Source organism: Enterococcus sp. LJL90 (assembly GCF_056924355.1).
The window spans coordinates 115,344-173,014 of the sequence record NZ_JBXPBQ010000002.1; the positions used below are offsets into that span (position 1 = coordinate 115,344).

The 57,671-nt window shown below is 40.5% G+C and carries 53 protein-coding genes and 1 pseudogene (2 of these 54 cut by a window edge); 41 read left to right on the forward strand and 13 right to left on the reverse strand.

Annotation, left to right across the window (positions count from 1 at the left end; all coding sequences use genetic code 11):
* The 7 genes from carB to AC1Z3S_RS05460 all read left to right on the forward strand — a co-directional run.
* Positions 1 to 2,253, forward strand: partial view of a carbamoyl-phosphate synthase large subunit gene (carB, locus tag AC1Z3S_RS05430; RefSeq protein WP_461739509.1) — the 3' portion only. Its footprint begins 930 nt before the window's first position; 2,253 of the gene's 3,183 nt are visible here — the last part of the coding sequence; its start codon lies off the left edge, out of view; its stop codon occupies positions 2,251 to 2,253.
* A 155-nt stretch (positions 2,254 to 2,408) separates the two neighbouring features.
* Positions 2,409 to 3,191, forward strand: coding sequence for a dihydroorotate dehydrogenase electron transfer subunit (locus tag AC1Z3S_RS05435; RefSeq protein ID WP_461739510.1), 783 nt, complete (start codon positions 2,409 to 2,411; stop codon positions 3,189 to 3,191).
* Positions 3,192 to 4,130 (forward strand): dihydroorotate dehydrogenase, encoded by a 939-nt coding sequence (locus AC1Z3S_RS05440; protein WP_461736629.1) that lies wholly within the window; start codon positions 3,192 to 3,194, stop codon positions 4,128 to 4,130. It begins immediately after the preceding gene.
* 31 nt (positions 4,131 to 4,161) lie between these two features.
* Entirely contained in the window at positions 4,162 to 4,875 is a 714-nt protein-coding gene (gene pyrF, locus AC1Z3S_RS05445) for an orotidine-5'-phosphate decarboxylase (protein ID WP_461739968.1), read from the forward strand.
* Complete coding sequence (gene pyrE / locus AC1Z3S_RS05450; RefSeq protein ID WP_461739511.1) at positions 4,876 to 5,505, forward strand: orotate phosphoribosyltransferase; 630 nt, start codon at positions 4,876 to 4,878, stop codon at positions 5,503 to 5,505.
* A gap of 373 nt (positions 5,506 to 5,878) precedes the next feature.
* The gene (locus AC1Z3S_RS05455) at positions 5,879 to 6,568 is read left to right on the forward strand and encodes a carbonic anhydrase family protein (RefSeq protein ID WP_461736917.1); all 690 of its coding nucleotides are present in this window, start codon (positions 5,879 to 5,881) and stop codon (positions 6,566 to 6,568) included.
* Positions 6,569 to 6,570: 2 nt separating this feature from the next.
* Positions 6,571 to 7,464, forward strand: a complete 894-nt coding sequence (locus AC1Z3S_RS05460; RefSeq protein ID WP_461736627.1) for a LysR family transcriptional regulator — start codon at positions 6,571 to 6,573, stop codon at positions 7,462 to 7,464.
* A gap of 22 nt (positions 7,465 to 7,486) precedes the next feature.
* Here AC1Z3S_RS05460 and AC1Z3S_RS05465 read toward each other — a convergent pair whose 3' ends face one another.
* The gene (locus tag AC1Z3S_RS05465; RefSeq protein ID WP_461739512.1) at positions 7,487 to 7,930 is read right to left on the reverse strand and encodes a GNAT family N-acetyltransferase; all 444 of its coding nucleotides are present in this window, start codon (positions 7,928 to 7,930) and stop codon (positions 7,487 to 7,489) included.
* A gap of 171 nt (positions 7,931 to 8,101) precedes the next feature.
* Between AC1Z3S_RS05465 and AC1Z3S_RS05470 the strand changes: the two genes are divergently transcribed.
* Positions 8,102 to 8,560: an NUDIX hydrolase gene (locus AC1Z3S_RS05470; RefSeq protein WP_461739513.1), complete on the forward strand. Its 459-nt coding sequence runs from the start codon at positions 8,102 to 8,104 to the stop codon at positions 8,558 to 8,560.
* A gap of 81 nt (positions 8,561 to 8,641) precedes the next feature.
* On the opposite strand, the gene AC1Z3S_RS05475 is transcribed toward AC1Z3S_RS05470, so the two are convergent.
* The 4 genes from AC1Z3S_RS05475 to AC1Z3S_RS05490 form a co-directional block, all read right to left on the reverse strand.
* On the reverse strand, positions 8,642 to 9,118 hold the full coding sequence (locus tag AC1Z3S_RS05475; RefSeq protein ID WP_461739514.1) for an NUDIX hydrolase: 477 nt from the start codon (positions 9,116 to 9,118) through the stop codon (positions 8,642 to 8,644).
* A gap of 102 nt (positions 9,119 to 9,220) precedes the next feature.
* Entirely contained in the window at positions 9,221 to 10,912 is a 1,692-nt protein-coding gene (efbA, locus tag AC1Z3S_RS05480) for a fibronectin-binding protein EfbA (RefSeq protein WP_461739515.1), read from the reverse strand.
* 125 nt (positions 10,913 to 11,037) lie between these two features.
* Positions 11,038 to 12,699, reverse strand: coding sequence for a phosphoenolpyruvate carboxykinase (ATP) (locus tag AC1Z3S_RS05485; protein WP_461739516.1), 1,662 nt, complete (start codon positions 12,697 to 12,699; stop codon positions 11,038 to 11,040).
* Between the two features lie 65 nt (positions 12,700 to 12,764).
* Entirely contained in the window at positions 12,765 to 13,133 is a 369-nt protein-coding gene (locus AC1Z3S_RS05490) for a DUF1622 domain-containing protein (protein WP_461739517.1), read from the reverse strand.
* 662 nt (positions 13,134 to 13,795) lie between these two features.
* Between AC1Z3S_RS05490 and trpX the strand changes: the two genes are divergently transcribed.
* The 16 genes and pseudogenes from trpX (at position 13,796) to AC1Z3S_RS05570 (ending at position 31,758) form a co-directional block, all read left to right on the forward strand.
* Entirely contained in the window at positions 13,796 to 14,830 is a 1,035-nt protein-coding gene (trpX, locus tag AC1Z3S_RS05495; RefSeq protein ID WP_461739518.1) for a tryptophan ABC transporter substrate-binding protein, read from the forward strand.
* Positions 14,830 to 15,714: an ABC transporter permease gene (locus tag AC1Z3S_RS05500; RefSeq protein ID WP_461739519.1), complete on the forward strand. Its 885-nt coding sequence runs from the start codon at positions 14,830 to 14,832 to the stop codon at positions 15,712 to 15,714. Before trpX ends, AC1Z3S_RS05500 begins: the two co-directional genes overlap by 1 nt.
* Positions 15,714 to 16,496, forward strand: coding sequence for an ABC transporter ATP-binding protein (locus AC1Z3S_RS05505; protein ID WP_461736618.1), 783 nt, complete (start codon positions 15,714 to 15,716; stop codon positions 16,494 to 16,496). The genes AC1Z3S_RS05500 and AC1Z3S_RS05505 overlap by 1 nt, the downstream gene beginning before the upstream one ends.
* Positions 16,497 to 16,761: 265 nt before the next feature.
* On the forward strand, positions 16,762 to 18,072 hold the full coding sequence (locus AC1Z3S_RS05510) for an alkaline phosphatase family protein (protein WP_461739969.1): 1,311 nt from the start codon (positions 16,762 to 16,764) through the stop codon (positions 18,070 to 18,072).
* Positions 18,056 to 19,312 (forward strand): MFS transporter, encoded by a 1,257-nt coding sequence (locus AC1Z3S_RS05515; RefSeq protein WP_461739520.1) that lies wholly within the window; start codon positions 18,056 to 18,058, stop codon positions 19,310 to 19,312. The genes AC1Z3S_RS05510 and AC1Z3S_RS05515 overlap by 17 nt, the downstream gene beginning before the upstream one ends.
* 375 nt (positions 19,313 to 19,687) lie before the next feature.
* Complete coding sequence (aroE, locus tag AC1Z3S_RS05520; protein ID WP_461739521.1) at positions 19,688 to 20,557, forward strand: shikimate dehydrogenase; 870 nt, start codon at positions 19,688 to 19,690, stop codon at positions 20,555 to 20,557.
* A 57-nt stretch (positions 20,558 to 20,614) separates the two neighbouring features.
* Positions 20,615 to 21,655, forward strand: a complete 1,041-nt coding sequence (aroF, locus tag AC1Z3S_RS05525; protein WP_461739522.1) for a 3-deoxy-7-phosphoheptulonate synthase — start codon at positions 20,615 to 20,617, stop codon at positions 21,653 to 21,655.
* Complete coding sequence (aroB, locus tag AC1Z3S_RS05530; protein WP_461739523.1) at positions 21,655 to 22,725, forward strand: 3-dehydroquinate synthase; 1,071 nt, start codon at positions 21,655 to 21,657, stop codon at positions 22,723 to 22,725. Before aroF ends, aroB begins: the two co-directional genes overlap by 1 nt.
* A 3-nt stretch (positions 22,726 to 22,728) precedes the next feature.
* Complete coding sequence (gene aroC / locus AC1Z3S_RS05535; RefSeq protein WP_461739524.1) at positions 22,729 to 23,895, forward strand: chorismate synthase; 1,167 nt, start codon at positions 22,729 to 22,731, stop codon at positions 23,893 to 23,895.
* A gap of 75 nt (positions 23,896 to 23,970) precedes the next feature.
* Complete coding sequence (locus AC1Z3S_RS05540) at positions 23,971 to 25,071, forward strand: prephenate dehydrogenase (RefSeq protein WP_265457533.1); 1,101 nt, start codon at positions 23,971 to 23,973, stop codon at positions 25,069 to 25,071.
* 26 nt (positions 25,072 to 25,097) lie between these two features.
* Positions 25,098 to 26,384, forward strand: coding sequence for a 3-phosphoshikimate 1-carboxyvinyltransferase (gene aroA, locus AC1Z3S_RS05545; RefSeq protein WP_461739525.1), 1,287 nt, complete (start codon positions 25,098 to 25,100; stop codon positions 26,382 to 26,384).
* Between the two features lies 1 nt (position 26,385).
* Positions 26,386 to 26,904, forward strand: coding sequence for a shikimate kinase (locus AC1Z3S_RS05550; protein ID WP_461739526.1), 519 nt, complete (start codon positions 26,386 to 26,388; stop codon positions 26,902 to 26,904).
* Complete coding sequence (gene pheA / locus AC1Z3S_RS05555) at positions 26,905 to 27,756, forward strand: prephenate dehydratase (RefSeq protein WP_461739527.1); 852 nt, start codon at positions 26,905 to 26,907, stop codon at positions 27,754 to 27,756.
* 180 nt (positions 27,757 to 27,936) lie between these two features.
* Positions 27,937 to 29,205 carry an LCP family protein gene (locus AC1Z3S_RS05560; RefSeq protein ID WP_461739528.1) on the forward strand — a complete coding sequence of 423 codons (1,269 nt, stop codon included), beginning with the start codon at positions 27,937 to 27,939 and terminating at the stop codon, positions 29,203 to 29,205.
* Between the two features lie 80 nt (positions 29,206 to 29,285).
* A complete protein-coding gene (locus AC1Z3S_RS05565) occupies positions 29,286 to 30,134 on the forward strand; it encodes a DegV family protein (protein ID WP_461739529.1) in 849 nt (282 codons plus the stop codon).
* 189 nt (positions 30,135 to 30,323) lie between these two features.
* Positions 30,324 to 31,758, forward strand: a pseudogene (locus AC1Z3S_RS05570) (alanine/glycine:cation symporter family protein).
* Positions 31,759 to 31,966: 208 nt separating this feature from the next.
* On the opposite strand, the gene AC1Z3S_RS05575 reads toward AC1Z3S_RS05570, so the two are convergent.
* Positions 31,967 to 32,833, reverse strand: a complete 867-nt coding sequence (locus AC1Z3S_RS05575; RefSeq protein WP_461739530.1) for a LysR family transcriptional regulator — start codon at positions 32,831 to 32,833, stop codon at positions 31,967 to 31,969.
* Between the two features lie 115 nt (positions 32,834 to 32,948).
* Between AC1Z3S_RS05575 and AC1Z3S_RS05580 the strand changes: the two genes are divergently transcribed.
* The 3 genes from AC1Z3S_RS05580 to AC1Z3S_RS05590 are packed head-to-tail and all read left to right on the forward strand — an operon-like array spanning position 32,949 to position 34,481.
* On the forward strand, positions 32,949 to 33,518 hold the full coding sequence (locus AC1Z3S_RS05580; protein ID WP_461739531.1) for a DapH/DapD/GlmU-related protein: 570 nt from the start codon (positions 32,949 to 32,951) through the stop codon (positions 33,516 to 33,518).
* A 17-nt stretch (positions 33,519 to 33,535) separates the two neighbouring features.
* A complete protein-coding gene (locus AC1Z3S_RS05585; protein ID WP_461739532.1) occupies positions 33,536 to 34,084 on the forward strand; it encodes a cyclophilin-like fold protein in 549 nt (182 codons plus the stop codon).
* A 16-nt stretch (positions 34,085 to 34,100) separates the two neighbouring features.
* Positions 34,101 to 34,481, forward strand: coding sequence for a MerR family transcriptional regulator (locus tag AC1Z3S_RS05590; RefSeq protein ID WP_461739533.1), 381 nt, complete (start codon positions 34,101 to 34,103; stop codon positions 34,479 to 34,481).
* A 51-nt stretch (positions 34,482 to 34,532) separates the two neighbouring features.
* On the opposite strand, the gene AC1Z3S_RS05595 is transcribed toward AC1Z3S_RS05590, so the two are convergent.
* Positions 34,533 to 34,802: a hypothetical protein gene (locus tag AC1Z3S_RS05595; protein ID WP_461739534.1), complete on the reverse strand. Its 270-nt coding sequence runs from the start codon at positions 34,800 to 34,802 to the stop codon at positions 34,533 to 34,535.
* Positions 34,803 to 34,860: 58 nt separating this feature from the next.
* A complete protein-coding gene (locus tag AC1Z3S_RS05600) occupies positions 34,861 to 35,391 on the reverse strand; it encodes a LysR family transcriptional regulator (RefSeq protein ID WP_461739535.1) in 531 nt (176 codons plus the stop codon).
* A 91-nt stretch (positions 35,392 to 35,482) separates the two neighbouring features.
* Between AC1Z3S_RS05600 and AC1Z3S_RS05605 the strand changes: the two genes are divergently transcribed.
* Entirely contained in the window at positions 35,483 to 36,679 is a 1,197-nt protein-coding gene (locus tag AC1Z3S_RS05605; protein WP_461739536.1) for an MFS transporter, read from the forward strand.
* 221 nt (positions 36,680 to 36,900) lie between these two features.
* On the opposite strand, the gene AC1Z3S_RS05610 is transcribed toward AC1Z3S_RS05605, so the two are convergent.
* Positions 36,901 to 37,200 carry a hypothetical protein gene (locus AC1Z3S_RS05610; protein WP_461739537.1) on the reverse strand — a complete coding sequence of 100 codons (300 nt, stop codon included), beginning with the start codon at positions 37,198 to 37,200 and terminating at the stop codon, positions 36,901 to 36,903.
* Between the two features lie 500 nt (positions 37,201 to 37,700).
* On the opposite strand from AC1Z3S_RS05610, the gene AC1Z3S_RS05615 reads away from it, so the two are divergent.
* The 10 genes from AC1Z3S_RS05615 to AC1Z3S_RS05660 all read left to right on the forward strand — a co-directional run bounded on the left by AC1Z3S_RS05615 (position 37,701) and on the right by AC1Z3S_RS05660 (position 52,297).
* Positions 37,701 to 38,180 carry a DUF6530 family protein gene (locus AC1Z3S_RS05615; protein ID WP_265457511.1) on the forward strand — a complete coding sequence of 160 codons (480 nt, stop codon included), beginning with the start codon at positions 37,701 to 37,703 and terminating at the stop codon, positions 38,178 to 38,180.
* Positions 38,181 to 38,282: 102 nt separating this feature from the next.
* Complete coding sequence (locus tag AC1Z3S_RS05620; RefSeq protein ID WP_461739538.1) at positions 38,283 to 40,541, forward strand: AAA family ATPase; 2,259 nt, start codon at positions 38,283 to 38,285, stop codon at positions 40,539 to 40,541.
* A 448-nt stretch (positions 40,542 to 40,989) separates the two neighbouring features.
* Positions 40,990 to 42,888 (forward strand): 1,4-alpha-glucan branching protein GlgB, encoded by a 1,899-nt coding sequence (glgB, locus tag AC1Z3S_RS05625; protein WP_461739970.1) that lies wholly within the window; start codon positions 40,990 to 40,992, stop codon positions 42,886 to 42,888.
* Between the two features lie 30 nt (positions 42,889 to 42,918).
* On the forward strand, positions 42,919 to 44,049 hold the full coding sequence (locus tag AC1Z3S_RS05630) for a glucose-1-phosphate adenylyltransferase (RefSeq protein WP_461739539.1): 1,131 nt from the start codon (positions 42,919 to 42,921) through the stop codon (positions 44,047 to 44,049).
* Between the two features lies 1 nt (position 44,050).
* Entirely contained in the window at positions 44,051 to 45,199 is a 1,149-nt protein-coding gene (glgD, locus tag AC1Z3S_RS05635) for a glucose-1-phosphate adenylyltransferase subunit GlgD (RefSeq protein WP_461739540.1), read from the forward strand.
* On the forward strand, positions 45,196 to 46,629 hold the full coding sequence (glgA, locus tag AC1Z3S_RS05640; RefSeq protein ID WP_461739541.1) for a glycogen synthase GlgA: 1,434 nt from the start codon (positions 45,196 to 45,198) through the stop codon (positions 46,627 to 46,629). The genes glgD and glgA overlap by 4 nt, the downstream gene beginning before the upstream one ends.
* Before the next feature lie 31 nt (positions 46,630 to 46,660).
* Complete coding sequence (locus AC1Z3S_RS05645) at positions 46,661 to 49,072, forward strand: glycogen/starch/alpha-glucan phosphorylase (RefSeq protein ID WP_461739542.1); 2,412 nt, start codon at positions 46,661 to 46,663, stop codon at positions 49,070 to 49,072.
* A 1-nt stretch (position 49,073) separates the two neighbouring features.
* Positions 49,074 to 50,885 (forward strand): glycoside hydrolase family 13 protein, encoded by a 1,812-nt coding sequence (locus AC1Z3S_RS05650; RefSeq protein WP_461739543.1) that lies wholly within the window; start codon positions 49,074 to 49,076, stop codon positions 50,883 to 50,885.
* Between the two features lie 109 nt (positions 50,886 to 50,994).
* Complete coding sequence (locus AC1Z3S_RS05655) at positions 50,995 to 51,807, forward strand: Cof-type HAD-IIB family hydrolase (protein WP_461739544.1); 813 nt, start codon at positions 50,995 to 50,997, stop codon at positions 51,805 to 51,807.
* Positions 51,800 to 52,297, forward strand: coding sequence for a GNAT family N-acetyltransferase (locus AC1Z3S_RS05660; protein WP_461739545.1), 498 nt, complete (start codon positions 51,800 to 51,802; stop codon positions 52,295 to 52,297). The genes AC1Z3S_RS05655 and AC1Z3S_RS05660 overlap by 8 nt, the downstream gene beginning before the upstream one ends.
* A gap of 86 nt (positions 52,298 to 52,383) precedes the next feature.
* On the opposite strand, the gene AC1Z3S_RS05665 is transcribed toward AC1Z3S_RS05660, so the two are convergent.
* Genes AC1Z3S_RS05665 through AC1Z3S_RS05675 form a run of 3 tightly spaced genes read right to left on the reverse strand, consistent with a single transcriptional unit; the run spans position 52,384 to position 55,667 of the window.
* Positions 52,384 to 53,262, reverse strand: coding sequence for an SPFH domain-containing protein (locus AC1Z3S_RS05665; RefSeq protein ID WP_265457500.1), 879 nt, complete (start codon positions 53,260 to 53,262; stop codon positions 52,384 to 52,386).
* Between the two features lie 35 nt (positions 53,263 to 53,297).
* Positions 53,298 to 54,896: a hypothetical protein gene (locus AC1Z3S_RS05670; RefSeq protein ID WP_461739546.1), complete on the reverse strand. Its 1,599-nt coding sequence runs from the start codon at positions 54,894 to 54,896 to the stop codon at positions 53,298 to 53,300.
* A 3-nt stretch (positions 54,897 to 54,899) separates the two neighbouring features.
* A complete protein-coding gene (locus AC1Z3S_RS05675) occupies positions 54,900 to 55,667 on the reverse strand; it encodes an ABC transporter ATP-binding protein (RefSeq protein ID WP_461739547.1) in 768 nt (255 codons plus the stop codon).
* A 218-nt stretch (positions 55,668 to 55,885) separates the two neighbouring features.
* On the opposite strand from AC1Z3S_RS05675, the gene AC1Z3S_RS05680 reads away from it, so the two are divergent.
* Positions 55,886 to 56,401: a GNAT family N-acetyltransferase gene (locus AC1Z3S_RS05680; protein WP_461739548.1), complete on the forward strand. Its 516-nt coding sequence runs from the start codon at positions 55,886 to 55,888 to the stop codon at positions 56,399 to 56,401.
* Positions 56,402 to 56,451: 50 nt separating this feature from the next.
* On the opposite strand, the gene AC1Z3S_RS05685 is transcribed toward AC1Z3S_RS05680, so the two are convergent.
* Entirely contained in the window at positions 56,452 to 56,811 is a 360-nt protein-coding gene (locus AC1Z3S_RS05685; protein ID WP_461739549.1) for a MerR family transcriptional regulator, read from the reverse strand.
* A 70-nt stretch (positions 56,812 to 56,881) separates the two neighbouring features.
* On the opposite strand from AC1Z3S_RS05685, the gene AC1Z3S_RS05690 reads away from it, so the two are divergent.
* Together AC1Z3S_RS05690 and AC1Z3S_RS05695 are read left to right on the forward strand one after the other, a co-directional pair.
* The gene (locus tag AC1Z3S_RS05690; protein ID WP_461739550.1) at positions 56,882 to 57,178 is read left to right on the forward strand and encodes a hypothetical protein; all 297 of its coding nucleotides are present in this window, start codon (positions 56,882 to 56,884) and stop codon (positions 57,176 to 57,178) included.
* Between the two features lie 14 nt (positions 57,179 to 57,192).
* Positions 57,193 to 57,671: the 5' portion of a YbaK/EbsC family protein gene (locus tag AC1Z3S_RS05695; RefSeq protein ID WP_461739551.1), read on the forward strand. It continues 40 nt past the right edge of the window; 479 of the gene's 519 nt are visible here — the first part of the coding sequence; it begins with the start codon at positions 57,193 to 57,195; the stop codon falls past the right edge of the window.

A 57,671-nucleotide genomic window follows, 5' to 3' on the forward strand; every position in this document is an offset into this window, starting at 1 on the left:
AGTAAAGCTACCGGTTATCCAATTGCTAAATTAGCAGCCAAAATTGCCGTTGGGTTAACACTGGATGAAATGAAAAATCCAGTCACCGAAACAACTTATGCTGAGTTTGAACCAGCCTTAGACTATGTTGTTGCCAAAATTCCCCGCTGGCCTTTTGATAAATTTGAGAAGGGCGATCGTCGCCTCGGGACTCAAATGAAGGCGACCGGTGAAGTGATGGCGATTGGCCGCAACATTGAGGAGTCTTTGTTGAAGGCAGTCCGCTCATTAGAAATTGGGACGCACCATGTGGAAATGAAGGAATTAAAAACCGTCAGCGATGAAATTTTGACGGATAAATTAGTCAAGGCACAAGATGATCGTCTGTTTTATTTAGCAGAAGCGATTCGTCGCAATTACTCGATTGAAGAATTGCACGCTTTAACTAAAATTGATTTATTCTTTTTAGATAAGTTGTTGCATATTGTTGAGCTGGAAACAGAACTAGCGGATAATAAACATGATTTAGCGCTTTTAAAAACCGCCAAGCAAAATGGTTTTACCGATAAAAAAATTGGAGAGCTTTGGGAAATCTCAGAAGCTGAAGTCAATCAAATTCGTCATGAGGCGCAAATTTTACCAGTTTATAAAATGGTGGATACCTGTGCAGCTGAATTTGAATCTAACACGCCGTATTTTTACAGCAGCTATGAATTTGAAAATGAAAGCCTGCGCTCAGAGAAGCCTTCCGTCTTAGTCTTGGGCTCTGGACCGATTCGTATCGGTCAAGGGGTCGAGTTTGATTATGCAACCGTGCATTCGGTCAAAGCGATTCAAGCAGCTGGCTATGAAGCAATTATCATGAATAGCAATCCAGAAACAGTTTCGACTGACTTTTCTATCTCTGATAAATTGTATTTTGAGCCATTGACTTTAGAAGATGTCTTGAATGTGATTGAACTGGAACAGCCAATTGGTGTAATCGTTCAATTTGGTGGGCAAACGGCCATTAATTTAGCCGAGCCATTAGTTAAAAATGGCGTGAAAATTTTAGGCACCACCATTGAAGACTTAGACCGGGCAGAAAATCGTGATTTATTTGAGCAAGCCCTAAAAGATTTAGATATTCCACAGCCGCCAGGGGATACGGCGACTAGTCCAGAAGAAGCTGTAGCGATTGCCAATCGGATTGGTTATCCCGTTTTAGTTCGACCTAGTTATGTTTTAGGTGGTCGGGCAATGGAAATTGTCGAAAATCAAATTGACTTAGAGGATTATATGGCCAACGCTGTCAAGGCGTCACCAGAACATCCTGTCTTGGTGGATAGCTATCTCGTTGGTAAAGAATGTGAAGTCGATGCAATCTGTGATGGCACTACTGTTTTAATTCCAGGGATTATGGAGCATATTGAACGGGCTGGTGTTCACTCAGGAGATTCGATGGCTGTCTATCCGCCGCAAACTCTCTCAAAAGAAATTCAAGATAAAATTGCGGATTATACGAAACGCTTAGCATTAGGCTTAAATTGTATCGGCATGATGAATATTCAATTTATTGTGCGGGATGACATGGTCTATGTGATTGAAGTCAATCCGCGGGCTAGTCGGACAGTGCCGTTTTTAAGTAAAATTACCGGTATTCCGATGGCACAAGTTGCGACCCGAGCAATCTTAGGGGAAAGTTTAACGGACATGGGCTACAAAGATGGTTTGTATCCTGAGAGTAAAAATGTTCATGTTAAAGCACCGGTCTTCTCCTTTACGAAATTACTCAAGGTAGATACTTATTTAGGACCTGAGATGAAATCAACTGGGGAAGTCATGGGGACTGACCATAATTTAGAAAAAGCTTTGTATAAAGTTTTTGAAGCAAGCGGATTGCATCTGCCTAGTTATGGCGCAGTATTGTTTACCATCGCTGATGACGCAAAAGAAGAAGCCCTCAGCTTAGCAGAACGCTTCAATCGGATTGGCTACAGTTTAATTGCCACCGAGGGCACTGCTGAATTTTTAGAAAAGCATGGCTTGAATGTTCAACACATTGCAAAAATCAGTGATGATGCCGATGAAAATGTGATTGATTTAATCCGCAGTGGTAAGGCGCAGGTTGTCATTAACACGATGGATAAAAATCGCAATAATTCTTCAGAAGATGGTTTTTTAATTCGCCGGGAAGCTGTCGAGCATGGTGTACCATTGTTTACTTCTTTAGATACAGCAAATGCAATTCTAAAAGTCATGGAATCCCGCTCGTTTTCTGCTGAAGCCATTTAAAAAATCAGACTGCAAGGTCCATTCGACATCTGACACTCATTTTTCAGTGAAGACTGTCTATCTTGAGTGTCAGGTGGTATAGTAAAAAGGAAGTTGCAGTCTAGTACATAAGAAAAAATCGCAATTTTCTGTCAAGAAATGGAGGACATGTCCCAATGAAACAAGAGATTATGACAATTGCCAAACAACGCCAATTGGCTCCCAGAATTTTTGAGATGACCTTACAAGGTGAGTTGGTCAAAGAAATGCAGACACCCGGACAATTTATTCATCTGTTGGTTCCTAGAGCCGATTTATTGTTGCGGCGACCAATCAGTTTAAATCATATTGATCAAGCAGCCGGCACCTGTCGAATTATTTATCGGGTGGAGGGCGATGGCACAAAAGTTTTTTCAGAAATGTCAGCTGGCGATCAAATTGATGTGATGGGTCCATTAGGCAATGGCTTTTCTTTAGAAAATATTCAAGCTGGCGATGAAGTCTTTATCGTCGGCGGCGGGATTGGCATTCCGCCTTTATATCAGTTGTCAAAAGCCTTGTTGGCCATTGGGGCAAAACCAGTTCATTTCTTAGGCTATGCCTCTGCTGAGGTGGCGTATTATCGTGAGGAATTTGAAGCTTTAGGGGAAACTTTTTTTGCAACAGATGACGGCAGCTTTGCTTATCGTGGAAACGTCGGCGGTTTATTGCAGGAAATTACCCAACAGCGTCAAGCCAAAGCGGTTTTTGCCTGCGGCGCTAACGGCATGTTAAGAGCCGTGGAAACAATTTTTACTGATCATGATAATGTTCAATTATCTTTAGAATCACGGATGGCCTGCGGGATGGGGGCTTGTTATGCCTGCGTTTGTCATTTGCAGGATGATGAAACGGGCACTAAATATGTAAAAGTATGTGATGATGGTCCGATTTTCCAAGCAGGAAAGGTGGTTTTATAAATGACAAATCCTTTAGCAATTGAAATCCCCGGCTTGCATTTAAAAAATCCAATTATGCCCGCCAGTGGTTGTTTTGGTTTCGGTAAAGAGTACAGTAATTATTATGATTTAAATCAATTAGGTTCAATCATGATTAAAGCGACGACCCCGAAAGCTCGTTTTGGAAATGAAACACCGCGAGTTGCTGAAACACCAAGTGGCATGCTAAATGCGATTGGTTTACAAAATCCCGGCTTAGAAGTCGTGATGACAGAAATTTTACCGAGCTTAGAACAATATCAAGAGCTGCCGATTATTGCCAATGTTGCTGGTTCTTGTGAAGAAGATTACGTGGAGGTTTGCAGTCGGATTGGTGATGCACCTAACGTCAAAGCAATTGAATTAAATATTTCTTGTCCGAATGTGAAACACGGCGGGATTGCCTTTGGGACACAACCGGATGTTGCCTTTAGTTTGACAGAAGCTGTCAAAAAAGTGGCATCTGTTCCAATTTACGTGAAATTATCACCTAATGTCACTGACATTGTGCCGATTGCTCAAGCAGTTGAGGCTGGTGGAGCAGATGGCATTTCAATGATTAATACTTTATTAGGGATGCGAATTGATTTAAAAACCCGCAAACCAATTTTAGCCAATCAAACTGGCGGTTTATCAGGACCAGCTGTTAAACCTGTCGCAATTCGTTTAATTCATCAAGTGGCACAGGCGACCAGCTTGCCGATTATCGGCATGGGGGGCGTGCAGACGGTGGATGATGTCTTAGAAATGTTTATGGCAGGTGCTAGCGCTGTGGCGGTGGGAACAGCAAACTTCACTGACCCTTACATCTGTCCAAAATTGATCGACGCTTTACCACAACGGATGGCAGAGCTAGGAATTACGTCATTACAAGAATTAATTAATGAAGTTGCCATGACCCGGCCAAGTTTGGTTAAATAATTTTTTTCAAAAAGGAGAACCGTCTATGTTAATGGATTCACGTCCGATTATCGCTTTAGATTTTGCTAGCCGACAAGAAATTGCAGCATTTTTAGAAAATTTTCCCGCAAGCGAAAAACTGTTTGTTAAAGTTGGGATGGAAATTTTTTATCAAGAGGGACCGGAAATTGTTCGCTGGTTAAAATCTTTAGACCATGATGTTTTCTTGGATTTAAAGCTACACGATATTCCTAATACGGTTGAAAAAGCGATGCAGGGAATTGCAAAATTAAATGTGTCCATTACCAACGTTCACGCTGCTGGCGGGGTTGCGATGATGGCGGCTGCTTTAAAAGGATTAAAAGCGGGGACCGCTGAGGGGCAAACTGTGCCGCAATTAATTGCGGTGACTCAATTAACCTCGACGAGTGAAGACCAAATGCATCAAGACCAGTTAATCGAGGTCAGTTTAGCTGAAAGTGTCGCCCATTATGCAAAATGTGCTGAAAAAGCGGGCTTAGCCGGAGTTGTCTGCTCGGCTTTAGAAGTTGCCGACATTCATCAGGCAACGAATCCAGAATTTATCTGTCTGACACCTGGTATTCGTCCTGCTGACAGTGCGGTTGGCGATCAAAAACGTGTGGTGACGCCAGCTCAGGCAAAGGAAATCGGTTCTTCTTATATTGTGGTAGGGCGGCCGATAACGCAAGCGGACAATCCATATCAAAGCTATCTAGAAATTAAAAAAGATTGGAGCAAAAATTAAATGGCAGTGGCAGAAAATATTGCAAAAGATTTATTAGAAATTGAGGCGGTTTTTTTAAGCCCCAACGAACCTTTTACTTGGGCGAGCGGCATTAAAAGCCCGATTTACTGTGATAACCGCATCACCATGAGTTATCCGAAAATTCGCCGGGAAATTGCTCAAGGCCTAGCGGAAAAAATTAAAGAAACTTTTCCAGAGGTGCAAGTGATTGCTGGCACTGCAACGGCCGGCATTCCCCATGCTGCTTGGGTAGCAGAAATTTTAGACTTGCCGATGGTCTATATCCGCTCAAAAGCAAAAGACCATGGGAAAGGCAATCAAATTGAAGGGCGCATTTTTGAAGGCCAGAAGATGGTTGTAATTGAGGATTTGATTTCTACTGGAGGCAGCGTGCTAGAAGCAGCTGAAGCCGCAACAAGAGAAGGGGCAGAGGTTTTAGGAGTCGCAGCAATTTTCACCTATGAACTGCCAAAAGGCCAAGCTAACTTTGCTGAAAAAAAAGTAGAGCTGGTAACCTTAACCAACTATTCGACTTTAATTGATGTTGCTCTTGAGATGAATTACATCGATGAAAAAGACGTTGCTCTGTTAAAAGAATGGAAAAAAGATCCTGCTAACTGGTTGAAATAGAAATGTTAAAGAGATTGTCCTTAAGTTTTACTTGCAGAAGATTTTCCGAATTTTTAATGCTGTTCCTGCGATTTAATAAGCCGGCAGGATAAATAAATGCCTGTGTATCTCTGATTAATTAATTCAGAATCGTGAATTCAGATTTTACAATAGCATTTATTACAGAAATTCGGAGCGTTTGTTTTGCTAAAAGCTTATGGGGCAGTCTTTTTTGATGTGAAAATCCTTCAAAAATTTTAATTAATTGAAAAATTATGAAGGATAAATCTAGTTAGTTTAGATTGCCATTTTATTTAAAAATCGCTATCTTTGAAAAGGTAGACTATTTTTAAATTTTTTTTTGGAGGTTTTTGTTGTGGCAAAAATTAAGAACATGGACGTCGAGTGGGGTTATTCTGGAGAGCGTGGACCGGAAAACTGGCACACCCTTTGTGATTGGTTTGCTGAAGGAGCTAAATTTCCGCTGCAATCCCCAATTGCTTTAACGCAAAGTATTTGTCAGCCGGATAATTCAACCTATCAAGCCCTCAGCATTCACTACCAAAAAGAGTTATTTACTGAAAAAGAATTTAAAAATACGATTCACTTTGTGCCCTTTGACACTAAGAGTTTTGTAGTGTTTAATAAGATAGAATATCATTTGACTGATATTCATTTTCATATGCCTAGTGAGCATGTGATAGAAAATCAGCGCCAACCTTTAGAATTTCATCTTGTGCATATGAACGCAGCAGGGGAAAATTTAGTTTTAGGTGTCTTATTTGATTTGACGGAGGACGAGGGCAAAATTTTTAACAATCAACCGGATACTATCTGGGATTTTGCGAACCATCTTCAGGAATTCAATCCGGTGATTTTTCTGCCGGAAAAACGCAGCCACTATCACTATGTCGGCTCGTTAACGACACCGCCGACCAAAGGCCCAATCAATTGGTTTGTCTTTGATACAATCGGCAAGATGAAGCTGGATTTTATCGACCTGTTTCGTGAAGACGTGGCGGAGAATAACAGCCGCCCATTACAGGAGTTAAAGGAGCGCCAAGTTGATTATTATGGTGGTTAAACATGAATATCCAACAATTACGCTACGTAATCGCTGTTGCCAACAGCGGCAGCTTCCGTGAGGCTAGTAAAAAATTATTTATAACGCAACCCAGCTTGTCCAACGGCATCAAGGAATTAGAGGCTGAGGTTAAAATTAGCCTGTTCACCCGCACAAATCGGGGCGCCTATTTAACCGAAGAGGGAAAAGAATTTTTAGCCGGTGCTGAAAAAATTATTGAACAGATGGAGCTCTTTGAAAATCGCTACCACAATCAAGAGGTCAGCGATACTTTTTCGATTGCTTCTCAGCATTATGATTTTTTAGGGACATTGGTGGCTGAGCTTTTAGCGGAGACTAGCGCCTCCATTAAAAAATTTCGCATTCATGAAACGACGACAGGGACGGTTATTGAAGACGTCCGCAATTTTTATTCAGAGATTGGCTTGATTTATTTAAATGAGCATAACCGGGCCGGAATCAAGCGGTACCTTGAGCAAGCGGAGCTGGATTATTTTGCAGTCGGAGATTTTCAGACCCATATCTTTTTAGGCAAGCAGCATCCGTTGGCAGAACAAAAAGAAATTCACTTGGCGGAATTGGTTGGCTATCCTCAGGTGCGCTTCACGCAAGACGGCAGTAATTTTCCTTATTTTGCGGAAGACTTAGTTGAAATTCCTGAACAAGAACAAGTCATCTATACAAGCGATCGGGGCACATTGGTCAATATTTTGACGGCTACTGAGGCCTACGCTTCTGGGTCGGGCTTAGTGATTGGCCCCGCCAAAGAGGTCATTCGCTTAATTCCGTTAGCTGAGTCTCCAAACAATACGTTTTATATTATCCACTCTAGAAAACGGCCATTAAGCCAAGTTGCTCAGCAGTTTATTAAAAAATTTCAGCAAATAATCAAATAAAGACGAACACCACTGGGCCGAATTACGGTTCAGTGGTGTTTTTTTCAGCCTGCCAAAGTAAGGTGTAACGGCGGCAGTTTTGATATTTAAGTTCGCTTTTGACAAGCTCAAATTGATTTTTTTGATAGAACAGCAGACTATCATCATCTGTTTCAAGGGTAATTTGCTGAGGCTGCTTACTTTTTATAAAAAAGCCAATGAGTTCAGAAGCGATATGTTGGTGGCGCATTTCGGCGGTGACTGCCAATGCTTCAATCAGAAAATTATTTTCTGTCCTTTTAGTAATCAAGAGGCCAACAGTTTGCTGCTGATTTTTCGCAACAAAAAAATTAGTATTAGGGGCTTCTATTAGGGGACTGATTCTAGCTTTCAAAGCTGCTTGATTATCATAAGTTGCAAAACAATCCGTGAGTAATTCAATAATTTCAGATGTCAGCCGTAGCTGTTGAGCCTCAAAATAATCCATTGGCACTATCTCCTATCGCTAGTAGTTAAATCAAAGGTATAAATTAGTTTAGCATAATTTTATGAGAAGCCATTAGTTTGAGAAAAAAATGGTAGTATAAGTAGAGACTTAAATATAAATTTTTACGGTAATATAATTATGTAAACTAAAATAGCTAAATGGAGAAATTACATGCAGACAAAAGGTGCTTTTACGATTCTGACGGATGCTCAGGAAAAAATTTTATTAGTAAAACGCAGAGATATCCCCTTTTGGGATTTACCCGGTGGCGGTGTGGAGTCAGGGGAAACGGCTGAAGTCGCTGCTGTTCGCGAAGTTTTGGAAGAAACTGGCCTAGAAGTAGTAATTGAGAAAAAAATTGGGTTATACACTTTGCCGAAGCATCAAGATCAACAAGTAATCTTTTTTGGTAGAATCTGTGGTGGCAAACTGGTTACCAATGGGGCGGAGACAAGAGCTATCAAATATTTTGCCAAGGATCAGTTGCCAATAAACTTGATTCCTTTTCGGAAACGGCAAATCAAAGATTTTTTTCAGCAAAAGACAATGGTCACAGAAACTTTACGGGAGAGCAAAAGCTTAATGGTGGCAGAATTTCTTGTGACTCGTTTGTTAAAATTTATTAAATGATACAAGCGAGCTGAGCTATCGATTATTTGATTATCCTAAAACAAAGCAGATCCTCTTTTTATCTAAAAGAGAGCTGACTCTTCATCTGAGCTTCATTTCAGAGGACCAATCAGCATCAAGGAATTTTTCAATATCTGTTTTAATATCTTCATGCTGCTGATTGACCAGTGGCGGAAAATCAGACAAAGAAAAGTATTGTAAAGCCAACGATTCGGCATTGCTTTTAGCAAGCTTTCCGCTGCGAACGTCTACCAAAAAGAAATGGGTGATTGGCTGAGCAATATCACCGTTTGGATAGTGGTCTTCATATTTAGAATAAATCCCTAGTAACTTTTTAATCCTTACCTCAAGTCCGGTTTCTTCTTTTATTTCACGAATTAAAGCTTCCTCTAACGACTCCCCCAATTCAACGGCTCCTCCGGGAAAACCCCAGACTTGTTTGTCTGCTCTTTTTTGCAGCAGAATCTGTTTTTTTTCGTTGATGGTACAAGCACCAACAAAATTTAAAATGATTTTTTGGTGGCCGACAAGTTTTCGAAGATCTTTAATATAATCCATTTTAAAACTCCCTTCAGTAGATAAAAATGGCTGAAGGAAGAGGGTGGCCAGCATTTAACTTAAGCTTTGTTAAATGGTGCTACTCTTCCTTCAGCTAAAAACTTATTTTCGCAGTTGATTAATTTTTTCTTCCTCTGGTGTGACAAATAGCGTTTTTTGATTTTCGTAAATCACAAAACCCGGCTTGGCACCGTTTGGTTTATGGACGAATTTGACTTGGACATAATCGACCGGAACTTGGGCTGATTGACGATATTTTGAGAAATAAGCTGCCAATTCTGCCGCCTCCAATAACGTTTCCTCACTGGGATTGTCGCTTTTGATGATGACATGGGAGCCGGGAATATTTTTGGCATGCAGCCAGACATCGGTTTTTCGAGCAGTCTTTAAGGTCAGCTGATCGTTTTGCAGATTATTTTTGCCGACTAGAATTTGCGTGCCGTCTGAACTGGTAAAGACTTCCGGTTTTGACGGCTGTTCCTTTTTGCGTTTTTTGCTAGCTTTTTTAAGATAGCCTTGGCTGGTCATTTCTTCTTTAATCACCTCAAGATCGCGGGGAGATGCCAAATCTAATTGAGATTGCAGAGACTCTAAATAATTGATTTCATCTTTGCTTTCTTGGATTTGCTGATGCACCAGTTTGACCGCATTTTTTAATTTTTGATAGCGATTAAAATATTTTTGCGCATTTTGGTTGGGCGTCAAAGCTGGGTTTAAAGGAATCGTTAAAGGTCGATCTTCATCATAATAATTGGCCAAGGTGACTTCGCTGGCTCCTTTTGGTACTTGCGCCATAAAGGTTGTCAGCAGTTCGCCATCTCGCCGAAAATCCTCGGCATTTTCAGAGTCTTTTAAGGTCTGCTGGCGTTTGGCTAATTTTGTTTGATTGCGTTTCAATTCGTTTTCAACCCGTTTTAGCAATTCATTTCCCTGTTGCTTGACGCGGTCTTTTTCTGCCCGGTCGCCATAATAATCATCTAGCAATAAGCTGAGACTGGCAAAGGTTGCCACCGGAGTTCCCAGAGTTTCAAAGGGGAAGAGGGTGAAAAAATCTTTTGTGTCCTTTTGACTATAACTGGGCTCTATTTGTGTTTGCGCTTTTTGCCAAAAATTATCCCAGACCCGCATTTTTTCCTGCGGGTGCTCCGTCAATAAAAAGGCCAGCTCATTGGCGGTGTCCCAGCCGAGACCTTGAAAGTTCGCCTGTAAATATTTGCCCGTCAATTCAGGCGCTCTTGAAAGAATTTCAAAGACGGTTTCTTTTTCAACTGTAAAAGGATTTTTTTGTTCTTGTTTTGGCGGTTCAATATAGTCAACTCCGGGTAAGAGGGAGCGATAGGTATTTTGCGATGAGCCGATGTGCTTAATGGCATCGAGAATTTTGCCGCTAGCTTGATTCACCAAAACGATGGTACTGTGGCGGCCCATCAATTCAACAATCAGCTGGATATTTTGCAAATCGCCTAATTCATCCCGTTTATTAAAATGAAACAGCATCACCCGATCATTGTCCTGCTGCTGAATACTTTCCAAAATAGCTCCGTCTAAGTGTTTGCGGAGCATCATCACAAAATTTGGTGGAGTATCGGGATTGCCATATGCAATTGTCGTGATTTGCACTCGAGCATAACTTGGATGGGCACTTAATAATAATTTGTGAATTTTTCCTTGGGAGCGAATCACAAAAACAACTTCGTTAGGGTAGGGCTGGTGGATTTTTGAAACTCGGCCGCCGATTAATAAAGCGCTGAGCTCTTTGACCATCCCATGGGTAAAAACGCCATCAAATGACATAACTATTCCTCATTTCTATTTCAAACTGCTTGTTACATTATAACGGAAAACGCTAGAGATACCAATGAATACCAATTCCGCAAAAAAACCTGCAATCGTTAAAGATTGCAGGCGTTGCTGTTTATTTAGCCTTGGAAACTTTCCAATTCTAAAATTAAGTGTTGAATCAATAGGGAGGTTTCTTCCGGTAGGGCATTATAGCCGTCGTTTGATTCCTTCATTTCTAAAATAAAGTTCAACCGATTTTCCATCCGTTTTCTTAGGCGAGTGACATATTCTTTGTCAGTGAAATCAGGCTCGTGTCCTTCAACCGGTAAATAGCTCATCGCGGTCATCGGGCCAAAGTCGACAAATTTCGCCTTGTCTTCTACAACGGATTCGATACTGCCTAAAGTATCTTTTGGTGTCACTTTATTGCCGTTGAAGAAACCAGTATTTAAAATATAGCAGGCAGTGTCCTGCATGGAAAATAAATCACGGAAATCTTTGTAATCTTCGCCTAAAGGATAGCTGCGGAATGGATTAGCAAAAGGTTCGATAACTAAATCGTCTAAGTCAGTTCCAGGTACGACATTTTCAGCAGTCGAACGTTTTGTTGCCAAGGTTACTCCGAAAACAGCAGCCAATACCGGATCATCAATCCGCACAATCGGTGGCAGTGAATCGTCCTTCATAATCCAATAAATCGCATCAATTTTTTCATCTAAGTGGTCAACCCGATTCGGTGTCACAAAACGCGATTTTACAGTTCGGCCGTTACCATTACGAATATCTTCGGTGACTAAAACTTTTTGACCTTTTTCATCCAAGGTCACGCCGATATTTTGACAGGTTAAGAAATATTTCACCGTTTCATCCGCCATCGGGTAATCCTGCGTCTTATCAAAGTAAGCAGGCTCTAAAGCGGTGGTTGTGCCGTCTTTTTTAGAAATAACGAAGGCATCGTCGTGTAAAACTTTGACATCATATTTGTCGCCGTGTTTGGCTAAAGTAATGGTTGATTTTCCGGAGCCGGAAAGACCAAAGGCCGCCATCGTATATTTACGATCTGGTAGTTGATATTGTTTCATCCCACCGTGACAAGAAACAAAGCCATTGCGGTGAGCCAAGCCCCAAGCTAAAGTTAAGGTCGCTTTTTTGAATTCACCAAAATAGCGTAGTCCTAAAATAGCAGCGGTATTATGAACGGGATCAAACAAAGCTAAGCCAAGGGGATAATCTGGATGGCTCCAAGTCGGATCGCCGTAAATATAAATATCACCCTCTGTATATTCTTTAGAATCCGTGTACATTTTTTTGTATTCGTCATTCATAATTTGGAAGTTTAATAGATAAGAATAAAAATCAGCTTCAAAGCCCTTTGGCAGCATAATATGCGAGCGTACCATAAAGTCAGCGTCTAAGCCGACAACGACTTCACCGTGATAATATTCTTTGAAGGTGCTGTGGTAAACAGCCTCCCTTAAGATACCGGCAAGCTCTGCGCTTTTGACACCCGGTTGGCCGATAATGCGTCTGGCAGCAGCCGTCCGACCAAAAATTTTCCCATCATTATTGACTAAAATTTTGGCATCATGGGGAATGCCTTGACGTTTTGGTTCATAAACCGGCAAATCAGTGACAATTGTACCGGGCGCTTTTTTTGCTAGCTCATAAGCTTCAGCAATCGTTTTAATCTTAGTCACGTGATTGCCATAGAAGGCAGTTTCAATTGTAGCCCGAAAATTTGAAAATAACGGATTTTCTTTGGTGATTTTGTCAATTGGTGTTCCTTGAATGGTACTCATTTGGTTTCCCCCTTGTGTTAATTTTTTTATAAATTAATTGTACCACAAGAATAAGAAAACGCTTATTATTTTTGAATAATCTCAAAATCTTTTATTTCCTTGGCTAAAAAGTAGGAAATAACCGTTCTGATAACGACGAGAGCAGCTAATTTAAAAATATCTGCTAAAGTTGGATTAATGACCGATTCGATAATATCAGCGGCAATCAACACTTCTAAGCTGAGCAAAATATAACTGCCTAATTTATTTTTTATGATGGTATTATCATAGTTAGGATTGCTCCAGGTCTTTTTGGAAAGCTGGCTGCGACCAAATTGAATCAGCGCATGAACAACACCGATAATCAAAATCAAAATGGAAGCACTGCTTAAAATAAAGACAAAGACGTCAAAAAAAGGTCTGACGTAATCCATCAGTTGATCGTTGAGATGCATAGAAATGCCTCCTCGTAAATTTCTTTCAGTATTTCTATTGTACTAGTTTTTGCAGTATTTAGACAATTATTAAATACAGATCGAGGGAAAGAAAGTTGAACAGGGGTTCGGATAGCTTATTTGACAAATAAGGTTATTGAGTTAATAAAACTAAAATTGAGCTTCTTTGTACAGAAGAATCTTATCCAGAAAGAAAAGTTGTTTAGACTATCAAATTGAAATCATCTTTGAAATTCGTCTAGAAACTAAATGTGTTAAGTGTGTTCTCAGCAGAAAATTTCATCTGACGGACTTTGATTAAAAAAACCTCATATTTTTTTCATTTTCTTATTGCAATTTGTCAGAAGATTCGGTAGACTAATTGCAAATCAAAAATCTTTTTGGAAGGGGCAAGTCAAATGCATTTATCAAAATTTTCATGGCAAAATTGGCGCAGATAAGTTGTATTTGTCGAGGCTCGATAGATACGACTTTTTAGAGTTTTCTAAAACCGTATCTATGCCAAGAGTATTTCAGACGAAACCTTCGACCGCATAGACTAACATCTATGGGGTCTTTTTTTGACTTCAATGGCTTGTAAAATGGGAGAAAACTTTAAAAAGGTCAATGAAGTTAGCTGTAAAAGCAACAACTAAAACGGGAAATTATTGGAGGAAGTTTAAATGAAAAACAAAGGATTAATCGCAAGTGTCGCTGTTATCGCAGTCATTTTAGTGGGCTTTTTTGCCTATCAATTAGGTCAACAGAGTAATTCAGCCGATTCAACAGCTGATTCAACAACTGAAAGTAGCGCTGTTGAAATGAAAACCGTCGGAATTTTACAATATGTCAGTCACAATGCTTTGGATCAAATTCATCAAGGGATTATTGAAGGCTTAGCAGAGAGCGGCTACGTTGAAGGAGAAAATTTAACCATTGAATTTCAAAACGGTCAAGCGGATCAAAGCCGCTTAAACACGATGAGCCAGCAATTAATTTCTGAAGGGTCAGATGTCTTAGTAGGGATTGCCACACCAGCGGCGCAAGCTTTGGCCAATGCCACGACAGAAATTCCAATTGTCCTTGGAGCAGTCACTGATCCAGTTGGAGCCGGTTTAGTTGCTGATTTAGATGCACCGGGAGGCAATATCACCGGCGTTTCCGATCAAACACCGGTTGCCGCTGTTTTACAATTGGCTCAAGAAATTTTACCTGAGGCTGCAACGGTTGGTATTTTGTATTCTTCTGCTGAGGATAATTCACAAGCGCAGGTCGCCCAAGCGCAAGCAGCGGCTGCCGATTTAGGTGTTGAGACGAAATTATTTGCTGTCAATTCCAGCAATGAAATTGCCCAAACTGTTCAAGTGATGGCCGCCCAAGTCGATTATATTTTTATTCCTTTGGATAATACGATTGCCAATGCGATGGAAACCGTTGTTCAAGAAGCAGACGCTGCCAGCACACCAATTTTCCCCTCCGTTGACACAATGGTGGAACAAGGCGGCATTGCGACGATTGGTTTAAATCAATTCCAAATTGGAGTGGAAACAGGTAAGATGGCAGCGCAAATTTTAGATGGCGCTGACCCGGCAGCAACACCGGTTTACTTATTTACAGAAGGCGAAACCATTATCAATTCACAACAGGCAGCAAAATTAGGCATCACGATTCCAGCTGATATTGTAAGTGACGCCACTGACTTAGGAGGAGAAGAGTAATGCTCGTTTCATCAATCGGACAAGGTTTATTATGGGGCATTTTAGGTTTGGGAATTTTTATGACCTATCGGATTTTAAATTTTCCTGATATGACTACTGAGGGAACTTTCGGTCTCGGTGGTGCCGTTTGTGCGACGGCAATTGTCCAGGGGATTCATCCTGTGCTGGCGACCCTCTTAGGAGTTTTAGTCGGCATGGCCGCTGGTTTTGTGACAGGTATGTTATATACGAAAGGCAAAATTCCGGTGATTTTGGCAGGGATTCTAGTAATGTCTGCATTAAATTCTGTAATGCTCTTTGTGATGCAGACGCCAAATCTTTCTTTGCGGAATCAACCACGGATTCAAGATTTTTTTTCCAATTTAAATTTGCCACCGTATTATGACATGATTTTTGTTGGACTGATTGCGGTTGGTTTGCTGATTGGCTTGCTATTATTTTTCTTCAACACCGATTTAGGCCAAGCTTATATCGCAACCGGTGATAATGAATCGATGGCCCGCTCCTTTGGCATTAAGACGGATTTTATGAAAATTCTCGGCTTAACCTTATCGAATGGGGTTATCGCTCTGTCAGGCGCTCTCGTCACACAAAATGACGGCTATGCCGATGTCAGCCGTGGCGTTGGCGTGATTGTGATTGGCTTAGCCTCCATTATTATCGGGGAAGTTTTATATGGCGAGCTGACTTTTACGGAACGCTTAATTGCAATTATTGTCGGTAGTATTATTTATCAATTGCTGATTTTATTAGTGATTCGCGCTGGCTTTGATACCACTTATCTGAAAATCTTCTCGGCAGCCGTTCTTGCTGTCTGCTTGATGATTCCACAGTTGAAGAAAAGTTTGAATTTGGTGACCGGCTTTGAAAAGGGGGCAAAATAATGGCAATTTTAGAATTACAGCAAGCCACCAAAGTGATTCATAATGGCCCCAATGAGCATTTAACAATTTTAGATCACGTAGATTTGAAAATTGAAGCCGGCCAATTTGTGACAGTATTAGGCGGCAACGGTGCCGGAAAATCGACGTTGTTTAATGCGATTAGCGGCAGCTTGAGTTTAACTAGTGGCGATGTCTTTATTCAAGATAAAAAAATTACCAAAGAAAGCGAAGAAAAACGGGCCGCTTATTTATCCCGAGTCTTTCAAGACCCAAAAATGGGGACGGCCCCAAGAATGACAGTTGCTGAAAATTTATTACTGGCTCAAAAGCGTGGTCAGTCCCGTAAATTAGTTACCCGCAATTTGCAAAATCAACGGGAATTATTTATTCAATTGTGTGCGGAAATCGGCAACGGCTTAGAAAATCATTTAGATACTCCAACTGGTTTGCTTTCTGGCGGACAAAGGCAGGCCCTCAGCTTATTGATGGCAACGATTCAAAAACCGGACTTACTGTTATTAGATGAACATACTGCCGCCCTCGATCCGAAAACTTCTCGTCAGTTGATGGCTCTGACGGATCAAAAAATCCAAGAGGAAGCCTTAAGCTGTCTCATGATTACCCATCGCATGGAGGATGCCTTAAATTACGGCAATCGGCTATTGGTTTTAAAAAATGGCCGCATTGTTCAGGATTTAGATGCTGCTGAAAAACAGCAGTTAACCTTAAGTGACCTCTTATTATTCTTTGAAGAGATGGAAGAGCTACCGGAAGTTATGTAAGTATCAGTTTTGTAAAAAGAAAAAATTTTAATGAGAAGTTCTTTCCAGATTATTTTGGAAGGAACTTTTTATTTTGCAGGAGATGGCTCAGCCTTTTTATTATTACAGAAAAAAATTAGCAACGCAGATTTAAGAGAATTAAAAACAGTTAGAAAGTAGACCGAAATTTTTTTATTTAAAGAAATAACACTTTTCCTTTTCTACCCCTTTTGCCCTCTGTTATAATTAAAGGAAAGAGAAAGGGCGGTTAAAAAACGTGAAAAAAATGGTGATTATTTCCATCGATGCCATGGGAGCTAGCGATTTAAGCGGGGATTTGGAGCACCTGCCCAATTTAAAAGCTTTTCGCAATCAAGCGACCCATGTAAAAAATATTCGGGGCATTTATCCAACCCTCACTTATCCTTCCCACACCACAGTTGTTACGGGAGAATATCCGAAGACCCATGGTGTGATTAACAATACAAAAATTCAGCCGGGCCGCAAATCTCCCGATTGGTATTGGTATCAAAAGGATGTCCAAGTGCCCACCTTGTATGATTTAGCCAAACAAGCTGGCATGACCACGGCAGCTTTTCTTTGGCCGGTGACAGCCAAGAGCAAAACAATTGATTACAATATTGCCGAAATTTTTCCGAATCGCATCTGGACCAATCAAGTGATTCGTTCCCTGAGCGCCAGCTCGCCGAAATTTCTTTTGGAAATGAATCAAAAATTTGGTCATCTGCGCAATGGTATTCAACAGCCCAACTTAGACGATTTTATCACCGCCTGCGCTGTCGATACGCTGTTAACAAAGCAGCCGGATTTGACGATGATTCATCTGGTGGATTTAGATAGTATGCGTCATCGTTATGGTGTCCTTTCAACAGAGGCCGAGGCAGCTTTGCGACGACAGGATTTGCGGGTTCAGCAAATTATTGATGCGACAAAGACTGCTGGAACTTTTGCCGACACCACCTTTGTCATTTTAGGAGATCATTATCAAATTGATGTCAGTCAGATGATTCGCCTAAATAGTTTGTTTGCTGCTCAAGGCTGGCAAAAAGCAAAAAAAGATGGCACAGTTGCCAAGGGCTGGCAGGTGTATGCTAAAAGCTGTGACGGTTCCTGCTATATCTATGTGGACCGCAAAAGTCTTGTAGAGCCTCGGGAAATCCGTGAACTTCTGAAAACAATTCCCGGCATCTCCCACATTTATACGACAGAGCAGGCTGGTCAAAAAGGCGCTGCGCCAAACGTAACGTTTATGCTAGAAGCCAAACGGGGTTATTATTTTATTGATGAAGCTGTTGGAGAAGTCTTGGAGGAAGTCAATCCAACGACGATTGGCCAACCGGAACGCTATCGGGCGGTTCATGGTTTTTCGCCAGATAAACAAAATTACGCGACAACTTTGATGATTAATGGAGGGGGGATTGCCAAAGGAAAAGTGATTGAAAATGCAGATTTAATTGATGAAGCACCAACTTTTGCCAAAATTTTAGATTTGAACTTTCCGCAAATTGTTGCGGGGCGCACCTTGCTAGAAATTTTTGAAAATAACGAGGAGGTACCAAATGAAGTTTTGGAATAGTTATACCAAAGAAGAAAAGGGTTGGATTTTATATGACTGGGCGAATTCCGCTTATTCGTTGGTGATTGTCACCGCAATATTACCGATTTATTTTAAATTTGTCGCCGGAGAAGCTGGCATTTCCAATGCGACTTCGACGGCTTACTGGGGATATGCCAGCTCCTTTGCTACATTACTCATCAGTTTATCCGCACCTATCTTAGGGACTTTAGGCGATTACAAAGGCAAGAAAAAGAAATTATTTAACTTGTTTGCATTCTCAGGCATTATCATGACCTTTGCCTTAGCCTTTGTGCCGGATAAAAGCTGGATGGCCATGCTAGTGGTCTATGTCATTTCCCATATGGGCTATCAAGGGGCGAATATTTTTTACGATAGTTTTTTAGTGGATGTCACTGAAGACGAGCGGATGGATGATGTCTCTTCTATGGGCTACGGCATGGGCTATGTCGGCAGTGCGTTGCTCTTTGTCTTTGTGATGATTTTGCAAGTGACAGACGGTTTTGGTTTACTTGGTACGGTTTTGACTACTAAAGTTTGTTTTGTCTTAACAGGGATTTGGTGGCTGCTGTTTTCTTGGCCGTTTTTAAAAAATGTTCATCAAAAATTTTCAATTCCCAATATTAAAAATCCGGTCAGGGTCAGCCTGCAACGCTTGGGTCAGACGATTCGGGAAATCGGCAAGTACAAACAAATTGTTTATTTTTTGATTGCCTATTTCTTTTACATTGATGGTGTGGATACTATTTTCACAATGGCGACTTCCTTTGGGATTGATATGGGTGTCGATTCAAATATGTTGATTATTATTTTATTAGCAATTAATTTTATTGCGTTTCCATTCACGATTTTATATGGCAAGATGGCCAAGCGTTTTGGTAACAAGCCGTTGATTCTAGTCGCAATCGGGGTCTACACCTTTATCTGTGTTTATGCACTCTTTATGGATACAGTCTTAGATTTTTGGATTTTGGGTATTCTGGTGGGAACTTCCCAAGGAGGGATTCAAGCCTTGAGCCGATCTTACTTTGCTCAGATGATTCCGAAAGAACATTCCAATGAATTCTTTGGATTTTATAATATTTTCGGCAAGTTTTCGGCAATTTTAGGACCGTTGTTATTTGGTTTGATGACCAATTTGACAGGCAACTCCCAGTACGGAATCGCTAGTTTAATCGTCTTGTTCATTATTGGAGGCTTCCTTTTTGCCTTTACCCACAAGGAAAATGCGCAGGCTTAAATCACTTTCAAAAAGAAAAATTAAAAAATGATGAAAAAATTGTTGACTTCTGATTTTAAAAGAAATATACTGAGTTCAACCTAAAAAACAGTTTGGAGCGATGATGATGCAAATCACAAATTCCCAAAAACTGAATAATTACTACTTTAGCTATTTTAGATGAGTTTGTATTCATGAACGTCATGGGTGCAGACAACCGTTTGTATCTATGATGGCTAGAGAAATTTGTAACGACTTTCAGCCACGTAGATGAGAAATCTATTGTGGCTTTTCTATTATCCTTTTTTGCGGGGGACCCACTGTAGATTTTCAAAAAATTTACAATGGGCACCTCGCTTTTTATTTTTTAGGAAAGACACTTGGAGGGATTTTTATATGACAAAGGAAATTACAGGACACACAAGATTAGTTGGTTTATTTGCGACACCGATTCGCCACAGCGTTTCTCCTATGATTCAAAATGCAGGCTTTCAAGCCTTAGGGATTGATGCAGTCTATCTGGCTTTTGACCTCGGAACTGATCGCATCGAACGGGCCATCGATTCCATCCGTAATTTAGAAATGTTAGGTGCTAATCTTTCCATGCCAAACAAAATTGCGGCAGTTCCATTGATGGATGACTTAAGTGATGCTGCTAAATTAGTTGGAGCCATTAATACCATCGTCAATCAAGATGGCAAACTAACCGGTCATATCACAGACGGCATCGGCTTTATGCGCAGCTTAAAAGATATCGACGTTGACATTATCGGCAAAAAAATGACGATCACCGGAGCCGGTGGAGCAGCTACAGCGATTATTGTTCAAGCAGCCCTTGACGGCGTGAAAGAAATCGCCGTTTATAACATCAAGGATGAATTTTTCGAAAGAATTCAAGCAACCCTGCAAACCATCGCAGAAAGTACCGGTTGTAAAATCGTTTTAAATGATTTAGCAGATGAAGCGGCTCTGGCAAAAGATGTTGCTGAAAGTGTTCTTTTGACAAATGCAACCGGCGTCGGTATGAAACCCAACACGGAGGCTTCGACAATCAAAAACTTTGATATTATCACAAAAGACTTAGCCGTCGTGGATATTATCTATACTCCACGGGAAACAAAATTACTAAGAGAAGCCAAAGCCCGTGGCGCTAAAACTTCTAATGGCTTGGGTATGCTGTTATATCAAGGAGCAGCTGCCTTTGAATTATGGACTGGTCAAGCAATGCCGATTGATGTGGTCAAACCAATTATTGAAAATAACTGATACACGCTAATTTATAAAACGAATTAAAAAAAAGCGAAATTAATGGAGGAACTTAAAATGATCGTAATTATGAAACCAGGAGCTACTAAAGAGCAATTAGAACGAGTGTTAAAAAGAATTCAAGAAGAAGGCTTGGAAGTTCAAGTCAATCAAGGGAAAGAACAAGTCGTCATCGGTTTAATCGGTGACACCCACAATATGCAAGACGTAGCTTTCAACAGTTACGAAGGTGTTGAAAACACAGTCAGAATTTCCAATACTTACAAATTAACTTCACGGGAATTTCATCCGCAAGACACGATTGTTGATGTTAATGGTGTAAAAATTGGTGGCAACGAAAACTTTGTCACAATGGCAGGACCTTGTTCAATTGAAGGCTTAGAACAAATTATGGAAACAGCCCGCATGGCCAAAGCTGGCGGAGCGCAAGTTTTACGGGGTGGTGCTTTTAAACCAAGAACTTCACCTTACGCTTTCCAAGGCTTAGAAGAAGAAGGCTTGAAATACATTCGGGCTGCTGCTGATAAATACGATATGCAAGTCATTACAGAAGTGATGGACGAAGAACACATCGACATGGTCGCTGCCTACAGTGATATTTTACAAATCGGAGCCCGCAACATGCAAAATTTCAAACTCTTATCAAAGGTCGGCAAAACCGGCAAGCCAATCGGTTTAAAACGAGGCATCTCCGGTACGATTGATGAGTGGTTAAATGCCGCAGAATACATTGCTGTGCAAAATAATAACAACGTGATTTTCATTGAACGGGGCATTCGGACTTACGAGCCAGCAACCAGAAATACGTTTGACTTAAGTGCGGTTCCGTTAATTAAAAAATTGAGCCACTTTCCGATTATTGTCGATCCAAGTCACGGCACTGGCATTTGGGATTTAGTAACACCAATGGCTCGGGCGGGAGTTGCTGCCGGCGCTGATGGTATGATTGTTGAGATTCACCCAGATCCTGCTAACGCTTGGTCAGATGGCCCACAATCGTTAAATGAAAAAACTTACCTGCAAATGATGAAGGAAGTTCAAATTATGGAGAAAGCTATGAAAGAAATTGCCGCGTTAGAAGATCCGGTAAATGTCTGATGGATTTACAAATTAATTTGCCGCAACACCAGTATCAAATTGCAATTGAAAATCAAGGCTTAAAACAAGTCGGCAGCTGGGCCAAAACAATTTGGCAAGCACAAAAAATTGCAATCATCACCGATCAAACAGTGGACAGCTTTTATGGGACGACGGTTGAAGAGTCCCTGAAAGCAGCGGGCTTTGCTGTTTGTAAATTAGTTGTTCCAGTAGGTGAACAATCTAAATCTTTAAGCCAAGCAGCCGCCTGCTATGACTTTTTAGCCGATAATCAAATGACCAGAAGCGATGGCATTTTAGCTTTAGGCGGCGGCGTCATTGGGGATTTAGCTGGCTTTGTGGCAGCGACGTATATGCGGGGCATTCATTTTCTGCAAGTGCCGACAACTCTTTTGGCTCAAGTGGATTCAAGTATTGGTGGCAAAACAGGAGTCAATACAAGTCGTGCCAAAAATTTGGTGGGAGCCTTCTGGCAGCCAGATGGTGTCTTGATTGATATTGCTACATTACTGACTCTTGAAACAAGACGAGTCAGAGAAGGCATTGCTGAAATTATTAAGTATGCTGCTATTGCTGATGAAGAACTTTGGCAATTACTGTCTAGTTTCAGCGGTGAAGCAGATTTATTACAAAATGCAACGGAAGTTATCTTAGCATGTTTGAGAATTAAAAAAGCCGTGGTGGAGGAAGATGAGTTTGACAATGGTCAGCGACTGATTTTAAACTTCGGCCATACAATCGGTCACGCTGTTGAAAATACTAGCGGTTATGGTGTTGTTACCCACGGAGAAGGTGTGGCAATCGGCATGGTCAAAATTTCTGAGGTTGCTGAAGCTAAAGGGGAAATGCCAGCAGGAACCACTGAGCAATTGATTCAGCTGATTGAAAAATTTAATTTACCAATTAAGCAGGAGCCTTGGAATCCACAAGCTTTATATGAAGCCTTGACCCACGACAAAAAAACGCGGGGCGGCGCAATTAAAATTATTTTACTGGAAAAGATTGGCAAAGCAAAAATTGTCACGATTCCAATTGAAACGATGCAGGATTATTTAGAAAAGAGGAATTAACAGATGCGCTACATTACAGCAGGAGAATCCCACGGTCCGGAATTAACCGCGATTATCGAAGGCTTACCGGCGGGGATGCCCCTTTTAGCAGAAGATATTAATATTGAATTAGCCAGAAGGCAAGGCGGCTATGGTCGCGGCGGCCGGATGCTGATTGAAAAAGATCAGGTTCGCTTTACTTCTGGAGTGCGGCACGGAAAAACTTTGGGCTCACCGGTGACCATGGTGGTTGAAAATAAAGACTGGAAGAATTGGACTAAGGTGATGGCAATTGAAGAAGTGCCGGAAAAAGATCGCAAGTTGCGTCGTCTAAGTAAGCCCCGGCCCGGTCATGCGGATTTAGTTGGCGGACAAAAATACCATCATGCAGACTTACGCAATGTTTTAGAGCGTTCTTCGGCTAGAGAGACAACCATGCGGGTGGCAATTGGCGCCATTGCCAAAAAATTACTAAAAGAATTAGACATTGAAGTTGCCGGTCATGTGGTTATTTTAGGCGGTATAGAAGCGACGGTTCCCGAAAATTTAACTGTCACAGAAATTCAAACAATTTCTGAAGCTTCTCCGGTTAGAGTATTAGATACTAGCGTGGAAGAAGAAATGAAAACGCTGATTGACCAAACGAAAAAAAATGGCGACACGATTGGCGGCGTCGTTGAGGTGGTTATCGGCGGTGTGCCAGCCGGCTTAGGCAGCTATGTTCAATGGGATAAAAAACTGGATGCAAAAATTGCCCAAGCTGTTACCAGCATCAATGCCTTTAAAGGTGTTTCCTTTGGACTTGGTTTTGAAATGGCCAATCGTCCTGGCTCACAGGTGATGGATGAAATTATCTGGGATGAAAGCAATGGCTACACCCGCAAATGCAATAATCTGGGCGGCTTTGAAGGCGGGATGACCAACGGCGAAGCGATTGTCGTTCGAGGTGTCATGAAGCCGATTCCGACTTTATACAAACCATTGATGAGTGTCGATATTGATTCAAAAGAACCTTATAAAGCGAGCGTTGAACGTTCTGACAGCACGGCGGTGCCAGCGGCTTCGGTTGTCTGTGAAAATGTTGTGGCAACGGTCTTGGCTGCCGAAGTGTTGGAAAAATTCTCCAGCGATTCCTTTGAAGAATTGCAAGCGGCTGTAGCGGATTATCGTGAGTATCTGAAAAACTATTAATTTTTCAAACTCAGGCTGCAAAAAAATAAAATTCATTTGTAGCCGATAGATAATTTACGCAAAGGAGCTTAGAAAATGCCCCAACAAAATGAAAAAATTTTAGTGATTGGTTTAGGATTAATCGGCGGGTCCCTCGCTTTGAATCTCAAACAGCAAAATCCTACCGTTGAAATTTTCGGCTGGGATAAGAATAAAGAATCAGAAAAAATTGCTTTAGCAAAAAAGGTTATTGACCAGATTGCGCCAAGCATTGAAGCCGTGGCTGCAGAGATGGATATTATTTTATTGGCGATTCCTGTCAAATCCTGTCTTGAAAAACTGCAGCTTTTAGCGCAGCTGCCATTAAAAAGCAGTGTGATTGTCACCGATGCCAGCAGTACCAAAGAAGAGGTCGTGAAGTTTGCCAAAGAGTTGCCTTTTACTTTTGTTGGTGGGCATCCAATGGCCGGTTCCCATAAATCGGGAATTCAAGCAGTCAATCCAGATTTATTTGAAAATGCCTATTACATTTTCACTAACGCTGAAGAAAATCCAGCGGCTGTTAAAAAATTGGAAGCTATGTTAAGTCAGACTCGGGCAAAATTTGTGCATTTGGAAGCCCATGAACACGATCAAATCACCGGGATGCTCAGTCACTTGCCGCATATTATTGCGGCGGGCTTGGTCAATCAAAGTGATGTCTTTAGTCAAACCTATCCCAGAGCTAGACAGCTAGCGGCTGGGGGCTTTCGTGACATTACCCGCATCGCTTCATCAGATCCGCAGATGTGGACAGATATTTTAATCAGCAACCGGGAAACTTTGCTGGAGGAAATTAGCGAGTGGCAACGGTTGATGACACATATTACCCATTGGCTGGCGATTGAAGACGAATCGGCGATTTATCATTTTTTTGATTCTGCCAAAGATACCCGAGATAAACTACCTGTTCATGAAAATGGTGCGATTCCTGCTTTTAATGATTTATTTATTGATGTACCAGACGTGCCGGGGGTGATTGCTGAGGTTACCGGTCTGTTAGGTGAGGCGGGCATCTCGATTATTAATTTGAAAATTTTAGAAACCCGTGAAGATATTATTGGAGTCTTACAGGTCTCTTTTAAAACAAAAAAAGATTTAGAAGCTGGCAAGGCTTATATAGAAGCCAAAACCAATTACCATTGTCGGATTAAATAAAGTTTCTAGTTGAAAAGGAGTTCGTTATGAAGTTATTGACAAATGCCGCTGGTTTAGTCGGCGAAATTGAAGTGCCTGCGGATAAATCTATTTCCCATCGCAGTATTATGTTTGGCGCTTTAGCCAAGGGGCAGACGACAATCAAAAATTTTCTGCGGGGGGAGGATTGCCTGACGACCCTCAAAGCCTTTCAAGATTTAGGCGTCAACATTCAAGACGACGGTGAAACGATTACCGTTGAAGGCGTTGGTTCTGCTGGTTTAAAAAAAGCAGCAGACGTTTTAGAAATGGGTAACTCCGGCACGACCACCCGTTTAATCATGGGGATTTTAGCCGGCACAGATTTTACTAGTGTGCTATCAGGAGATGCTTCATTAAACAAACGACCGATGGCCCGTGTCATGGATCCTTTGAATCAAATGGGTGCGGATTTAACTGGCGCAGCTGGTGGTGAACTGCCGCCAATTACGATTGTCGGCCAAAAAAAGTTAAAGCCAATTGACTATCAGGTGCCAGTAGCCAGTGCGCAGGTTAAATCTGCAATTATTTTTGCAGCGCTGCAAGCCCAAGGCACCAGCACCATAATTGAAAAAGTTGCTTCCCGCAATCACACCGAGGAAATGATTCGCCAATTTGGTGGCACAATTGAGGTGACTGGCCGGGAAATAAAGATTACCGGCCCGCAAACATTTACTGCTCAGTCGGTGATTGTTCCAGGAGATATTTCTTCAGCGGCCTTCTTCTTGGCTGCCGGCTTAATTGTACCTAATAGCGAGGTGACGCTAACAAATGTTGGGATTAATCCAACCCGCACTGGTATTTTAGAAGTGATTCAAGCTATGGGGGGCAGCTTAACAGAAAGTGCCGTTGATGAAAAAAATCAAAGCGCTACGTTAACCGTTAAAACTAGCTCACTAAAGGCAACTGAAATCGGCGGTGCTATTATTCCCCGTTTGATCGATGAGCTACCGATTATCGCTTTATTAGCGACGCAAGCGACCGGGCAAACCGTTATTAAAGATGCTGAGGAATTAAAAGTTAAAGAAACCAATCGGATTGATGCTGTCGCTACCGAATTGAAAAAAATGGGCGCTGATATTACCGCAACAGCAGATGGTTTGATTATCAACGGACCGACACCGCTTCACGGAGCTGATGTCACCAGCTATGGCGATCATCGGATTGGCATGATGCTGCAAATTGCGGCCCTTTTAGTAAAGGATGGAACTGTTGAATTAGAACAAGCGGAGGCGGTTGCCGTTTCTTATCCGCAATTTTTTGAAGATGTAACCAGTTTGAATGGAGGACATTAATATGAAGGGAATCGTTTTAATCGGTTTTATGGGAGCCGGCAAAACTACAATTGGCAGAATGCTGTCAGAAGAAATCAATGTGGGACATCTTGATTTTGACGATGTTATTATCGAGGAAATCGGCATGACCATCCAAGAATATTTTGATCAATATGGCGAGGAGGCTTTCCGTAAACGGGAAACGGAAATTTTAAGCCGCTACTTAGATCCACAGCATGTCATTTCAACCGGTGGCGGAATTGTTTTAAAAGAAGAGAATCGCAAATTATTAAAACAAATGCCGACAGTTGTTTACTTGAAAACTGATGCTGATGAATTGGTGAAGCGCTTGAAGGCAGACCACACAAGCATCCGCCCGCTAGTCGTATCAAAAAGTCCCGAAGAAATTAAAGAAGTTTACCTACCACGGATTCCTTTTTATGAAGAAAGTGCCAGCCTGATTGTGGAAACCACTGGCAAATCCCCCGCTGAAATCGTTGCTGAAATTTTAGCCGCAGATGTCAAGCAGGCAGGTGCTTAAATGAAGATTGCTTATCTAGGTCCTGAAGGCTCCTTCACTTCGACGGCAGCCGTCAAAGCTTTTCCAAATGAAGAATTAGTTGCGTACCCGTCAATTCCCGCCTGTATTAAAGCTGTTGAATATCAAGAGGTCGACTTAAGTGTGGTGCCAATTGAAAATACCTTAGAAGGCTCCGTCAACATGACCTTGGATTATTTATTTCATCAGGCTCAGTTGCCGGTGGGGGCAGAAATTGTTTTGCCGATTCATCAGCATTTAATGGTGACTCCCGCCCATGCAAAACAATGGCGGGAAATTACCAAAATATATTCTCACCCGCAGGCTTTGGCCCAATGTCAAAATTTTATTCAGCAAAATTTTGAGGAAGTTATAACTGAGGCAACTCCTTCAACAACTTATGGGGCCAATTATGTCAAAAATCACCCAGAGGACTTCATAGCCGCAATTGCACCAAAGGAAGCCGCAGAAAAATTCGGCTTGACGATTGTCGCTGAAAATATTCAAGACATTGAGGTCAACCGCACTCGCTTTTGGGTGATTGGTCAAGCAGATGTAGCCGTTGAGCTGACTAAAAGCAAAGAAAAAATGAGTTTGGCCTTCACCATGCCCAACAACATGCCCGGCTCCTTGCATAAGGCGCTGTCAGCATTTGGCTGGCGGGAAATCGATTTAAGTAAAATTGAGTCCCGACCGTTAAAAACTAGCTTAGGGGAATATTTTTTCTTGGTCGATATAAATGTCGACAAACCGCTACAGTTAATTCAAAATGCCTTAGAGGAAATTGAACTCTTGGGTGGAGAGATTAAAGTTTTTGGTAAATACGATGTGCATTTAATTCCCGCAGTCGATTAAAAGGAAACCGGACAGACTTGTAAAAAAGCTGTGTCTGGTTTTTTCTTGTCTAAAAATGAAGTGATGCAATTTTATTTGATGGAGCGGACAACTGTTTTTTGAGAAAAAGTAAATTCTAGTGAAAAAAGATGCTTTTTCCTGAAAAGTGAGGTAACCTATCAAAAGTAAGGTGGGGATGTTATGAGCCGAATGGATCGTTATAAAAAAGTCCATGACGAATCAGATAAATATGAGAAAAAAGGGAAGGGGTTTGCGGTCCGTAAAGAACGGCAGCAACCGGAGCGACCAGATGATGGCGAGCACATTTATTATCGCAGTTCAGAAAATGACGATGATCAATTGCAAGAGCCGATGAAGGACAATCACTATCAAAATCCCGAGTATTATCAATTTGATCAACAATATCAGCAGCAAAATCAGCAATCAAAGCGGGAGCAAGCACAATTTAAGCAGCCTTCTAATGAAGAAGAACAAGTCAAATACGGCTTTTTTTCAACCAAAAAGAAAAAGGCTAAGGCTAGTAATAACGGTGGCGGCTCTGGTCAAAAGCCTAAGAAAAAACGCAAATCCTGGAAAAAACGGATTGGTATTATTTTAATTATTTTTTTATTGCTGGAAATCGGCAGTTTTTTCTTGGGAAAATTTCAAGCGGAGGCGGATTCCTCGATTCCGCAACAGGAGCTTCAGACTTTTAACGGAACAGCAGATAGCAGCGGCGCTAAAAATATTTTGCTTTTAGGGAGTGACTCACGGGAAGGTGAAACTTCCCGAGCCGATACAATCATGGTGGTGAACTTAGATAATCCATCGAATCAGCCGAAATTAATTTCTTTTATGCGGGATACTTATGTGAATATTCCTGGCTATGGTTATAATAAATTAAATGCCGCCTATGCATATGGCGGTGCTGATTTAGTTCGCCAAACGTTAGCAGAAAATTTTGGCGTGGAAACTGAATACTATGCAATTGTTGACTTTCAATCCTTTGAAAAAGTGATTGATGCGCTCTTTCCAAGCGGTATAGAAATTGATGCCGAAACTAGTTTAGAATTGGATGGTGTGACAATTGAAGCCGGTCAGCAGCGAATGGACGGCAATACGTTGTTACAATATGCCCGTTTCCGTCATGACGCTGAAAGTGATTTTGGCCGTGTCAGACGTCAACAACAGGTGATGTCCGCAATTTTCAGCCAAGTCAAAAATCCTTTGGCGATTTTACGGATGCCTTATGCAGCTGGAAAAGTCATGGGCTATACCTCGACAAACTTAGCTTTTACTTATTTGTTAACGCATATCTTTACTTTAGCCAATAGTGCAAGCGGAATTGGCACATTGTCGGTTCCTGTGGATGGCTCTTGGTCAAACGGATATTATGATGATGCCGGCAGTGTTTTAGAAATCGATGAGGCTACCAATTACTCGGCTGTCCAAACTTTTTTAAATGAATAAATTTTAACAAAAGTTTTTAAAGTGAACCATTTTATGCTATATTATTTTTAATGCAAAAAAAAGTGAATAGAGGGAAATAAATGAAATTAGCGGTGGTGACGGACAGTACTGCGGTATTACCTGAACATATTAAAGATAAAGAAAACTTATTTATTGTACCGATTCCGGTTATTTTAGACGGAAAAAGTTATAATGAAGGCGTCGATATTGAGGCTGACGAATATTATGCTCTACTCAAAAGCAGTAAGAAATTTCCGAAAACTTCCCAGCCTTCTTTAGGCGAAGTGCTTTCCCTTTACGAAGAAATCGGTAAAAAAGGCTATGATACTATCATCAGTATCCATCTTTCCGGTGGAATTTCTGGCTTTGTTCATAATCTTGAAGGGATTAAAGATGCCATTGATGGGGTTAAAATTATTCCTTATGACTCGAAAATCACCAGTATGCCAATGGGCCATATGGTGGAATCTGTTATTGAATTAAATGAAGCCGAAAAAAATCTAGAAGAGATTTTAGAGCATTTAGATATTATTCGAGATAATACTTATGCATATTTGATTGTCGATGATTTAAACAACTTAGTCCGGGGCGGCCGCCTAACCAATGGCGCTGCGATTATCGGCGGTTTGTTGAAAATTAAACCGATTTTAACTTTTGTTGACGGAAAGATTGTCTTGTTTGAAAAAATCCGTTCAACCAAAAAAGCCTTCAATCGTGCCGAAGAGATTATTGGTCAACGGATTGTTGAAATTAAACATCCGACTAAACTGTATGTGATTCATGCCAATAATTTATTAGTAGCAGAAGAAGAAAAAGAAAAACTGCAGGTAAAATACCCCGATGCTGAAATAATTATCGGCCACTTTGGTCCGGTAATCGGCAGTCATCTAGGAGAAAAAGCGATTGGAATCGCTGTGTCTGCTCAATAATTAATCCGCTCTTATACTTTCATCAGCAGAAGCTGAAGGAGTATAAGAGTTTTTTATTTTGTAGAAATGTTAGAGCTTCAGCTAGATAAAATAATCTTAAAATTATTTTTGCTAATTGTTTTGTAAATATTTTCTCATTTATTTGTAATTTGTGGTACAATTTAAAAAAAGCTGGAGGATGACAAAAAAATGGGTGATTTCCTAACAAGTATCAACGATTTAGTCTGGGGCCTGCCACTAATTATTTTAGTAATGGGAATTGGCGTCTTACTAACATTTGGTTTAAGGGGGCTGCAATTTCGTAAGCTGCCTTTAGCATTAAAGTATATGGTATCAAATGAAGAGGGGGGGACAAGGCGATGTCAGCAGTTTCGCTGCGTTGTGTACGGCACTCTCTGCGACAATTGGAACTGGAAATATTGTCGGTGTTGCCACAGCCATTGTTGCCGGTGGTCCCGGTGCACTTTTTTGGATGGAGGTGGCCGCCATTTTAGGAATGGCCACCAAATATGCAGAAGGTCTGCTAGCGGTAAAATATCGCACCTTTGATGACCAAGGAAAAGTCTTAGGCGGTCCCTTTTATTATATCGAGCGGGGCATGGGCAGCAAGTGGCGCTGGTTGGCGAAATTTTTTGCCTTTTTCGGCTTATTAGCCGGACTCATGGGGATTGGCACCTTCACTCAAATCAATGGCATTACGAGTGCAGCCCAAAGTTTCTTTGATCCTCATTTTTTAAATACCGTCACTTTATTTGGTAGAGAATATTCAATTGCGATTATTATTGTCGGCTTAATGGTAACCTTTGGTGCGGCCGCCGTTTTATTAGGCGGCGTGAAGCGCATCAGTAAGGTTGCCGAGTTGATTGTTCCGGCGATGATTGTCGTTTATGTCGGCCTTTGTATAGTTACAATTGGCTATAACATTCAAAATTTGCCTGCAGCGATTAGTGAAATTTTTCAAGGGGCCTTTGGTTTACGAGCGATTTCTGGTGGCGCATTAGGCGCGATGATTGTTGCGATGCAAAAGGGTGTCGCCCGTGGAATTTTTTCCAATGAATCGGGACTCGGCAGTGCGCCGATTGCGGCAGCGGCGGCCCGGACGAAAGAACCAGTGCGGCAAGGCCTCGTCTCAATGACGGCCACCTTTATTGATACGATTGTTGTTTGTACGATGACTGGCTTGACAATTATTATGACTGGCGCTTGGGATCTAGGTTTAGATGGTGCGGCTGTAACAATTTATGCCTTTTCAGAGGCGTCACCGTTTTCTTATACGGTCGCCAGCTTTTTATTAATGCTGTGTCTGACTTTCTTTGCCTTCACAACAATTTTAGGCTGGAATTATTATTCAGAACGGTGTTTAAGTTATCTGACTAACGGCAGTACCAAGGGCACTAAAATTTTTCGAGCAATTTATATTTTAGCCGTTTTCATTGGCCCTTATATGACGGTATCAGCGGTTTGGACGTTGGCAGATATTTTCAACGGCTTGATGGCCTTCCCTAATTTGATTGCATTAGCAGCCTTAAGTCCGGTGGTCTTCAAGGAAACTAAAAAATATTTTGCTAAATTAAAAGCCGGTGACAGTCTGAGCGCTGAAAGTTTAGAAGCTGTCGATGATTAAATGATGACTAAATAGCATAAAAAAATTGACCTCAGGAGCTACTAGAATTTTCTTTTGAATCCCGCAAGTCTTAATCCCGCTGTAAAATTGGCATTAAGAGTGAAGGATACAAAATGAAATCTAGTTTTTCTGAGGTTTTTTGTGGTGCTTTTCGAAAATCATTTTGACAAAACAAGAGGGCATTCCGCTGATTTGATAATTTTTTTTATTAGCCTTCTTTGAGAATCGTCAAGAAGGCCTTCGCAGCATTGGAGAAAACCTGATTTTTTTTCCAGATTAAACTAACTGAAACAGTCAAGGGTGGCTCACAGGGTAAAAAGCTTAAATTTGTCCCCGTTGTGTTGATAATGCCGTCTAAGCAAAGAGCAGCGGCCAATCCGTCTTTAACTAATAAAGAAGCATTGTACAAAAGATTGTAAGTACCCAAAATCTGATAGTGGGCTAAGTTCCCCCCAAGCCAACTGGCTAGTTGGTTGTCGACAAAACTTTGATTAGAAATTAGTAAAGGCACAGCCTGCAAGTCTGCTGGTGTAATGTGTTTTTGGTTTGCCAAAGGATGATGGTTATTAATTAGCACGCCCCATTGATCCTGATGGGGCAGACTAAGATATTCATATTTTTGCTTTTCCACCGGATCGACGACTATTCCAAAATCCAACAATCCTCGATCGATTTTTTCTAATAAATCATCGGCATTGCCACTGAAAAGATTAATTTTAATTGCAGGATTCTCTGAGAGTAAAACCTGTAAATAGTTTCCGATGATTTTCATTCCTTCCGTTTCCCCGGCTCCAATAGTAATTTCTCCACCGACGGCCTGTTTTCTTTCTAAATTTTCCGTAGTGGTGGCCACTAAGCTGAGAATTTCCCGACCACGATTGACGAGATAATAGCCATCTTCGGTCAAAGAAATTTCCCGATTGCCACGAATAAATAATTGCACACCTAATTCATTTTCCAGTTCTTTTAATTGTTTAGACAGGGTGGGCTGAGAAAGGTGCAGCACCTCAGCAGCTTTGCTGATGGTTTTTTCTTGGGCCACTGTTAAAAAATAGTTTAAAACACGTAATTCCATTTTGCGTGCCTCCTATAGCTTAAAGACATATCTAAGTATTCAATATAAATATTAGTCAAGGCTATTATAACAAGTTATGCTAGATACAACAAAGTTATCGAAGGAGCAACTACTTATGACATCAGCTAATATATTAGAAAAACTTCAGGGTAAAGAAATTTTAGCAGGCTCAGAAATTTTTAAAGACATTCATGTGCTAAAAGCACAGAATGAACGACGCATAGCTGACTTGAATACTGGCTTTCACAGCAAAGCCGAAATTCATAAGGCTTTGGAAACAATTACCGGCAAACCAATTGAAGAATCGGTGGAAGTCCAACTGCCATTTTACTCAGATTTTGGCAGACACATCCAATTTGGGAAAAATATTTTTATTAATCTAAATGTGACCTTTGTTGATTTAGGCGGCATTACAGTAGAAGATCAGGTTTTGATTGGCCCCGGGGCCCGCTTGATTACGGTTAATCATTTGACTGACCCTAAAAAGCGCCGAGGTGTCAAAGTTGCGCCGATTCTACTTAAAAAAAATGTTTGGATTGGGGCAAATGCCACCGTTTTACCGGGAATAACGATTGGCGAAAATTCAATTGTAGCCGCCGATGCAACGGTCACCAAAGATGTTCCGGACAATGTTATCGTGGCGGGGAGTCCCGCAAAGATTGTCAAAACAATCCTTGAAGATTAAATGAAGGCGGTTTGGAGATGAGAAAAGTTCTATTCTATAGTTTATCTGCATTATTCGGGCTGAGTTTAACTGCCTGTCAGTCCTTTGAAGAAAGCACAGAAAACACTGAAACTGTTTCGACCGTATCGTCATCTCAGACAGCGGCTAGTTCATCAGCAAATTCAGTGACAGGTGATACTTCAATCCCACAAGAAACTGAGTCTACTTCTGTAACGAGTCCAAGTTCACTCCAACAACTGACAATTCAAAATCAAACCTACAATGTAGAATTTTTCGACAATGCCACCGTGACAGCTATTAAAGAATTGCTGCCGCTAGAAATAACGATGCAGGATTTACATAGCAATGAAAAATATTATTATTTTGAAACGAATTTGCCGACGATTCCCCAACATGTTTCTCAAATTAATGCCGGTGATATTATGCTTTATGGCGAAGATTGTCTGGTCATTTTCTACGAAAGTTTTCAAACATCATATGCTTATACACCAGTTGGTCGAGTGGAGGATTCTGCATTTTCAACGCAACTTAGCGAACTCGGTCAAGTGACAGTAGCGTTCACCTGATGAAAGGAGGAGTCAAATGAATATTTCCCAAGCTGCAAAAGAAACTGAATTATCCGCTGTTACTTTAAGGTATTATGAAAAAGTTGGCTTGATTCCGCCAATTGAAAGAAAAAATGGCAGCGTTAGAAATTATTCGCTACCAGATATTGAATGGATTAAGTTTATCAAATGCATGCGCTCTGCTGGCCTATCCATCGAAGCGCTAATCCAGTACACCACTCTATTTCTTGAAGGGTCAGACACGGAAAGGCAGCGGCAACAAATTTTACAAGCTGAACGAGAAGGTCTTCAGCAAAAATATCAAGAGTTGGGGAGCACCCTTCAACGTTTGGATCGAAAAATTGAGTTTTATGAATTGCGACAAAACGAAAAACTGTTAATCAATGGAAAACCTTAGTTTAAAATTCTGTGAAAATTTTTTGATTTGGTTTACTCTCTCTGCTGAATACTATTGAAGAATCTCAATGATTCCTTCCGCTAAATCGGCGGTTACCTGGGAGTGGTTATAAGCGATATTGACAGAATAGTGCCAAGATTGCGCCAGCTTTGTTGGGACTTCGATTAATTCCTGTTGTTGAAGTTCTTTTTCGACAAAAAGTCGTGGTAAAAAGACTGCAGCACCACTAACTTGCAAAAGCTCTTTCACAACAGCTAACGGAGCAATCCTGCGCATTTGGTTTTGAGCAACAGGCGCCTGTAGTAATTTTTCAATAAGCATAGAAAAATCTGTTCCCCAAGGGTATAGCAGCAATAAATGATTATTAAAGTCAGTGAAATCAGCAAGCGCAGTTATGGGCGGCTGATTTTCTTTTTTTTACCAGGATAATTGGACTATCGACAACCGTTCTTTGCTTTAGCTGATGATTGTCAAAGGGATTTTCTTTTAATCCGATATCAATTGCACCAGCTAGTAAAAGCTTTTCGATTTCAGCTGAGTGAAAATGATGAAACTCATAAGCAATTTTTTCTTGATTGAAAAAAGCGATTAATTTTGGGAAAATAATTTCGGCAACGGCAGTGGGAGCAGCAACTTTTAAGACTTTTTCCCGAGCAATATTGCGGGCTAAATCAAGACTACGCCTCATTTGCTCCAATGAGATAGCCGCTTGGTCTAGCAAAACTTTTCCAGCAGCAGTCGGCGTTACGCCATTATTTTTTCTTTTAAAAAGGACAAAACCGACTTCTGCCTCGATATTTTTCACTCGTTTTGAAACTGTTGGCTGGGTTAAATGTAAAGCCTCAGCTGCCTGACTCAAATTTTTAGTGCGGGCAATCATCGTCAAAATTTCTAGGTCTGTAAAATCCATCGTTTTTCCTCCTTGGCATACCATAATGAAAATACTCCATAATAATAAACCTACTATTGCCTTTATAATAGCAAAAAAAGGAGGATTATCTATGGGGAATTTTAAAAATATTGCCTTCACTTCGCTTTCCACTACTTATATTGGTATCTTTATCACGAATATCAGTGCATTTATGCTGAGCGCTTTTTGGACTCTTTATCTCAGTCAAAATATCGGACTAAGCGCCAGTCAAATTGGCTTAGTTTTGACAGTCTCTTTAATTAGTCAACGGGGTTTTACTTTTTTTGGGGGACTGCTTGGCGACCGAATTGGCACGAAAACAATCTTGGTTAGCGGGTTACTTTTACGGGCCATCGGCTATTTTTCGTATTTGAAGGCAACGAATCTGCCTTTAATTTTATTTAGCTCAATTCTTGTTGGACTTGGCGGCGCCCTCAAAGATCCGACCTTAAATGCTGCTGTTGTTCTCTTTGCAAACAAAAACCGTCTGATGGCCTTTACCGGCAAGGCGATGGTGGGAAATTTGGCACAATTTTTAGGGCCACTCTTATCAGCTTTCTTTAAAAGAAATTATCAATGGATTTTTTTGATAACAACCATTACTCATCTGCTGTTTGCTTTTTTACTTAGCCAGCAAACATTTCCGCAAAAAAATCGCCCGATTGCTACGAGAAAAAGAAAACTGGATTTAGCAACTGTTTTTCGAGATCGACAATTAATTGCGCTAACAAGTATAACCAGCGGCTTTTGGTTTTTGTATAGTCAATTTTCCTTGACGATTCCGCTTTATATCAATAACTTTTTTAGTAACGATAATTTAATCAGTATGGTTTACAGTTTGGATGGTGCCTTAGCTTTGATTTTACAAATGATCCTATTGGGATGGTTGCAAAAATTTTTAAGCTTGCAAAGGATTTTTATTGTCGCAAGTTTTATTTTAGCAACTGCTTTTTTCTGGTTGACTTTGGGAGAAAAGCTACTGCTGCTGGTACTTTTTACCTTTTGCTTTTCTTTAGGTGTCATGTGTATCATTCCCATCATTGATGATCTGACGGCAACGATTGCCCCTAGCCAGCGCTTGGCCACATATTTAGGTTTTGTTTCCTTTGGCTGGGGGATTGGTGGAACTTTAGGAAATTTACTAGGTGGAAGGCTCTTTGAACTATTTTTGCAAAGAGGACAAATCAAGCTTTTATGGTTGGTTTTTCTCGTAATTGGTTTGGGTTTAGTGCTGGCGGTTACCAAATGGACCAAACTTGCCACAAAGGAGTACAATCTAGCTGATTGAAGGCAATTGTATGTGTAGAAGGAAATTTTTAGTAAGGGGATAGCTTTAAAAGATTGACAGAAGTATTGGCGCAGTTGTTTTGCACAAACAAGTTTATTCTTTAAAAAATTTTTAAGCACAATAAAAAAAGCCCCACTATTTATGAAGTGACCTGTAGAGAGAGTCTTGAATTAGACTTTTGCAGGTCGTTTTTCTAACAGGGCTTTTAAATATGCTGAGAATTATTCACGACTGGAGCGCCACAGAAATAACAAACCGCCTAAGCTTAAAGTAACAGCTAGAAACGTCAAGTTATTAACGATTTTGTCGGGTAAAATCAAACTAACGAGATAGACAAGAATAAAAAAGACGATAGTATGCAAGAGGGCGATGCCAATTTTCTTAAATCCGCTATTGGCACTTTCTTTTCGCTGTTTGCCTGAAGGGATGGCATTGCTGTAGGAAACTGGGTTACGATCAACGCTGTCTAGTTGTGGCTCATAATTGTCATAGGAGGCTTTGAGATTTTTATTGGCAGTCATGATCATCACTCCTTATTATCTTCTCCTTTAATTATATAGGAGAAAACAGTTTGTGTAAATGTTATCAAAGATTGCTGCAAGGGGAATATTTGGCGATTAAACAAAACGAAAGAAGCTAATCTAACAGCTGTTTAAAACAGCGATGAACCAAAGAAAATAACTGGGTTTTGGCCATTTATTGTCGAGAGTCTCTTTGAAAAAATTATCAACTTTTGCGTTCGGTTGTAAAGTGCTGAAGAAATAATTCTAGGATATAAAAAAGAAAATTTGTTTAAATAAATTTTTAGGTTAAGGACTAACGTAAAAATTGCGCCAACGAGACAAGGCATTTTAACTACGCAAACCGTAAGATTATTAGTGAAAGAATTTACTTTTCCACAGAAAGACAATTTACTCCAAGAGCAATATTCACAGCAATCCATATTCATTGCTTTTCAAAAGCAGTCTCCGTATAATTTAGTAAATTAGTAATTTACTAAATTACTAAAGGAGGAATTATTTTGAAAATACCAACTACACTTAAACATAAACCCGTTATAGTGGTGGAAGATTATGATAAAATCGACGGACATTTTGCCTGGGAAACAGATGCTAAAGGGCTCTCGCTAGGCTTGGCCCAGTGGAATGACCGGGGCAAAGTCGAAATTTCTGGCAAAGTTTGGCGCTATACCGGTGAAAAATGGTCCCGCCAATCAGAGGAACTACCAATTACGCGGATTTTAGATTTGGCAATTTTGGTTGTTGAAACGACTAAATATTTTCAGGATGCCTATCGTTTTGAAAAATTTTATGATGTCACCAATCCGGTGGTGGAAATCATCGGCCTACAAGGCAACCGGATGACAGTAGAAATAGCGATGGACAATCCGAAAATTGATGAAGATATTTTATTATTTCATGATACCTTACAAAAAGATGGCGAATTAATTGGTGAACGGCTGAGGACATTAAAGCGTCTATTAGATGAAGCTGGCTATTAGTATAATTTTGTTGCAGTAAGCATCTCACTATTAATTTTTCAACCATTTAGCTATCAAAAAAAATTTCGTTATCACACCCGCAGTAGATTTGGAGGAAGCAGCATGAGGGATTTCGTTATCACCAATGGAAGACCATTTACAAAAATAGAACAGCAGATGATTTGGCGCAAGCCTCAAAGTCATCAAACCAGCCAGGAAGAAATTCGGATTGCCGGTGAAATCAAAGAAAACTGGTTAGATACAGAATTAAAAATCAGCAATATTTTATTAGAAGGGGACGCTGGCTCGGGGAAGACCCAGCTGGCCAAAGCCCTCTCGGCTGATTTGCAGCTGCCTTATACTAAAATCACTTGCTTTGCCGACATGGATAAATCAGATGTCTTTGGTGCTCTGTTGCCGATTGTTGAGAGTGATCGGGAGGAAGATCAAGAATTATTGGAAAGTATTTACCAGACTGAAAGCCTTGAAACAGTGCTCGAGTTAATCGGCCGTCATTATTCCATTGACGCCTTCAATGCCAAACAAAAATTAGTTGCCTTTATTAATCGGATTGAAGCTGGTGATACCAGTTCTGTTCAATATAAATATTATCCATCAGAAATTGTCCGGGCCATCGAGAAAGGCTATCTTCTGGAAATCCAAGAACCAACTGTGATTCGTGATGCCTCTGTTTTAGTGGCATTAAATTCGGCTTTAGAATCCGATGGCATGTTGAATCTGCCCACCGGAATGGTGCAGCGGCATCCGGATTGTGTGATTGTGATTACCACCAATCGCAATTATCAGGGCAATCGCCCGTTGAATGAATCCTTGCGGGATCGCATGCAGCATGCCGAAAAAATGGATTTACCGCCTCTATCGGTAATGGTGGAACGGGGTATCGCCAAAAGCGGCATCAATCAAGAAGAGCTGCTAGAAAAAATGGCAGAAATTGTTCGGCTATTGGATTTGACAGCAAAAAACAATGCCATCAAGGGTGTCGCTGGCATGCGTTCGTATTTTTATTGGATCAATACGTATAAAAATCAAGAAGATTTATTTGCAACCATTTATCAAAAGGTTTTATATAAGCTAACCACCGATGAAAATGAACTCAAAATTTTAGAAGATGCCTTAGCAGAAAGCCAGCTCCTATTTGAGCTGCGGGGAATTATCAACCAGCAGCCTCGACAAAAGGCTGGCCGTAAAATTTCTCAAACGGATGCCAAAGAGCGCAATATTTTTGAGGACAGTCTAACTGCCAATTTAGTGGCACCAGCAGATGAACTGTCAACAGTTGAAGAAAAGACAGCAGAGACTGAAGAAGTGCAAAAGCAGGAGGAAACGCCCAAAACTAATATTGCAGAACCTTCAAGTCGAACCAATGAAGAGCTAGCTACAGACGAGCTTGAAAGGCAAGCCAGTCTTGAACATTCAGAAAGCGGCGAGTTTACTGAAAAAACGGAAGCTGGTCTTGGAGAAGGGGCACTCACCACCTTTAACGAAGCCCAGTCGACTGAAAAAAAGGAGTTGAATAAAGCTGCCAGAGAATTCTTGAAGCAGACAATTCATAATAAAAGTGGTCTAATAATCCATAGGCCAACAATGGATGCTGAATTATTAAAGGCCGCTCAGACTGCAAAGCAACCCTTGTTAAAAACAGTTGACCAATTAAGCCGCCAGATGTTAGCGATTCTTGAAAAAGAGCAGCCGGCAAATTATCAAACTGGTAAATATGAAGGCAGTCGCTTTAATGCGAGTCGAGTTGCCTATGGCGATTTTAAAAATTTTGATCGCCAAAATCCACCAACTGAAGGGCCTTCTTTAGCGCTTGCTTTAAGAATTGACGAATCCGGTTCAATGATTCGTGATCAGCGTTTAGAATCAGCACGAGCTGCTGCTCTGGCTGTCAACGAATTTGCGAAAGAAGTTAACATTCCCCTTTTAATTTATGGCGACACTGCTGATAAAAATATGCGGGAAAAAACTTCGGTTTATTCTTATAAGGAGTTTGCAGATAGTTTTCAATTTGTCGACGGCAAACTAATGACGATGACACCTCGGCAAAATAATCGTGATGGCGTCGTTTTGCGCTTGATTGCCGATAAGTTAGTTCAGCAAACCGCTACGACTAAGCTTTTAATTAATATCAGTGACGGTCAGCCAAAAGCATTACCGGATTATTCTGGTCAAAAGGCCCAGGCTGATATTCAACAGGTCTTAAACGATTACGAACGGCAAGGGATTATTTTCTTAGCCGCCGCAATCGGCCAAGACAAAGAAATCATCAAAAATATTTACGGGGAACAGCGCTTTTTAGATATTTCTGATTTGCAAACACTCCCAATGCAGTTAATTGAATTAATCAGCCGCTATCTTTAATTTAAAAAATTAAACACATCGACTTTATTATCCATCGTTTTTTTAGGAGTTTCCTTAAGAAAATTAAGAAGGTAAAGTTTATGTGTTTTTTTTGTTTAGACCACAAATCAAAAAATAACATTTGAAATCTTATCGAGAAGGCTTCCCAGAATTCAGTGATTGCGTTAGAATAAAATGAAAGAAGATTAGATTAAAATGAGTTTTTATGACTGTTTTCAGAAAGAAAGCAAGTTTTTTTGTGAAAATGAAAACGAAAGCTTTGTTCACATTTAAAAATGTTTCTTTTTAAATTTGGTCGAAAATTTTTTTAATTTAAAAAACAAGATTAATTTAGCTTGTTTACAAAAAAAACATAATTTTCCTTTTCTCTTTTGTGAAATATATGTTATCTTTAATATACGGAGAAAATGAAAATTTAGTGAGGAGGCGAGGGGCGAAATTGAAAAAAATGAGAAAACAGATTGCCGAATTTAAACGCACTTTCAATACCGGTGAAAATTTTTACAGTCAGCATCTACTCGGTGCAAGGCCCTCAAAAAATGACGAAATTGAGGGTTATACCTTTCGGGTTTGGGCACCCCATGCTCAACAGGTTTGGTTAGCGGGTGACTTTAATGATTGGGATAAAAGTTTACCTTTAACCTTTGACAGCAACAGTGGGATTTGGGAGATTTTTACGGACATCCCCAAAGAAGAACAATTATACAAGTACATAATTCAACGGGCAGATGGATCAGAGGTATTTAAATTTGATCCCTATGCGATTCAGTTTGAAGAACGACCTGGCAATGCGGCTGTCCTTCACACGATTCCAGAAAAAAAATGGCAGGATGGATTATGGCTAGGCCGCCGCAAACGCAGCAACCACTTTAAACGACCTCTTAACATATACGAAGTTCACGCAAGTTCTTGGCGCCGTCATCCTGATGGCCGACTTTTTACATTTTCCGATTTAACCAATGAATTAATTCCTTACGTTAAAGAAATGGGTTTCACCCATATTGAATTTATGCCTTTGATGGAACATCCACTTGGCGCATCTTGGGGCTATCAACTGACGGGCTATTTTGCTTTAAGCTCCTACTACGGAACTCCAGAAGAATTTCAAACTTTTGTAGAAACTTGTCATATTAATAATATTGGCGTTTTTGTCGATTGGGTGCCGGGACATTTTTCCCGCAACGACGACGCATTGGCTTACTACGACGGCACACCACAATTTGAATACAGCGACATCGACCGAGCGGAAAATCGCGGCTGGGGCTCGCTGAATTTTGATTTAGGCAAGCCAGAGGTCCAAAGCTTTTTAATTTCAAATATTTTATATTGGATTGAGATGTTCCACATTGACGGCATTCGAGTCGATGCCGTTTCCAACATGATTTATCGGGATTACGATATGGGACCTTGGTCGCCAAATCATGAAGGCGGCAATCGCAATTTTGAAGGCTTTTACTTCCTACAAAAATTAAATTCAGTGGTTAAACTGGCTCATCCAGATGTCATCATGGTGGCGGAAGAAAGTTCATCTGACACAAAGATTACCGGTATGGTAGAAAGCGGTTCACTGGGCTTTGATTACAAATGGAATCTTGGCTGGATGAACGACGTCTTGAAATTTTTCGAAATGGATCCAATTTACCGCAAAGATAATTTAAATTTATTAACCTTTTCTTTCATGTATATGATGGATGAGAATTTTATTTTGCCTTTTTCCCATGACGAAGTGGTTCACGGCAAAAAGAGTCTGATGCATAAGATGTGGGGCGATCGTTATCGGCAATTTGCTCAGCTTAGAACGATGTTCACCTATTGGGCGACTCATCCCGGCAAACAATTATTGTTTATGGGCAGTGAGTGGGGGCAATTCTTAGAGTGGAAGTATGATGAGAGTCTGGAATGGGTCGATTTAAAGGATGATTTAAATAAAAAAATGCAAAACTTTACTCAGCATTTAAATCGCATGTATTCCGAAGAAAAATCACTGTGGATTCACGACGATTCTTGGGAAACGATTGAAATTATCGACGCCAATAACACGAGTGATACCGTCTTGAGCTTTATGCGTAAAGGTAAAACCAAAAGTGATTTTTTAATTATCGTGATGAATTTGACACCAGTTGAGCGCCAGGATTTTCATATTGGCGTACCTTATCCAGGCGTCTATCAAGAAGTCTTCAATACCGAGATGGTTCAATGGGGCGGAACTTGGACGGCCCACAATACTGATAAAAAATCACAGGATCTTCAGTTTAATCAACTACCTCATCTAATTCAAACAACAGTTCCTGCCTTAGGAACTTTGATTATCAAACCAAAAAGTGTCAATGTCCGCAGCAAAAAATAAGTAATGGCTACAATAGTAGGGGGAATCGTGATGAAAAAAGAAATGCTAGCAATGATTTTAGCGGGGGGCAAGGGCACCCGCTTAGAAAAATTAACAGAATCTGTCGCCAAACCGGCAGTGCCCTTTGGCGGACGGTATCGAATTATCGACTTTACTTTAAGCAACTGTGCCAACTCTTCCATTAATGATGTCGGCGTTGTCACCCAATACGAACCCCGCGAACTTAATTTCCATGTAGGCAGCGGTGTAAATTGGGGCTTAAGCGGTATCGATTCCGGTGTAACTATTTTACAACCATTCTCATCTTCTGCTGGCGGCAAATGGTTTGAGGGAACCGCAGATGCGATTTTACAGAATATCGCCTTTATCGATCACGAAGATCCTGAATATTTATTGGTCTTATCCGGTGACCATATTTATAAAATGAATTACGATCACATGCTGGAAACTCATAAAGAAAACAATGCTGATTTAACGATTGCGGTGATTGAGGTTCCTTTAGATGAAGCGTCGCGCTTTGGGATTATGAATACCGATGAGAACGATCAGATTGTCGAATTCGAAGAAAAGCCTTCCAATCCAAAAAGTAATTTGGCTTCAATGGGTATTTATATTTTTAACTGGCAGTCTTTAAGAAAACTATTGGTGGACAGCCAAGAAACTGGCGTGGATATGTCAGACTTTGGTTCAAATGTCATTCCAAGATATATTAACGACCAAAAAAATGTTGTCGCTTATCGTTTTTCCGGCTATTGGAAAGATGTCGGCACAGTGGATTCTTTATGGCAAGCCAATATGGATTTTTTAAATTTGGACAATGAATTAAATATTCACGATCGTTCTTGGCGGATTTATACGAAAAATACCATGGCACCACCGGAATTTATTGATGAAACAGCTGAGATAAATGAATCAATTGTGGTGGATGGCTGCTATGTTGCCGGTAAAGTCCATCGAAGTGTGCTATCGACGGATGTGCAAGTAGGCGAAGGCTCAGAAATTATTGAGAGCGTCCTGATGCCAGGAGCTAAAGTTGGCAAAAATGCTCGCTTGTATCGGACGATTGCTGGTGAAAATTCCGTTATCAATGATGGTGTGACAATCGATGGTAGCGAAGGCATTCAGTTAGTTGGTCACGGCGAAGTAATAGGAGGAGAGTAATATGAATAATAGAAACTGCGGTATCATCTCAAATATTGATAATAAAGAAAAAGTTTCTGAACTAACCGAGCGCCGAGACCTGTCTACCTTAACCTTTGATTGTAAATATCGAATTATTGACTTTCCTCTTTCTAATGCGATGAATGCGGATTGCAATACCGTTTATTTCACCTTAAGTCAACGCTCTTTCCAATCAGTCTCAGACCATCTTGGTAGTGGTCGTGAGTGGGGCTTTGATGGGATTCGTAAACGTTACTTTACTTATGTAACGGACCCGCAGGATTTATACAAAGACAATATTTATTATGAAAATCTGATTGATTATTTAAAGAAATCAAAATCTGTCGTCACCTTTGTGATGGGAACTGATATTATCGCCAACGTTGATTTAAATCCGGTGGTCGCTTTTCATCATCAAGAAGGCGCTGTGATTACGGCCATCTATAAAAATGTTTTAGAAGATAAATTATCCCAATACTGCAACCTTTTGGAATTAGATGAGTTTGGTGTAATCACTGGAGTTACCTGCGAGTCAGCCGAACCGCAGGATACTTACACGAGTTTGTGCTTAAATGATTTTGTTGTCGATACCAAATGGTTAATCAAACGCTTAGAGTTGGCGGTTGAAGGACAAGAAAATCTGACATTACAGGAATTAATTTACAGCTCGTTATTAGGCGGCGAAAAAACCGTTGGCTATGAGTTTAATGGCTATATCAGCAATATTTTTGATATCCAGTCTTACTTCCAAAGTAATATGGATATGCTGAGCTATCCTAAAATGCACAATTTACTATTTGGTGAAAATAAAGTCTACACCAAATTGAAAAATGAGGCACCGACTTATTACTGCCAAGATTCAAATGTCAAGAAAAGTCATTTTGGTGCCGGCTGTGTGATTCGCGGCACTGTCCAAAATTCAATTATCTCTCGACTAGTCAAAGTTGACTTGGGTTCGATTGTCAGAAATTCAATTATTATGGGAGGCACAAAAATCGGCGAGAATGTTCAGATTCAATATGCTATTATAGATAAGAACGTAGTGATTGATGACGATGTGAAAATTACCGGCACGTTAAATGAGCCTGTGGTAATCAGTAAGGGCTCCCATATCACTAAGAATGTAGAAGGTCGAGTGATAACAGCATGAAAATTGTCTATGCGGCAGCAGAATGCGCACCATTTTTTAAAACAGGGGGATTAGGGGATGTCATGGGGGCACTCCCTAAGGAAATAGCAAAAAAAGGGGAAGAAGTCGCTGTGATTCTTCCTTTTTATGAGAAAATCATGGCCCCAAAATTCAAAGCTGATTTACAGGATGAATTTAATTTCATCGTCGAAGTTGGTTGGCGGGAGCAATATTGCGGCGTCAAGTCTTTGAAAAAAGATGGTCTGAATTATTATTTCATCGATAATCAGTATTATTTTGGCAGAGATGGCATTTACGGATACTTTGATGATGGCGAACGCTTTGCCTTTTTCCAAATGGCCGTGATTGAAGTCCTAGAGCGGATTGAATTTATTCCTGATGTGCTGCATGTCAATGATTACCATACGGCGATGATTCCTTTCCTATTAAAGGAAAAATATCGGTGGATTAATGCTTACGCTGATATTAAAACGGTCTTATCCATTCATAATTTACAGTTCCAAGGAATTTATGCGCCGCAAATTTTAGCTGATTTGTTCGGCATGGGCTTGGAAAAATATTATGACGGCACGATTCGCTTTAATGACTGTGTCAATTTTATGAAGGCCGGCTTAATTTATGCCAATCAGATTGTCACCGTGAGTCCAACCTATGCTGAAGAAATAAAAACGCCGGAATTCGGTGAACATTTAGAGGCGATTTTAAATCAAGAAAGCTGGCATTTGACGGGTATCTTAAACGGGATTGATTACGATGTCTTTGATCCGGCAACAGATCCGCATATTTATCAAAACTTTGACAGCCAAAAACCAGCTGGCAAGGCAGAGAATAAAGCACAATTGCAAAAGGAATTAGGCTTGCCAGTAAAAAAAGACGTTCTTTTAATTGGCGCTGTCAGTCGCTTAACCCATCAAAAGGGCTTTCAGCTTTTAGTCAATGAGATGAATAATCTATTGCAGTTTGATGTGCAGGTGGTAGTGTTAGGAACCGGTGAATATTCTTTTGAAGAGGCCTTCCGTTACTTTAACGGGGCCTATCCGAAAAAACATCGGGGCATTATTGATTTTGACTTAGATTTAGCTCAGAAAATTTATGCTGGTGTCGATTTATTCTTGATGCCTTCAGCCTTTGAGCCCTGTGGCTTGTCTCAAATGATTTCCATGCGCTACGGCACACTGCCCCTCGTCCATGAAATTGGCGGCTTAAAGGATACTGTGATTCCTTACAATCCGCTGACGAAAACGGGAACCGGCTTTGGCTTTGTCGATTTTGATAGCTATATCTTTATGGAAACTATCAAAAAAGCCTTAAAGGTCTTTGTGGAAGAACCGAAAATTTGGCAAAAAATGATGGCTCAGGGGATGACCACTGATTTTAGCTGGACCGCTCGCAGTAGTGAGTATCAAAAAGTTTATCAAAAGCTGTTTTAGGAGTTAGTTTAATAAAAAGGTCGTGAATTTTGTGAAGATAACGAAAGAAAATTTTGAAGAACTATTCATTCAGAAACTAAGAGAATATTATGCTTTGGATATTTCAGAAGCCGGGGATGCAGAATTATTAAATACCTTAGGCCGGATTATCACGAGTTATTACAACGCAAATGTTGTCGAAACTAACAAAGTTTATGCAGGTCACCACGTCAAGCAGGCATACTATTTTTCCATCGAGTTTTTACCGGGGAAAATGTTAAAAAATAATTTGCTGAAATTAGGCCTCTTAGATACGGTCACTTCTGCCTTGGCTGAGATGGGCATCGACATTGAAAAATTAGCCAATGTTGAAAAGGATATGGCCTTAGGTAATGGCGGTCTTGGCCGCTTGGCATCTTGTTTTATGGAATCCTTAGCTGCCGGCAGTTTTCCTGGTCACGGTAATGGTATTCGCTATTCCTATGGTCTGTTTAAACAACGGATTGTCGACGGCTATCAAGTTGAAATTCCTGATGATTGGTTGAAAAATCCCAATGTCTGGGAAGTTCGCAAGGAATCCCGGGCAGAAAATGTCCGCCTTGGTGGGAATGTCTATCTTGTGCCGCTACCAAACGGCAACTTTAAACCGGTCTATGAAAGTGCGCAAATTTTACGGGCGGTTCCCTATGACACCGGTATGATTGGTTACCACAATAATACGGTTAACAATATGCGACTATGGTCAGTGGAAATTCCGGCTTCAGAGGAATGGCGTTATGATTCATTGCAGGAAAAACGTCAATTTGAAGACTTGACCTCAGTTTTGTATCCAGATGATTCCAATGAATACGGTCGGTTAGTTCGTTTAGCGCAAGAATACTTTTTTGTCTCTGCTGGACTGCAAAGCATTATCAATTTCCAAAAGAAAAATCATATTCCAATGGAAGCTTTGCATCATCAAATTGCAGTGCATATCAATGACACCCATCCGGCGATGGCCGTCGCAGAATTAATGCGAATTTTAATTGATGAAGAGGATCTCAGCTGGGATACAGCCTGGCATGTGACAACTAAGGTTATGAGCTATACAAATCACACCATCATGCAGGAGGCTTTAGAAACTTGGCCGATTGGCATGGTTCAACAAGTTGTGCCACGGATTTATCAAATTATTGAAGAGATTGACCGGCGTTTTGTCGAAGAAATGACCGGCAAGCATCCCCATTATTTGATTGAAAATACTCGTATTATTGCACATGAGCGGGTGCGGATGGCGAATTTGGCTATCATCGGTAGTCACAGTGTCAATGGCGTAGCAAAACTGCATTCTGAATTATTAAAAAATGTTGTACTGCATGATTTTTACACGCTATATCCAGAAAAATTCAATAATAAAACCAATGGGATTGATGTTCGCCGTTGGCTGCATCTCTCTAATCCAGCCTTAGGTAAAGTTTTAGATCAAGCCATTGGCAGTGGCTGGCGGGATGATATTCATCAGTTGCGCCAACTAGAAGACTTTATTGAAGATGACCAAGTGCTTAATGATTTAGCAGCTGCTAAGTTGACAAATAAAAAACATTTGGCCCAATGGATTTTTGAAAAACAAGGGATTGAATTAAACCCAGAAGCAATTTTCGATGTTCATATTAAACGATTCCACGGCTACAAACGCCAATTGCTGAATTTATTGCATATCATGAAATTGTATTTGGATTTAAAAGAAAATCCTGAATTAGAGATGCATCCAAGAGTCTTTATGTTTGCCGGAAAGGCAGCACCAAGTTATCAATTTGCCAAAATGAATATCAAGTGCATTAACGAAGCCGCCCGCTTAATCAATAATGATCCAGATGTAAATCAAAAACTGAAGGTTATTTTTATTGAAGATTATAATGTGACTAAAGCTCAGAGTATTATTCCAGCAGCCGATGTCAGCGAACAAATTTCACTAGCCTCCAAAGAAGCTTCCGGCACGAGTAATATGAAGTTCATGCTAAACGGCGCTTTAACCATGGCGACATTAGACGGCGCCAATGTCGAAATTCGTGATGAAGTCGGCGATGATAATATCTTTATCTTTGGCTTAACTGAAAAAGAAGTGTATGAATATTATCATAATGGTACCTATAACTCGCGGGAACTTTATCAAAATAATCAAATGATTCGCCGCGTAGTCGATACGCTGATTGATGGCACCATTCCTAATGTCCGAATTGAAGGCGGCGAATTGTATAAGACACTGGTTGATTACAATGATGAATATTTTGTCTTACGTGACTTTGAAAGTTATGTTGCAGCGCAAAAACGCCTTGATTTAGATTACGGCGATCAACGTCTGTGGCAGCAAATGTCCTTAATCAATATTGCCCACGCTGGACATTTTTCAGCGGATGATACCATCAAACAATATGCCGATGATATTTGGCATATCCAAGCAATAGACCCTAAAGGAAGTCGTTAAAATGGCAGAAATCAACGTCCAATTCAATCCGTGGCAGGAGACTTTTAAAAAACCTTTTGGTGCGGTGGCAGTAAATCAGACTGTCACCTTCAATTTAAAAGTAACTGCTGAAAATCCGAAAGTTTTTTTAGTGATTCGTAAGGAAAACAGTTTTCAAGAAGAGTGTTTGATGAAGGCGACAGAAGATAATTTTTATGCAATTGATTTTCAATTAGCCAAAGAAATTGGCTTGTATTTCTATTATTTTAAAATTGAAGTCCATCAGCCTGAACGCGACATTGTGGCTTATGTCGGTAAAAATCATCAGAATTTAGCACCAAAATTAACAGGGAATTTAGAAGAAGTCTGGGAATTTCAACTGACCTCCTTTGAGGCAGAAATTGATCAAGCGCCTGAGTGGTACCGTCAGGCGATTGCCTATCAAATTTTTCCAGACCGGTTCAATGAAGTGCGGGATACTCTGCCAAATCGGGCAGATAGTTTGTATTACTTAAATAAAACAGATGCGCCTTATTATATTAAGGACGAAAAGGGCGAAGTGGTTCGCTGGGATTTTTACGGCGGTAATTTTGCTGGTATTTTAGCCAAACTGCCTTATCTAAAAAAGCTTGGGGTTTCTTTGATTTACTTAAACCCAATTTTTGAAGCCGGCAGCAATCATCGGTATGATACGGGGGATTATTTCAAAATCGATGATTTTCTTGGCAATAATGAAGACTTTAAAAAGTTTGTCGAACAACTTCATCAAGAAGGCATTCGTGTAATTTTAGATGGCGTTTTTAACCATGTTGGTCGCAATAGCCGTTACTTTAATGGCGACGGCAGCTATGATAGTCTCGGTGCTTATCAATCACGACAAAGTCCTTATTATCCGTGGTTTAATTTTGGTCATTTTCCAGAAGATTATCGTTCTTGGTGGGGTTTTAAAAATCTACCAGAAACTAATAAACAAAATCCCGGCTTTCAAGATTTTATTTATGGCAAAGACGGTGTGATTGATTATTGGTCGAACTATGGAGTTGACGGTTGGCGAATTGACGTTGCCGATGAATTTCCTGACTTTTTCCTGCGGGGCATTCGCAATCGGTTAAATCATCATAAAGACCAAATTTTAATTGGCGAAGTCTGGGAGGACGCCTCCAATAAAATTTCCTATAATCAACGAAGGGATTATATTTTAGGGAATAGTTTACATGGAGTAATGAACTATCCTTTGAAAAATGCCATCGTTGCCTTAGTGACTGACCGGCAAACACCAGAAGGAGTCGCGTGGGAGTTGACGAGTCTGCGGGAAAATTATCCGCGGGCCAATTTCTTTAATGGGTTGAATCATTTGAGTACCCATGATACCGAACGGATTTTTTCTTTATTGGATCAAAATATCAAAGCCTTAGAGCAAGCCGTCGCCTTTATGTTTTGTGTGCCTGGCGTCCCTTGTATTTATTATGGGGACGAGGCTGGTCTGACTGGCGGCAAAGATCCAGATAATCGCAAGTTTTACCCGTGGGGACGGGAGAATGAAAAAGTAAAAAATATTTATCAAGACTGGAGCAAGCGCCGCAAAGAAAAAGCGGTTTTAGCAGAAGGTGAAGTGTATTTTGGTTATTACCAAGATTTTATGATTGTTTTACGAGCAGATCAGACAGATTACGCCCTTTTGATTTTAAATACCAGCAGCTCAGAAGCGATGCTGGTCTTCGAGGAAATCGATTTTCTACGGCCGTTACCTGAAAAATTGGCTCAAGCAATTAAGCAGATGCCTCCGCAAAAACTGAGCGGCAAAGATTGCCTCTATCGTGATTACCGTTTTTAAAAAGTTATCAGATAAAATGAAAAGCAGCCTTCATCTGGGGATATGAAGGTTGTTTTTTGCGCTTACCTATGGTTTCATTGAAGGAGAAAGAAGACAAAGGAGCGAGCAGATGATTAAATTAGTTGCAGTAGACATGGACGGTACTTTTTTACACTCAGATAAAACTTACAACCGTGATTGGTTTAAGGAGCTGCGTCAGCAAATGACCTTTGATGGCGTTAAATTTGTCGTCGCCAGCGGCAATCAGTATTACCAGCTACGGAGTTTTTTTGACGACTGGCAAAGTATTCCCTTTGTTGCTGAAAATGGCGGCTTAGTGCTAGACGGAGAAGAAGAACTTTTTGTTGGCAATATCCTTCCTGAGGTGATTGAAAAAACCTTAAAGATCTTGGCAGAGTATCAAGTGGCCACTTTACTATGCGGCCGCAAAAAAGCCTATTACACGACTGACAATCAACAGTTGGTGGATTACATCGCTGAATATTATTATCGTATGGAAAAAGTTCAGCAATTTTGGCCATTGCCAGCGGACCGATTTTTAAAATTTGCGAATATTGTTAAAAATCCGGAACACGCAGCGGAGTTGACGAAAGTCTTAAATGAAAAATTAGCCGGTGAAATGATTCCTGTGAATAGTGGGCATCAGGATATTGATATTATTTTACCGGGGGTTAACAAGGCCCATGGCTTGAAATTATTAGGGGAAAAATATCAAATTTTACCAAATGAAATGATAGCTTTCGGCGATGCCGGCAATGATTTAGAAATGCTGAAATTTGTGGAGCATGGTTTTGCGATGGCCAATGGGCAAGAGGTGATTAAAGCAATCGCCCAAAAGGTTGTGCCTAGCAATAATGAAGACGGTGTGTTACAAACAATTCAAGACTTTGTCGACAACAAGTGGGAATATCCTTATGCTTAAGTATCGTTTGCTTAAGGCAGAAGATGCTGCGGCTTTTTACCAGCTGTCTAAACAGCTGGATCAAGAGACCCCTTACATGCTGTATCTGCCAGATGAACGGCAGGAAAATCTGGCGGCATTGGAAAATATTTTGACAACGGCCAACGAAACTGGATTTTTGTTGGGTGTGTGGCAGGATTCAGAGGAGCTGATTGGTTATATTTCAGCTAAGGTAACACCCTTGCAAAAAATCCAACACACCGCTTACATCGTTATCGGTATCCGGCAAGCTAATTGTAGGCAGGGCATTGGCAGCCGGCTTTTTACAGAATTGGAGACTTGGGCGAAACAAAAGCAGCTGCATCGTTTAGAGTTAACTGTTATGACAGAAAATCAAGCGGGCCTCCAACTATATCAAAGCAAAGATTTTGTCATTGAAGGTATCAAAAAAGACAGTATTTTTATGAATGGTCGTTATCAAGATGAATATCATATGGCAAAGCTACTTTAGCCAATAGCCAAATTAATCAATAAAACAGACTCTAAAAAGAAAGCCAGTCGGCAATCTTCTCAGAGTCTGTTTATTTTATAAAAATATTATTTAGATTTTTCGACGTCGCCAGTGTTTATCACAGGCTGAGTACCTTTGTCGGTAATAATGGAAACCAAAAGATTATTAATCAATTGGACTTTGCGGTCATCAGTAAAATTAATTTCCTGGCCGTCTTCGATTTGCTCCAAGGCCATTTGAGTCATTGAAACGGCCCCTTCAACAATCGTTTGGCGGGCAGATAAAATTGCTTTGGCCTGTTGCCGTTGCAACATAGCGCTGGCAATCTCGGTTGCATAGGCCAAGTGGTTCAAACGAGTTTCAATCACTTCAACGCCGGCTACTGCCAAACGGTCTTGCAATTCCTTAGCCAATTCAGCAGATACTTCATTTGTATTGCCTCTTAAGGTAATATCGCCGTCTCCATAGCTGTCATAAGGATATTGCGTGGCAATGTGGCGAATAGCTGTCTCACTTTGAATTTCGACAAAATCTTGATAGTAATCAACATCAAACAAAGCTTTAGCGGTGTCGACTACTTTAAACACAACAACGGCGGAAATTTCAATCGGATTGCCTTCTGAATCATTGACCTTCAACAGTGAGCTGTTAAAGTTGCGAACTTTTAAAGATACGTTGATTTTATTGGTAAAGGGCGTGATAACAAATAGTCCGTTGTCTTTGATCGTACCTAAATACTGACCAAAAAACAAAACTGCTTTGGCCTGATTCGGGCTGACAATGGTAAAAGAACTGAGAAAAAGAAAAGCTAAGATAATAATCACCGTTCCTAAAAGCATCGGCAAAACGCGAATATCATCTCCAGAGACACCCATAAAAAATAAATAGAGACCACCCAAAATTGCCAAAATTAAAACGATTAAAGCCAAGTAGCCATTGACATGGAAAGTATTTTTTTCCTTCATCATTTTTCCTCCTTATTTATTACATCTAAGTTCATCTAATTCAATAAATCCTGAGACCAAAAAACTTTTTGATAGTGGCGATTAACGGCAAAGGTGATGATGGCAAAGATCACCAGCGTAATCAAAGTAATCAAGAGAGTTTGGCCGGTTAGCACGAGCCAAAAGCCCAGAGCTGCTGTCACAAGTCCGCCGATAATCAACACGCCAAAATAAATGAAAACCATCCCCCAAGTACCAGCACCTCGATTAAATAATTGGGAAACACTGGTCCAATTGGTCGTCAAAAGGCGATAATCTCGATAGAAATAATAGCAGCTTAATAAATAAGTCCCTAAAAAATCCCCTAACAGAACGCCGATGATTAAGAGTGGATTAGCCTGCATGACCAGGCTGATAATCAACACCATAAGCCCCGTTAAAATCATTTGCACAATGACCGCAAAACGGAATTTCACCTTTAAATAGTCGCTAAAATTCATCGGTAACGAACGGATAAATTCAAAATTATCGCCGTCTAAAGAAATCATCATGCTGCCGATGGAGGTCGTATTAATTGTAAAGGCGGAATAAAAGACACCAATTACAAAGGCAATCGGCCAAAAATCAGCACTTATCCCAACTAAATTAAAACCAGAAGTCATCATATTGATCAGCATAATCAAAGGAATTAACGCAATCGAGCTAAAAGCCTGCAGCATTAAAGTTGGATTTTTAATCAGTGACAAGTTGTAGGTCATCAGCTGTCGATTTAAACTGCGATAGGCAATTTTTTTCTTGCTGGCTTTTTCCGAAAGGACCGGAGTATATTCTCCGCTGGCATAATTGTACATTCTTGGCACGACAAATTTAATCGCCAAAACAAAAATCAAGCCGGTCACCCCTAAAATGCCGATAATCGACAGGACTCCTCCTAAACTAAAGGGATGCACGATGGCCATGTGAAAGGGTAAAAATGGCGGTAGCGGTGTCTGATCTGGCAGCACGCCTTCATAGACATAAGTTTGCTGAGAATTGACATATAAAATTCCTGCCACCATCCCGATGGTTGGAATCACCATTAACAAAGTAGTAAAAACACTTTTGTGGCGATTAAACCATTTTGATTGGACCAATACGGAAACCAAAAGGGCACTGAAGCCTAAAATAATGAAAAAGAAGGCCAAGCCCAACACAATCGCAATAACAAAATTAATGATTGGTGCAGCACTGCTGCGAAAAGCAGTGAAACCAAATAGCACAAAAACCGGCAGCTGAAAAGGGGCAACGGTCAAGGCAACCGTTAAAAATTTCCCCATAAAGACAGAGGCCTGTGTGTAAGGCAACGGCAGATAATCTTTTAAATCTTTGCTGTCATAAAAGACATTAAATAAAATTGAAATTGATTGAGAAAAAGACATCAAACCAAACATCAAACAATAAAACGTGAAAAAGCCGGGGTAGTTTGGATAATCCACTGACATCATAATCAAGCCATACATAAAGGCAAACATCACCGCAATCAAAACATACTGACTCAGTAAACTGCGGGTCAAGGACTTGTCTTGGCGATTTTTCTTTCTAAGCTGCATGGTTGTCTGCGGATTAGCATAGAGCAGGTTAATTTTGAAAAGTTCCCATACTTGAGTTTTATTCATGGGCTAGGCCTCAGAACTTTCTGAACTAATCGCAGCGCTGGCTTGCTGTTCTGATTGGCGCCCAGCCATTTTTAAGTAAACAGATTCCAAAGACTCATCTCCTGCTGAAGCCAAGAGGTCATCTACTGAACCGTTATAGATTAATTCCCCTTGCTTTAAAATCGCCAATTCATCGCACAATTGCTGTGCAGTATCTAAAACGTGGGTCGAAAAAATAACCGTTTTTCCTTTGGCTGCATGGGCCTTCATCAATTCTTTTAAGTCAAATGCCGCTTGCGGGTCTAAGCCTTGCATCGGTTCATCTAAAATCCAGACATCTGGATCGGAGAGTAGGGCACCAATCAAAATGGCTTTTTGCCGCATCCCGTGGGAAAAATTATCCAATAATTCATTACCCTTATCCTCAAAATCAAACAGTTTAGTGTATTTCGCAATTTGCTGATTTTTTGTAGCTTCAGATAAACTAAAGGCCACAGCAATTAAATTCCAATATTCATTGGCTGTTAATTGCAAAAATAAATCCGGTGTATCAGGAACATAGCCAATCGTCTTTTTAATCGCCAGACGATTGTCCGCTAATTTTTGGTTGTCAAAAAAAATATCTCCGCTCGTTGGATTAATCGTGCTGACTAAACATTTAATCGTTGTCGATTTACCGGCACCGTTATGTCCGAGAAAGCCAAAAATTTCTCCTTCCCGAATTTTTAAATTTAAATCCTTTAAAGCAATTTTATCTCCGTAATGCTTGGCAACATTTACTAATTCAATCATCTTATTTTCCCACCAATCCTTCAAATTATATTGCAACTTTTTTCAAAAAAAATCATGTTTTTTTCAAGTATGGCTATATTATACCGCTTTTAAAGGGATTAAAGAAGATAAATCCGTCGATTCTTAGCGTTACAGCTAACCTTTAAAAATCAATTGCATTGGTGTTTTGAAAGAATTCTTGTGCTAAACTAAAAGAAATTTAAAAAGGGTGTGATGGGATGCATTATGTTTTAGAAACACCGCGACTGCGTTTGCGAGAGTGGCAGCCGGGTGAAGAGCTTGAGTTAAGTAAGTTCTTAGCTGATCCTGAGGTGATGTACGCTTATGAGCATGGCTTTTCTGAAGCCGAGGTGAAAAATTGGCTGCAATGGAATCTGACTTCTTATCAAGAGAATCAATTTGGTTTGTGGGCGATGGAATTAAAAGCGAGCGGCGAAATTATCGGCGAGTGTGGGTTAACCTCACAGCAGGTGGCGGGTAAAAACTATTTGGAGATTGGCTACCATTTGCAAAAAAACTTTTGGGGACACGGCTATGCTATTGAAGCTGCCCGGGCTTGTAAGGAATACGCCTTTGAGCACCTTACCAATGAAGTTGTTTCAATCGTTCGTGATACGAATTTAGCTTCGATGAATGTAGCTATTCGCAATGGGATGCTGGTGAGGGAGCGATTTTCAAAGGATTATTATGGGCTAAAGATGCCTCATTACTTATTCAGCGTAAAAGAAGCTTAGTCAGAGTTCCAATATAAATATTATGTAAACTTGATTCCGGCAAAATAAAATTATTCCGCCAATTTTTCTAAAAGCTGGTCCTTTGTCAGCAATAAATTATTTTCTCTTAACTGCAGGTCTGCTTTCTCAATGGCAACTTGTGCTAGAGCTTCTTCAATAATGCGCAGATTTTGCTGCCATTGTTGGGACGTTCCACAATACTTTTCATGGCTTTCCTTCAGCTTTTTGATTAAAGCGAGGGAAAATCCCAATTTCTTTAGAGCTTGAATATTTTCAAAATCAGCGACTTCTTGCTCTGTGAAATCATACCAGCTCTGCTTTTTTTGAGGCGTTAAAAGCTCTAGTTTTAGATAATGTTTAACGGTGTCAACAGTTGTCTTTTGCTGTTTTACAAACTGGGAAATATTCATTTTTATTTTCTCCTTGTCAGGGGGTTAACCCCCTGTGTTTTACTTAGTATACCAAAAGGAGGAAAAAAACATGACCTTAATTTTTTATATCGTGACTGATTTTTACGGCAGCTTGATGCTTGTCGCCAGTAGTATTATGAAAACTAAAAAACAACTTTCTTTAAAACTGCTGCTAATAAATTTAGTTGGCGGCGGCTGTTTGTTCTTAGCACCCATTAGCCCAATTTTTTTCTATGGCGGGCTGAGTATTTTATTGTGTGCAGCAATTTTGAACGGACTGAGTCTCAATGGAAGAGTAAACTGGCGACATTTAGTAGTGAGATGTTTGTTTTCTCTGCTGCTACTTTATTGGCATAGCAAATTATAAAAGAGGGTGACAAGATGACGATTTTACCAGCGGCTGATATCTATCAGCGCTTAAAAAAATTGGAGATTGCCTATCAAGTTATTCAGCACAAAGCTGTTTATACGGTCGCTGATATCGATTTTAAAATTCCGGCATCCGCAGTGAAAAATCTATTACTGAAAGGGAACGGCAAAAACAATCCCCATTATTATCTTGTGGTGATGCCAGATTCCATCCAGTTGGACTTAAAAAAGCTGGCGTTATTTGTAGGCGAAAAACGCTTAAGTTTTGTGTCAGCTGAGGACTTAGCTGAGAAGTTCGGCCTACAGATGGGGGCGGTGGGGCCCTTGGCTTTGCCTGAAAAAAGAGGTGAGGGGAGCAGTTCTATAAAGGTTTTACTCCATCAAGATATCCCCCGCAATCAAAAAATCGGGTTTCATCCAAATCAAAATGACGCGACAGTGATTTTAGACTATGCTGATTTTTTAAAATATTTAGCGGCCCTGCACTACCA

Excerpts from the sequence above, each read along its gene's own strand:
- AC1Z3S_RS05435 (WP_461739510.1), top strand. The coding sequence starts at position 2,409 with ATGAAACAAGAGATTATGACAATTGCCAAACAACGCCAATTGGCTCCC.
- AC1Z3S_RS05440 (WP_461736629.1), top strand. The coding sequence starts at position 3,192 with ATGACAAATCCTTTAGCAATTGAAATCCCCGGCTTGCATTTAAAAAAT.
- pyrF (WP_461739968.1), top strand. The coding sequence starts at position 4,162 with ATGGATTCACGTCCGATTATCGCTTTAGATTTTGCTAGCCGACAAGAA.
- pyrE (WP_461739511.1), top strand. The coding sequence starts at position 4,876 with ATGGCAGTGGCAGAAAATATTGCAAAAGATTTATTAGAAATTGAGGCG.
- AC1Z3S_RS05455 (WP_461736917.1), top strand. The coding sequence starts at position 5,879 with ATGGACGTCGAGTGGGGTTATTCTGGAGAGCGTGGACCGGAAAACTGG.
- AC1Z3S_RS05460 (WP_461736627.1), top strand. The coding sequence starts at position 6,571 with ATGAATATCCAACAATTACGCTACGTAATCGCTGTTGCCAACAGCGGC.
- AC1Z3S_RS05465 (WP_461739512.1), bottom strand. The coding sequence starts at position 7,930 with ATGGATTATTTTGAGGCTCAACAGCTACGGCTGACATCTGAAATTATT.
- AC1Z3S_RS05470 (WP_461739513.1), top strand. The coding sequence starts at position 8,102 with ATGCAGACAAAAGGTGCTTTTACGATTCTGACGGATGCTCAGGAAAAA.
- AC1Z3S_RS05475 (WP_461739514.1), bottom strand. The coding sequence starts at position 9,118 with ATGGATTATATTAAAGATCTTCGAAAACTTGTCGGCCACCAAAAAATC.
- efbA (WP_461739515.1), bottom strand. The coding sequence starts at position 10,912 with ATGTCATTTGATGGCGTTTTTACCCATGGGATGGTCAAAGAGCTCAGC.
- AC1Z3S_RS05485 (WP_461739516.1), bottom strand. The coding sequence starts at position 12,699 with ATGAGTACCATTCAAGGAACACCAATTGACAAAATCACCAAAGAAAAT.
- AC1Z3S_RS05490 (WP_461739517.1), bottom strand. The coding sequence starts at position 13,133 with ATGCATCTCAACGATCAACTGATGGATTACGTCAGACCTTTTTTTGAC.
- trpX (WP_461739518.1), top strand. The coding sequence starts at position 13,796 with ATGAAAAACAAAGGATTAATCGCAAGTGTCGCTGTTATCGCAGTCATT.
- AC1Z3S_RS05500 (WP_461739519.1), top strand. The coding sequence starts at position 14,830 with ATGCTCGTTTCATCAATCGGACAAGGTTTATTATGGGGCATTTTAGGT.
- AC1Z3S_RS05505 (WP_461736618.1), top strand. The coding sequence starts at position 15,714 with ATGGCAATTTTAGAATTACAGCAAGCCACCAAAGTGATTCATAATGGC.
- AC1Z3S_RS05510 (WP_461739969.1), top strand. The coding sequence starts at position 16,762 with ATGGTGATTATTTCCATCGATGCCATGGGAGCTAGCGATTTAAGCGGG.
- AC1Z3S_RS05515 (WP_461739520.1), top strand. The coding sequence starts at position 18,056 with ATGAAGTTTTGGAATAGTTATACCAAAGAAGAAAAGGGTTGGATTTTA.
- aroE (WP_461739521.1), top strand. The coding sequence starts at position 19,688 with ATGACAAAGGAAATTACAGGACACACAAGATTAGTTGGTTTATTTGCG.
- aroF (WP_461739522.1), top strand. The coding sequence starts at position 20,615 with ATGATCGTAATTATGAAACCAGGAGCTACTAAAGAGCAATTAGAACGA.
- aroB (WP_461739523.1), top strand. The coding sequence starts at position 21,655 with ATGGATTTACAAATTAATTTGCCGCAACACCAGTATCAAATTGCAATT.
- aroC (WP_461739524.1), top strand. The coding sequence starts at position 22,729 with ATGCGCTACATTACAGCAGGAGAATCCCACGGTCCGGAATTAACCGCG.
- AC1Z3S_RS05540 (WP_265457533.1), top strand. The coding sequence starts at position 23,971 with ATGCCCCAACAAAATGAAAAAATTTTAGTGATTGGTTTAGGATTAATC.
- aroA (WP_461739525.1), top strand. The coding sequence starts at position 25,098 with ATGAAGTTATTGACAAATGCCGCTGGTTTAGTCGGCGAAATTGAAGTG.
- AC1Z3S_RS05550 (WP_461739526.1), top strand. The coding sequence starts at position 26,386 with ATGAAGGGAATCGTTTTAATCGGTTTTATGGGAGCCGGCAAAACTACA.
- pheA (WP_461739527.1), top strand. The coding sequence starts at position 26,905 with ATGAAGATTGCTTATCTAGGTCCTGAAGGCTCCTTCACTTCGACGGCA.
- AC1Z3S_RS05560 (WP_461739528.1), top strand. The coding sequence starts at position 27,937 with ATGAGCCGAATGGATCGTTATAAAAAAGTCCATGACGAATCAGATAAA.
- AC1Z3S_RS05565 (WP_461739529.1), top strand. The coding sequence starts at position 29,286 with ATGAAATTAGCGGTGGTGACGGACAGTACTGCGGTATTACCTGAACAT.
- AC1Z3S_RS05575 (WP_461739530.1), bottom strand. The coding sequence starts at position 32,833 with ATGGAATTACGTGTTTTAAACTATTTTTTAACAGTGGCCCAAGAAAAA.
- AC1Z3S_RS05580 (WP_461739531.1), top strand. The coding sequence starts at position 32,949 with ATGACATCAGCTAATATATTAGAAAAACTTCAGGGTAAAGAAATTTTA.
- AC1Z3S_RS05585 (WP_461739532.1), top strand. The coding sequence starts at position 33,536 with ATGAGAAAAGTTCTATTCTATAGTTTATCTGCATTATTCGGGCTGAGT.
- AC1Z3S_RS05590 (WP_461739533.1), top strand. The coding sequence starts at position 34,101 with ATGAATATTTCCCAAGCTGCAAAAGAAACTGAATTATCCGCTGTTACT.
- AC1Z3S_RS05595 (WP_461739534.1), bottom strand. The coding sequence starts at position 34,802 with ATGCTTATTGAAAAATTACTACAGGCGCCTGTTGCTCAAAACCAAATG.
- AC1Z3S_RS05600 (WP_461739535.1), bottom strand. The coding sequence starts at position 35,391 with ATGGATTTTACAGACCTAGAAATTTTGACGATGATTGCCCGCACTAAA.
- AC1Z3S_RS05605 (WP_461739536.1), top strand. The coding sequence starts at position 35,483 with ATGGGGAATTTTAAAAATATTGCCTTCACTTCGCTTTCCACTACTTAT.
- AC1Z3S_RS05610 (WP_461739537.1), bottom strand. The coding sequence starts at position 37,200 with ATGACTGCCAATAAAAATCTCAAAGCCTCCTATGACAATTATGAGCCA.
- AC1Z3S_RS05620 (WP_461739538.1), top strand. The coding sequence starts at position 38,283 with ATGAGGGATTTCGTTATCACCAATGGAAGACCATTTACAAAAATAGAA.
- glgB (WP_461739970.1), top strand. The coding sequence starts at position 40,990 with ATGAGAAAACAGATTGCCGAATTTAAACGCACTTTCAATACCGGTGAA.
- AC1Z3S_RS05630 (WP_461739539.1), top strand. The coding sequence starts at position 42,919 with ATGAAAAAAGAAATGCTAGCAATGATTTTAGCGGGGGGCAAGGGCACC.
- glgD (WP_461739540.1), top strand. The coding sequence starts at position 44,051 with ATGAATAATAGAAACTGCGGTATCATCTCAAATATTGATAATAAAGAA.
- glgA (WP_461739541.1), top strand. The coding sequence starts at position 45,196 with ATGAAAATTGTCTATGCGGCAGCAGAATGCGCACCATTTTTTAAAACA.
- AC1Z3S_RS05650 (WP_461739543.1), top strand. The coding sequence starts at position 49,074 with ATGGCAGAAATCAACGTCCAATTCAATCCGTGGCAGGAGACTTTTAAA.
- AC1Z3S_RS05655 (WP_461739544.1), top strand. The coding sequence starts at position 50,995 with ATGATTAAATTAGTTGCAGTAGACATGGACGGTACTTTTTTACACTCA.
- AC1Z3S_RS05660 (WP_461739545.1), top strand. The coding sequence starts at position 51,800 with ATGCTTAAGTATCGTTTGCTTAAGGCAGAAGATGCTGCGGCTTTTTAC.
- AC1Z3S_RS05665 (WP_265457500.1), bottom strand. The coding sequence starts at position 53,262 with ATGAAGGAAAAAAATACTTTCCATGTCAATGGCTACTTGGCTTTAATC.
- AC1Z3S_RS05670 (WP_461739546.1), bottom strand. The coding sequence starts at position 54,896 with ATGAATAAAACTCAAGTATGGGAACTTTTCAAAATTAACCTGCTCTAT.
- AC1Z3S_RS05675 (WP_461739547.1), bottom strand. The coding sequence starts at position 55,667 with ATGATTGAATTAGTAAATGTTGCCAAGCATTACGGAGATAAAATTGCT.
- AC1Z3S_RS05680 (WP_461739548.1), top strand. The coding sequence starts at position 55,886 with ATGCATTATGTTTTAGAAACACCGCGACTGCGTTTGCGAGAGTGGCAG.
- AC1Z3S_RS05685 (WP_461739549.1), bottom strand. The coding sequence starts at position 56,811 with ATGAATATTTCCCAGTTTGTAAAACAGCAAAAGACAACTGTTGACACC.
- AC1Z3S_RS05690 (WP_461739550.1), top strand. The coding sequence starts at position 56,882 with ATGACCTTAATTTTTTATATCGTGACTGATTTTTACGGCAGCTTGATG.